Source organism: Collinsella sp. AM15-2, assembly GCF_003471985.1.
GTDB lineage: Bacteria > Actinomycetota > Coriobacteriia > Coriobacteriales > Coriobacteriaceae > Collinsella.
The window spans coordinates 222-57,892 of record NZ_QRKO01000004.1 but is presented as its reverse complement, the minus strand read 5'-3'; the positions used below and the strand labels follow the sequence as shown (position 1 = coordinate 57,892).

The window sequence follows — 57,671 nt, the reverse complement described above, 5'->3', positions numbered from 1 at the left end:
CGTGGGCGTCCATGCAGGATTCCACAATGCGATCGATATCGGTAAAGCTGCAGCCATCGTGCAGGAAGGCATCGACGGCGACCTCGTTGGCGGCATTGAGCACGCACGGCATGGTGCCACCCATCTTGCCGGCGCGCTCGGCCAGTGCCAGACAGCGGAAGGTATCCATGTCGGCAGCATCAAACGTGAGCTGCCCCAGCTCGCGGAAATCGATACGAGGCGCCGGAGTATCCCAACGCTCGGGATACGAGAACGCGAACTGGATGGGAATACGCATGTCGGATGCACCGAGATGCGCCATCACGGAGCCGTCGGCGAACTCGACCATAGAGTGAATCTTGGACTGACGCTGCACGACCACGTTAATGAAATCGAGGTCGCAGTTAAACAGATGCATGGCCTCAATGCGCTCCAGGCCCTTGTTCATGAGGGTAGCGGAGTCAATGGTGATCTTGGCACCCATGGCCCACGTGGGATGCGCGAGGGCATCGGCACGCGTCACGCGATCGAGCTCGTCGCGCGTGCGGCCAAAGAACGGACCGCCCGAGCAGGTGAGCCAAATGCAGTGGGCCTCGCGCGGGTTCTCCCCCAGATAGCACTGGTAGATGGCGGAATGCTCAGAGTCGACCGGAATAAGCTGGCCCGGTTGTGCCAACGGCATAAGCAAGTCGCCACCGACGACGAGGGACTCCTTGTTGGCAAGGGCAAGGCGCTTATTCGAGGTCAAGGCCGCATGGCTCGCCTCGAGACCGGCGGCGCCCACAATAGCGACGAGCACGCAGTCGACATCGTCGCGACGCGCGAGCTCGCAAACCGCCTGCGCGCCAACGCCGAGCTTCGTTCCCTCGGGCAACTCCTGCAGCACGGCGTCATCGCCATGAGCGGCATCGGCCACGGCAACCGCCGGAACCGAGAACTCGCGGGCAGCGGCAACGAGCTCGGAGGTACTGGAGTTAACGGACAGCGCCGTCACCTGCAGGCGATCGGCATGCTGGCGGCACACATCGAGCGCTTGGGTGCCGATAGAGCCCGTACAACCCAGGATGGCAACGCGAAGGCGTCCATCGGGGCCATACGTCGTCTGGAAGGACATTACAGCACGCCTCCGATCATCAGCAACAGCTGCGCGGTAATGCAGCCGAAGATAAGCGAATCGCTACGATCGAGCATTCCGCCGTGGCCCGGGATAAGGTTGCCGGAATCCTTGACGCCCACACCGCGCTTGATGCGCGACTCGATAAGGTCGCCGATAACGCCCAGAATGGACACGACCACGCCACACAGCAGCGCATAGGGCAGGCTGAGCTTGTAGAAGTGCGTCGCCCACAGGATGAGCCAAATCAAACCCGAGCCCAGGATGCCGCCGGCAAACCCCTCCCAGCTCTTTTTGGGAGAGATCTTGGGAACCATCTTGTGCTTGCCGATACGGCTACCCACGATGTAGGCAAACGAATCGGAGACCCAAAGGGACGCGCAAACGCCCACTGAAAGCAGGGCGCCGGCAAAACCGGGCACGGCATCGCGCAGCAGCACGATAGCTGACAGCATAAAGCCAGTGTAGATGGGACCCATGAGCGTCACGGCCACATCAGAGATGCGGGTACGCGGCGACCAGACATACCAAATGCCCACAGCGAGCATCAGGGCAAAAAGCAGGGCATTCAGCAACATCGAATCGCCCAACGCCGACAGCGGAAAGAGTACGGCGGCAGCGATACCCATGCGCTCGTTAGCCATCTTGCCATCGAGCCTCGTCATACGGAAAAACTCATAGCAGCACAGACCGCTCATGACAGAAACAAAGATGGCCGTGGGGACGATACCCAAAACCAGGCACAGGATAAAGACAACGGCGTAGACGATACCGGCGGCGGCGCGGGTGATAAAGCCAGCCAGCCACGAACCGGTGCCGTTCTTTGCTGCAGGCGCTCCCGCAGCGGCAGCTTTGCGCGCAGGCGCCGCGGAAACTGGCGTCTTGGGAGCAGATGCCTTGGGACGATCGGACACGATTAAGCCTCCTCGGTCTTGCTCAGTCCACCAAACCTACGGTCACGGCCCTGATAGGCCAAAATGGCGTCGACAAGGCCCCAGCGATCAAAGTCGGGCCAATAGGTATCGGTGACGTAGAACTCGGAATAAGCCACCTGCCACAGCAGATAGTTCGAAAGGCGCAGCTCACCAGAGGTGCGAATCACAAGCTCAGGATCGGGAAGACCGGCGGTATAGAGGTGGGATGCCACCATGTCGTCATCAATTGCGGCAGGATCGATCTTACCGGCGGCAGCGTCGACTGCGATCTGACGGACAGCGCGGGTAATCTCGGCACGCGCGCCGTAGTTGACGGCAAGCGCCAGCGTCATACCGGTGTGATCGGCGCACTCGGCAAGACCGCGTTCAAAAACGTCGCGGGTCTTCTTGGGCAGCGCGGAAATGTCACCCAAAAAGACAACGCGCACGTTTTCGCGCTTCAGAAGCGGCAGCTCGTCGATAAACGTCTTGGCAAACAGATGCATCAAGACGTTGACCTCATGCTGCGGGCGGTTCCAGTTTTCGGTAGAAAACGCATAGGCAGAAAGCACGTCGACGCCCAGACGCACGCAGGCAGTAATGATCTCGCGAAGGGAGACGATACCCGCCTTGTGGCCCTCAGTGCGTGCAAGACCGCGCGACGTGGCCCAACGACCGTTGCCGTCCATGATGCACGAGATATGGTGCGGAATGTTATTGAGGTCAAGGTCGGAAAAACCGACGCCCGCAGGGGCGTCGGCAAAGTACTCGACCAGTTTATGCTCGTCGTATTGCACCTTAGATCTCCATGACCTCGGCTTCTTTTTCCTTCAGAAGCTCCTCGACCTTGGCGACATACTCATCGGTGTGCTTCTGGACCTTGGCCTGCTCGCGACGGACATCGTCCTCGGTGAGCTCCTCATCGCGCTCGAGCTTATTGTTGAAGTCGCGACGGATGTTACGGATAGACACCTTGGCCTGCTCGGCGTACTCACGGCACTCCTTGACGAGCTCGCGACGGCGCTCCTCAGTGGGGGCCGGGAACGGCAGACGAACGACGGTGCCATCGGAGTTGGGGGTAATGCCCAGATCGGAAGCGCCGATGGCCTTGACGATAGCGTTGATGAGGGCCTTGTCCCACGGCTCGATGAGCAGCATGTGAGCCTCGGGGGTCTTGACGGCGGCAACCTGCGTGACCGGCGTGGGGACACCGTAATAATCGACGGTGATGTCGGACAGAATGTTGGCGTTGGCGCGACCGGTACGGACCTTGGAGAAGTTATGCTTGAGGGACTCGAGCGACTTGTCCATATGGGCGGTGATGTTCTCTGCCATGCTTAATCCTCCTGATAGACGAGCGTGCCGACGGGTTCACCCGCGAGCGCGCGTTTGACGGTGTCCTCGCCATCGATGTTGAGGACCAAAATAGGCATACGGTTATCCTGGCACAGGGCCGTAGCTGTGGAATCCATAACCTGCAGGCCGCGAACGAGAACCTCGTGATACGTAATCTTGTCAAAACGGACGGCATCGGCGCACTTGACGGGATCCTTGTCGTAGATGCCGTCAACCTTGGTGGCTTTAATCAGAATCTCGGCGCCGATCTCGCACGCACGAAGAGCCGCGGCGGTGTCGGTCGTAAAGTACGGATTACCCGAACCGGCGGCAAAAATAACGACGTTGCCCTTGGAAAGGTGGTTGATAGCGCGACGGCGAATATAGGGCTCGCAGATCTCGTTCATCTGGATAGCGCTCATCACGCGGCAGGGAACATCGTTATGCTCGAAGGCATCCTGCAGGGCGAGCGCGTTCATAACGGTTGCCAGCATGCCCATGTAGTCGGCCTGAGCACGCTCCATGCCACCGGCAGCGCCTGCCATGCCGCGGAAAATATTGCCGCCGCCGACAACGACGCCGACCTCATGGCCAACGGCGAGCAGCTCCTTGACCTGCTTAGCAAGATGGTCGGTAACCTTGGGGTCAATGCCATATTGGCCGTCGCCCATCAGTGCTTCGCCGGAAAGCTTAAGAAGCACGCGTTTATATCGGATGTCGGACAAAGCGATCCTCCTTTAATTAGACTCTCAATATGATATCAAAGGCTCTGATAAGAGCCATGAAAAAGCAGGCTGTGAGTAAAACCCACAGCCTGCTCATTACCAGCTACAAGAGCTTATTTACTCGCCACGGACCAGACGGTCAAAGGCAACGACGGTAATGGTGTCGCCGAGCTCCTTGGAGACCTGCTCAGCGTACTTCTTGATGGTGAGGGAGCTGTCCTTGATGAACTCCTGCTCGGTGAGCACGGACTGCTTGTAGAACTTCTCCAGACGACCAACAGCCATCTTCTCCTGGATAGCCTCGGGCTTGCCGGACTCGGCAGCCTGGGCCATGTAGATCTGCTTCTCGTGCTCGACGGTCTCGGCCGGAACCTGATCGCGGGTGGCGCAGATCGGTGCGACGGCGGCAACCTGAAGGGCAACGTCGTGAGCGAAGGTCTTGAAGGACTCAGCCTGAGCGGTCTCGGCCTTCTCGAAGGCGAACTCGACGAGGACGCCGATCTTACCACCCATGTGGATGTAAGAAGCGAGCGCGCCGCTTTCGGCCTTGCGGGCAGCGAAGCGGGAGATCTTCATGTTCTCGCCCATGATGTGAATCATCTCGGTGAGCTCGGAGGAAACGGTCTCCTCGCCCATCGGCTTCTCGAGCAGAGCGTCGACGTCAGCAGGCTCGGTGGTAGCGACAACCTCAGCGACCTTGGAAGCAAAGCCAGTGAACTTGGCGTTGGAGCCAACGAAGTCGGTCTCGCAGGAGAGCTCGAGCAGAGCGCCGGTCTTGCCATCCTCGGAGACGAATGCGGCGACAGCGCCCTCGTTGGTCTCACGGCCAGCCTTCTTGGCAGCCTTGGCAAGGCCGTTCTTACGCAGAACGTCGACAGCGGCGTCCATGTCGCCGTCAGCCTCGACGAGAGCCTTCTTGCACTCCATCATCGGGGAGTCGGTCATCTCGCGGAGCTGCTTGACCATAGCGGCGGTAATCTGGGCCATTGTGGTTCCTTTCAAAGAGATGAAAAAGAATTAACTAAGACTGATTTACTCGGCCTTGGGCTCAGCGGCCATCTCGGCCTCGGAGACCTGCTCCTTACCGGAGCCAGCGAGGCAGGCGTCAGCCATGAGCTCGCACATAAGGGTGACAGCGGAGATAGCGTCATCGTTGCAGGGGATGCCGTACTCGACCTCGTCGGGATCGGAGTTGGTGTCGATCAGAGCGACGACGGGGATGTTCAGGCGCTGAGCCTCCTTGATGGCGTTCTCCTCGCGCTTAGTGTCGATGACGAAGAGAGCCTGGGGCAGACCCTTCATGTCGCGGGCGCCACCGAGGTTGGTCTGGAGCTTGGTGAGCTCCTTGCCGAGCACAGCCTGCTCCTTCTTGGGGAGCACTGCCATGCGGCCGTCCTCGACCATGGCCTCGAGCTCCTCCATGCGGTTGATGCGGGAGCGGATGGTGACGAAGTTGGTCAGCATACCGCCGAGCCAACGCTGGTTGATGTAGGGCATATTAGCGCGCTCAGCAGCGTTCTTGACGGCCTCCTGAGCCTGCTTCTTGGTGCCGACGAACAGCACGTTGCCGCCCTTGGCGACGTTCTTGACGAAGGTGTAGGCCTGGTCGGCGTCGAGGATGGTCTGCTTAAGGTCGAGGATGTAGATGCCGTTGCGCTCACCGAAGATGAACGGCTTCATCTTGGGGTTCCAGCGACGGGTCTGGTGACCGAAGTGGCAGCCGGCCTCGAGCAGGGTGCGGATATTAATCTTGGTAGCCATGTTAAACCTCCTGTGGTTTGCCTCCGCGCGGGGTCATCCTCCAAAACCAACCCGGACATGTGCTACCAAAGCCCGGGCACCACGGTATGAAGTAGCCGCGCGTGCGTGATAAAAACCTGTTGCCGTGAAGCAACCCGATGAATGATAGCAGGAATGCATCTTCCTGCCAACCCGCAATCAAAACCACACACCTGAGCGCGGCGCGGGACGTCCCAGCCACTATTCGCCGCGGGGATGGGCTTGAGCCACAGCCCGCTTAAGCCGATCGGGTGTGAGATGCGTGTAGATCTGCGTCGTGGACAGGCTCGCATGGCCCAGCAGCTCTTGAACCGAGCGCAGGTCCGCACCGCCCTCGAGCAAGTCGGTCGCAAAGGTATGGCGCATCGCATGCGGGGCGATGTCGGCAGGCATGCCGGCGAGCGTCGCCAGCGTATGAAACCGCCGCCTGAGCATGGCGGCACTCATGCGATTACCGCGCGCCGATATAAGCAGCGGATGCGGCCCGATAACGGGGTCACGACGCTTTGCCTGAGCGAGCAACTCCGGCCTTCCCTCCTCAATATAGAGACGCGTCGCCTCGAGCGCACGACGATACAGAGGGACGATACGTTCTTTGCTCCCCTTGCCCCACAGGCGCAGCGTGCGTTCGGACCACGCAATGGACTCCACATTGAGTGCTGCGAGCTCAGAGATACGGGCGCCCGAGGCATAGAGCAGCTCGAGCATCGCCGCATCGCGCAGTCCCGCGGGTGTTGAGGTATCAGGCGTCTTGAGCAGCGCCTCCACCTGTTGGGTCGTCAGCACACCGGGTAGATCGCGCGGAAGCTTGGGCGAGGAAATTGCCGAGACCACATCGCCCTCCACGACCCCCTCGGCAGCCATCCATCGATAGAGCGATCGGATAGCCGACAGATGCGCCGCAAGCGTTCGGGGAGCCACCTGCTCACGCGAAAGCTCGGCAAGATAGCGACGAATGGTGCGCACGTCGGCAGCGAAAGCATCGATATCCTCGCGCTCGCACCAGGCAGCAAAGCGCTCCAGCCTCGAGCCATAGGCCGTCACCGTATTGGGAGAAAGCCCCTCGACACGTGCGATATAGGCGATAAACGAGTCGACGGTGTCGTACAGGTCAAAGGCTATGACCGGTCGCCTCCAAACAGATCGGGGCGAGTGGCCAGATAGGCATCAAGGGCCTCGAGCGCACGGTCCGCATAGGCCTGGTAGCGGTCGCGCTTGCTGCGGCGCTTACCATCCTCGAGTGGCGGCACCAGGCCAAAGTTGACATGCATAGGCTGATAGCCCACCGTGGCCGGATCGGTAGCATAGCCCACGAGCGCGCCCAAAGCACCCACGCGCGGCAGCTCGACGGGAGCGGCCCCGACAGCCTCGGCATAGGTGTTGAGTGCCGCGAGCAGACCTGTCGCCACGGCTTCCATGTACCCCTCGGTGCCGGTGATCTGACCGGCCAGGCGCACGCCGGTACCAGGCACGGCAAAGGTGCCATCGAGCACGTGCGGCGCATCGACAAAGGTATTGCGGTGCATGACACCGTAGCGGAAGAACTCAGCGTTCTCCAGGCCCGGCACCATATGGAAGACGCGCTTCTGTTCGCCAAAGGTCAGGTTGGTCTGGAAGCCCACCAGGTTATAGGCGGTCTTCTCCTTGTTCTCGGCACGCAGCTGAATCGCCGCCCAGGGACGACGACCGGTTCGCGGGTCGGTGAGGCCGACGGGCTTCATGGCGCCAAAGCGAATGGCGTCCTTGCCGGTGCGCGCAACTTCCTCGGCAGGCTGGCAGGCCTGGAACAGATCGCCGCCCTCAAAGTCCTTGAGCACCACGCGGTCGGCCGTGGTAAGCGCCTCGATAAAGGCCTCGTACTCTTCCTTGTTGAGCGGAGCGTTGAGATAGTCGCCGCTCCCCTGCTCCTCGTAGCGCGACTGCGAGAACAGCACGTCCATATCGAGCGTGGAGGCATCGACGATCGGCGCCGCGGCATCGAAGAACGCAAGGGCGTCGCCACCGACGAGCTTCATGACCTCTTCGCTCAACGCCGGCGAGCACAAGGGGCCGGCGGCAATGACCACGTGACCTTCGGGAATCTGCGTGACCTCGCCGTGAACGATCTCGATATTGGGACGGGCGGCAACCTCGGCCTCGACAAACTCGGAAAACTTGACGCGGTCGACCGCCAAGGCGCCACCGGCGGGAACAGCCGCGCGATGGGCGCAATCGAGCAGGACTGAACCCATGCGCTCAAGCTCGGCCTTCAGCAATCCAGCCGCGGAATCCGGACGGGTCGACTTAAACGAATTGGAACAGACGAGCTCTGCCAGGTGATCGGTATGGTGGGCCGGGGAGCTAACCTGGGGGCGCATCTCGCACAGCTTTACGGAAAACCCGCGATCTGCAAGCTGAATCGCGCACTCCGAACCCGCCAGACCGCCACCGATAACCGTCACCTGATCAAACAGCATCTGCAAACACCTTTCTAATTGACATGTTTTCCATTGTGACCGAAGGGTGTCTGAGCGTGAAGGGCAAACTTGGAGGGCGCATACCTTCCATCCATCATGCGCTCGATAAGACCCTCGAGCTCAAGCGAACCCAGGAGTTTGAGTACGCCGACGGCATCGAGCGAGACGAGCGCCGCGATGTCGTCGACCTTGAGCGGAGAGGCGATGAGCGCATGCATCACGGTCTGCTGTGTTTGATCCAGGTCGGCAATGCCGGGAGCATCGGGGCGCGAGTAGCGCAGGGTGCCGTAGATGCGTGAAATAGCCATCTCGATAGATTCCTCGTCGATGATGCAGCAGGCACCGTTCGCAATGAGGTAATTCGTGCCACGCGACTCGGGCGATAGAATCGACCCTGGCACGGCAAGAAGTTCTCGCCCCAAATCCATAGCAGCCTCGGCTGTAGAAAACGTCCCGGAAGGCATACCCGCCTCGGATACAAAGAGGGCTTGCGACAAGGCCGCGATTACGCGATTGCGGCGCGGAAAGGCAAACTTGCGCGGACCCATGCCCCACGGAGAGATCGACACGACCGCGCCACCCGTATCGAGCGTGCGCGTAATAAGCCCCGCGCTCGAACGCGGGTAGACCACGTCGGCGCCCGTCCCCAGCACCACGACGTGTTTGCCGCCGGCATTGACCGCAGCCCAACCCGAGGCCTGGTCACAACCGACCGCGCCGCCCGAAACTACCGTCACGCCCGCCTCGACCGCAACCTTTGCCGCAAGCTCTGCCACGGCAAGACCATACGGAGAGGCCTTGCGCGCGCCGATGATGGAGAGCGCGGGCGTCGAAAGCACCTCGGGGTTGCCGCGCACATAGAGTGTCTGGGGTACATCAGAAAGCTCCAAAACGGTCTCGGGATACAACGCGTCACCTGGATGCAGCTCGAAGGTCCCCTCGGCCATCATTGGTCCCTCCTTCCCTGGTACATCGCCGCCTCGAGCACGTGGTCCTGCGTCACTTGCTCGCTCTCGGCGACGTCGGCGATGGTACGCGCGATACGCACCAGGCGCACGATGCCGCGGCCCGTGAGATGCGTGCGCTTCGACAGGCCGAGCACACACTTCTCCGCCGCATCATCGAGCTCAAAGGTCGAAACGACGCCGTCAATGGACCGTGTCTCGTCATCCTCGGCCTCGGCATCAGCATCGTCCATACGGGATTCGCGCCAAGCGCGAAAAGCGCGACCGCGCACAACGTAGTCACGTAACTCAGCTGACGACATACCCTCCGCGCCCTCGATAATCACCTGAGGGTCGGGACGGGTCACATCGATCATCATGTCGATACGGTCGGCCAAAGGACCGCGCAGTTTAGACCGATAGCGCTCGACCATCGCCGCCGAGCAGCGACACGGTACCTCACGATCGCCCAAAAAGCCGCAGGGGCAGGGATTGCTCGCAGCCAGCAGCTGAAAGCGCGACGGGAAGGTAAAAGCCCCGTCGACGCGTACGATCCTGACGTAGCCGCGTTCGATGGGCTGACGCAGCGTCTGCAGCACACCCGTGGGAAACTCAGCAAGCTCGTCCAAAAATAGCACGCCGCCATGAGCAAGGCTGATCTCACCCGGGTGCACCGGGCGCCCACCGCCGATAAGACCTGCGGTCGAAATACTGTGATGGGGACTGCGGAAGGGCCGGTGCCCCGCCAACAAGCCATCAATGTTCTCACCCAAAACCGAATGGATGCACAGCGCCTCCTGTTGATCCTCAACGGAAAGCTCGGGCAGGATGCCGGTCATACGACGCGCGAGCATCGTCTTGCCCGATCCCGGGGACCCGATCATGAGCAAGCCGAGTTCTCCTGCCGCCGCAAGCGCCATGCCGCGCTTGGCGACCTCCTGCCCCAGTACGTCGGCATAGTCGAGCTCGGGCTCAAAGGTCGCCTCGAGCACTTCAGAATCCAAGTAGTGCCGCGCGGCATCGCCCATGCCATGGGCAAGCTGAGACAAATGATCGATGAATCCACAATCCACGCCCGCAAGCGGCACATGCTGATCGGACCTGCCGGCGATAAAGGACAGCCCCATATCACGCGCCAATAGCTGAAACGCCACCTCGCCCTTGACAGGAAGCACCGTACCGTCCAAGCCAAGCTCACCAGCGATAAGACAACGATCGAGGTTGTCGCGGGGAATCTGACCATCGGCCGCCAATACCGCGATGGCGATGGGCAGATCAAAGCCGCTACCGGTCTTGCGAATATCGCCAGGCGCCAGATTGACCGTAATGCCCGAGCGCGGGATCTCGAACCCGGCGGAGCGCATCGCGCAGCGAATACGACCGCGTGACTCCATCACCTCCATGCTCGGAATGCCGAGCATCTGGATGCCCGGAACGCCACCGGCAAGCGAGACCTCGACCGTGACGTGAATCGCCTCGACGCCGCGGATGCAGGCCGCGTGAACGGCAAACGTCTCGAACGCCATCACGACACCTGCCAATCGAACGCGTTGTACTGATGCTCGATCTCGGCGATATGCCCGCCACGAATGGTGACGCCCACGGCATCGAAGCGAATCGCCTTGAGCGGATAATGCTCCATGAGGTAGCAACTTGCGATGCGGCGGTAGCGGCGTTGCTTTTGGGCGTCCACGGCCTCCTCGGGAAAGACCCGCGTGCTGCAATCCAGTGCAACTCGTCTGGTTTTGACCTCGGCCATCACCACGACATCGTCGAGCTCATCGAGCAGCACCAGATCGGCCTCGCCCTCGGTGCAACGATAACCCTGCTCCAGCAAGGTGTAGCCGCGCTCGTTAAAGTAGTCGATGGTGATCAGCTCGCCCAGCATGCCCAGCTCGCGGGGACTGAGTCCCTTGATAAAGTCGGGCGTCATCGCCCCACAGTCGAGCTCGCCGTTTTCCCAACGCTCCTTGAGTTGCTGCGTCTTGCTCTTTTTGCTTGCGGCACTCATGGGGTCTCCTTTCCCGCACACTGCATTGCCCCGATGATGAGGGCACCTTTCATGCGGGTAAGTACCGGAAGCAAACCAAAAGCTGACCAAATGCCGTCAAAAAACGGGCCGTACGCAGCAATGGTGTTGCATACGGCCCGCTTCCAGCAGGTTTATAAAACCCCTGAGGTCCCTGTCTCCACAATTGACCTAGAAAAGGCGCTCAGTCTGCAGAAAGTTTCCGCAAAAGCTCACGCGGTGCAGTGGACAAAGCCCATGTTTGCGAATGGCCTCGATATGCTCGGGGCTTGCATAGCCCTTCGACTCGGCCAGATGGTACTCGGGATACTCGGCGTCGTACTCGACCATCATCTCGTCACGCGTGACCTTGGCCATGATGGACGCCGCGGCGATGCAGGCGATTTTGGCATCGCCCTTCACCACATCGCGCTCGTTAGGAACGGCGCCCAAGGGGTTGCCATCCATGAGGACGCAGTCGGGTTCAAGTCCCGTATCGGCCACGGCGCCCGCAACGGCAGTACGGATAGCACGGGCCATGCCCATTTCATCGATATCCTTCGGCGCGATATGGCAAAAGCCGATGGCAGTCGCCACCTCGGCTATCTTCACCGAGAGCAACTCGCGGCGCGCGGGCGTGAGCTTTTTGGAATCGTTGATACCCCAGACGCGCGGCTCCATAGGAAGACAGACGGCGCATACCGTCAAAGGACCGGCCACCGATCCGCGGCCCACCTCGTCGACACCAACGACCATACCATCACCGCCGAGCTCATGCATAAGCTCGTACATGTCATTGACGCGCTCGCGCTCGGCAAGCTCTTTGTCATGGCGTTTGAGGGCGCGTTCACAAGCCTTGATCACCTGCTGGCGCGGGTCCTCGCGATAATGCTCCACGAGGGCGGGAATCTCCTCAAACGTAGCGCTCGCCAACTCACCAGCAACCTGCGATGCCGAAACCGAGCTCGTCATGTTGGCCATACCAGACCCTCCTTGCATGCAAATCAGATAAAAAGAAGGGCCACCCGAAGGTGACCCTCGTGTCCAAACGAGTGGACAGACGCTGCGATCTTCTTAGCGCTTCTCGGGGATGCGAGCAGCCTTGCCCACCTTGTCGCGGAGGTAGTACAGCTTGGCGCGACGGACGCGACCGTGGCGAACGACCTCGAGCTTGGCGATCTTGGGGCTGTGAAGCGGGAAGGTACGCTCAACACCGACACCGAAGGACATCTTGCGGACGGTGAAGGTCTCGCGGGCACCGGCGCCGGCCATGCGGATGACGTCGCCCTGGAAAACCTGGATGCGCTCGCGGTCGCCTTCCTTAATGCGGTAGTGAACCTTGACGTTGTCGGCGACGCGAACCTGAGGAATGTCCTCGCGGATCTGCTGACGCTCGATTGCGCGGATGTAATCCATGTGCAATTCCTTACTCTTCTAGAGGTGCCGTACCACCTTGGCCGGCACGTAGTTGAACAAACGTATTCGAGTATACACGCGCGGGTTTCTGCTGCAAGAACAATTTTTTGCGCAGACAAAAAGACAAAACCCGCACATGATAACCGCCCGCTTCACGAATGAGACGGGCGGTATGAAGGGGGGGGGCTACGCTAGGCGTCTAAACGCTAAACGCTAGGCGGAACGCTTGGCCTCGAGCTTGGCCTGGGCGGCAGCTAGGCGCGCGAGGGGCACGCGGTAGGGCGAGCAGGACACATAGTCCACGTCGGCCACGTTAAACAGGCCCTTGATGGACTTGGGGTCGCCGCCGTGTTCGCCGCACACGCCAAAGTGCATGTCGGGATTGGTGGCGCGGCCCTTCTCGACGGCCAAGCGCACGAGCTCCAGCACCGCCGTGTCGATGGTCTCGAAGGGGTTGTCCTTCAGGATCTTCTTGTGCAGGTACAGCGGAATGAACTTGGCCTCGGCATCGTCGCGGGAGAAGCCGAAGGTCGTCTGGGTGAGGTCGTTGGTGCCAAAGCAGAAGAAATCTGCGTGATGGGCGATCTCGTCGGCGACCATGCAGGCGCGCGGCAGCTCGAGCATCGTGCCCACGGGAATGTTGAGCTCGACACCTTCCTCGGAGGAAACCTCGGCGATGGCACGCTCAATGACCTCGCGGGTCTGGACATGCTCTGCCGTGATGGAAACGAGCGGAACCATGATCTCGGGGCGCGGGTCGACACCCTCCTTGATAAGGCGGGCAGCGGCCGTGGCGACGGCGCGAACCTGCATGAGCGGCAGATCGCCAAAGACGACGGACAGGCGCACGCCGCGCAAGCCCAGCATGGGGTTGGACTCGACCATGCCGTCAATGCGACGCAGGCGGGCGCGCAGGGCAGTGAGCTCCTCCTCGGGAGCGCCGGCGGCCTCCTTCTTGGTGATGGCGACCTCGAGCTCGCGAGGATTATCCAGGAACTCGTGCAGCGGCGGATCAAGCAGGCGAACGACCACATCGCGACCGGACATGGTCTTGAACATGGCTAGGAAGTCCTCGGTCTGGACCTTGAGCAGGTCGGCCAGGGCCTGCTGCTTCACGGCCTCGTCGTCGGACAGGATGAAGCTCTGGATGATGTTCTTACGATCGCCCAGGAACATGTGCTCGGTGCGGCACAGGCCGATGGCCTCGGCGCCAAACTCGAGGGCGAGTGCGGCATCCTCAGGGTTGTCGGCGTTGACGCGCACATGGTTGGCGTGGCCACAGGTCTCGTCCAGGCGAATCTCGTCGGCCCAGGACAGGATGGTGTCCAGATCGCCGGTGAGTTCAGCGGAGACCAAATCGACAGCGCCATCGACGACGATGCCCTGGGTACCGTCGATGGAGATGACATCGCCCTCGTGCAGTACGCGGTCGCTGCCATCGATGTGCACGACCTTCTCGGCGGCGTCGATGTGGAAGCGCTCGACACCGCAGACGCAGGGTGTACCCATGCCGCGGGCGATAACGGCTGCGTGGCTCGTCTTGCCACCATGGCTGGTGAGGATGCCCTCGGCAGCGACCATGCCCTTCAGATCGTCGGGGTTGGTCTCCCAGCGAACCAGGATAACCTTGTGACCCTCGGCGGAACGCGCAACGGCGTCATCGCTCGAGAACACAACCTCGCCCACGGCGGCACCGGGGCTGGCGTTAAGGCCGGTAGCAAGTGCCTCATACTTCTTGGAGGCATCGAACTGCGGGTGCAGGAGCTGATCGAGCTGTGCGGGGTCGATGCGCCCCACGGCTTCCTCGCGCGTGATCAGGCCCTCCTCGACCATCTCGATGGCGATGCGCAGGGCGGCCGTGGCGGTGCGCTTGCCCACGCGGGTCTGGAGCATCCAGAGCTTGCCCTGCTCGATGGTAAACTCGATATCGCACATATCGCGGTAATGATCCTCGAGCGTCAGGAACACGCGCTCGAGCTCCTCGCCTGCGGACTCGAGGCCCGGGGTGGTCTTGAGGTCGGCGATGGGCTCGGTGTTTCGGATGCCGGCGACGACGTCCTCGCCCTGGGCATTCACCAAAAAGTCGCCATAGAACTCCTTGGTGCCGTCGGCCGGGTTGCGCGTAAAGGCGACGCCGGTCGCAGAGGTCTCGCCCTTGTTGCCAAAGGCCATGGCCTGGACGTTGACGGCGGTGCCGAGCTCGTCGGAAATGCCGTGCTGCTTGCGGTAGATGCAGGCGCGCTCGTTCATCCAGCTACCAAAGACAGCCTGGATGGCAAGGCGCAGCTGGAGCTCCGGATCGTGCGGGAAAACGGGCTTACCGTCGGCGACCTCGAGCTCGGGATACAGGGTCGCCTCGACGTTCTCGGAGAAGATGCCCTTAAAGGTCTCGACGAGCTCCTGCAGGTCCTCGGCCGAAAGCTCGGAATCGACACGAACGCCGGCGACCAGGCGGGCCTGGGTCAGAGCGTTCTCGAATAGGTCGGCGTCGACGCCCATGACGACGTTGGAGAACATCTGGATAAAGCGACGGTAGCTGTCCCAGGCAAAGCGCGGGTTCTGCGTCTGCGCGATAAGGCCCTGGACGGAATCGTCGTTGAGGCCCAGGTTGAGGACCGTGTCCATCATGCCGGGCATGGAGAACGGAGCGCCCGAGCGAACCGACACGAGCAGCGGATCGGAGGCATCGCCGAGTTTCTTGCCGCAACGGGCCTCGAGGTCCGCCTCGGCGGCAACGATCTCATCGAGTGCGCCCTCGGGCCAGACGTTGCCGGCACCGGAGTACTCGACACAGGTCTGGCAGGTAATGGTAAAGCCACCGGGAACCGGCAGACCGATGCGGCTCATCTCGGCAAGGTTTGCGCCTTTGCCGCCAAGCACGAAGTTCATGGATTTGTCGCCCTCAGTGACACAGGTGCCCTGGGCGTCGGTTCCAAAACGGTAAACCCTCTTGCAATCGCTCACGATACTTCCCCTTCCATGCGCTTACGCGCACGACCGTGGTAACGAATCGACCCGCCGGATGCGGGCCGTGAGGGAACTATACGGCGGGTTTTGGACAGGCTTGAGCAGAGGGTGCGCGGTTTGGTAAACGTGCTAAAACCGGCGGTAAACGGTAGGTAAAGGTGGCTACCTTATGAAGATACCACTACAAGGAAAGTGCAGGTCGGATGCGATGTTTTTGCTAAATCGCTTTATCAATTCAGGCTATTTAGCCACTCCGATGATTTTTCTGGGACGGGGATTTAAAAATCATTAGGTACTCAATGATTTTTTTATCCCCGTCCCAGAAAAATCATCGCAGAAAGGACTACTGCTGTTGGACGCGGCGGGCGGCTCGGCGGGCGGCTCGGCGGGCGCGGGCATCTTGGATTTCCTCCAAGTGGCTAATGATCTCGGCAGCGCTTTCCTCGATGGCTTTGCCGTCGGTACGCACAACAAAGCAGCCTAAGCGCTTCATGAGAGCACGAGCTTCCTCAAGCTCGCCGCGCACGCTCTCGGGCTCGGCATAGGAGCCGGCAACGGCACGGGCGTAGTCATCGCCCAAGCGGCTATCGCGAATTTCGGAAATCACATCGACGGTCGAAATCAGGCCGAACAGGTGCATCGGGTCAACCTCGTAAATCGACTTGGGCGGCTCCATGCCATGCGCCAGTGGGACATTGGCGACCTTGTAGCCCTGATAGGCTAAATACATCGACAGCGGCGTCTTGGATGTACGCGACACACCCAGCAGCACGATATCGGCACCCGACAGATCGTCGCAACCACGACCGTCATCGTGCTCAACGAAATACTCCATGGCCTCGATACGATGGAAATAGCGGTCATCGGTCTTGTGAATCACGCCCGCAACGCACTTGGGCGGCACACCGATGAGCGACGACAGCACGGCAAGCGTCGGGCCGATCAGGTCGACCGAACGGATATGCAGCATACCCAGGTAATCGAGCACGCGGGCGCGAAGCGCCGGATCGACAATGGTATGGAACACGGCGACATCGCGATGGTCGGCATCGACGCGCGGCCCCACAAATGACTTGACCTGCTCCACGGAGGTCACCTTGGGCAGGCGCAAAACGCGAAAAGCCCCTTCATCAAATTGCCCGGACGCCGCAAGCACCACCTCACAAGCGGTATCGCCGAGCGAGTCGGAGATAACGATAACGGTGGGACGAGCGGTGACCGGGCAATCCATGCGGGGCTCCTTTTGCGCTTATGCGCAGGCTGGCTTACTTTTTGCGGGCAAGCTCACCGATGTTGGCAATGCCGGAGAAAACGGCCTCGAAGCGGTTGAGCAGCTTAAGGCGATTATCGCGAAGCTGCTCGTCCTTGTCCATGACCATGACCTCATCGAAGAAACGGTCGATGGGCGCGCGCAGGGCGGCGAGGGCGGCAAATGCGGCCGGGTAGTCCTCGGCAGCAAGGGCGGCGTCGACGGCAGTCTGAGCGGCCTCGGAGGCGTCGGCGAGAGCAAGCTCGGCATCGCCCATCAGGCTACGGTCGTACTCCGCACCCAGCTCGGGCTTGGAGATATGCGCGGCGCGGGCATAGGCGGTGGCCAGGTTATCGAAGGTCTCGGCGTCGTTCTTGCGGGCCTCGTCGAGGGCGGCGCAGCGGGCGAAGAAGACGGACGGGGCAATGATGTGCACCGCGGAGACGGCGGCAACGGTATCGGCCGGGATCTTCTCGTCGCGGGCCATGCTCACCAGGCGGCCATGGAAGAAGTCGCGAACCTGCTGGGCGACCTCGGCGGCGTCGAACTCAATGCCCTGCTCACTGTAGAGCTCAAGGGCGAAGTCGATCAGCGACGTGGGATCGATCGGCAGACGGTCGCGCAGGATGTTGATGATGCCGATAGCGGCACGACGCAGCGCGTAGGGGTCGGAGGAGCCGGTCGGGGGCTCGCCGATGGCAAAGATACCGGCGATGGTATCGAGCTTGTCGGCGCAGGCCACGATGCAGCCAGCGGTGCCCTCGGGCAGCTCGTCACCGGCAAAGCGGGGACGATAGTGATCGCGAATGGCATGAGCGACCTCGTCGTTCTCCCCCATCGCGCAGGCGTAGTAACCGCCCATCACGCCCTGCTGGCTCGTGAACTCGATGACGGCGTTGGACACCAGGTCGGCCTTGCACAGGTGCGCGGCGCGAGCGGCATCGGCAGCCAGATGGGCGCCCAGATGGGCCTCGCGGGCAATAGCGAGCGCAAGCTGCTCAATACGCTCGGACTTGGCGAGCACGCTACCGAGCTTCTCCTGGAAGGCGACCTTGGCCAGGCGCTCACGGAACTCGTCGAGGGAGATCTTCAGGTCCTCCTCGTAGAAGAACTTAGCGTCGTCCAGACGGGCGCGCACGACGCGCTCGTTGCCGTCGATCACGCGCTCGGCGTTCTCGGGCTTGCTGTTGGAGACGACCACGAACTCACGCGTCAGCTTGCCCTCGCCGTCATAGATCGGGAAGTAGCGCTGGTTGGTGAGCATGGACTCGCAGATGATCTCGTGCGGGACCTTGAGGAACTCCTCGTCGAAGGTACCGACGAGCACCGTCGGCCACTCGCAGAGGTTGATGACCTCTTCGAAGACCTTCTTGGGCGTATCGACATGGCAGCCGGGACGGGCAGCCTCGACCTCGGCGATACCGGCGAGGATGGCCTCACGACGACGCTCGGCAGAAAGCACGCCGGCATCCTCGAGCACCTGCTCGTAGACGGCGGGGCTGGCAACCACATGGTCACCAGGGCCAAGTACGCGATGACCGCGCGTGGTGTTGCCGCTCGTCACGTCGGCAAACGACACGGGCACAACATCCTCGCCCAGAAGGCAGCAAATCCAGCGGACCGGACGCACGAACGTCGCGTGCTCGTGACCCCAGCGCTGGGAGCGGTAGTTGGGCCATTGCAGGCCGGTGATGGTCTTCTCGCACAGAGCGGTCAGAATCGGCGTAGCCGGTGCGGAGGGAATGTTCTTCTCAGCAAAGACGTACTCACGGCCGTCGGTGTCCTCGCGACGGACCAGATCCTCGGCAGCCACACCGCACTTGCGAGCGAAGCCCTGGGCGGCCTTGGTGGCGTTACCGTCAGCGTCGAAGGCAATGTTGGCCGCGGGGCCACGCTTGACCTCGTGAACCTCATCGGTCGCGGTGGCGACGTCGGCAACGAGCACAGCCAGGCGACGCGGGCTCGAGATCACACGGACCTCGCCGTGGGCCAGGCCGGCATCGTCCAAACCCTTGACGATCATGGTGCCGAGCTGCTTGACGGCATTGTTCAGCGGCGCGGAGGGCATCTCCTCCGTACCGATCTCAAACAGGAAATCCTTAGCGTCTGCCATGGCTTACGCCACCTCGCCTTCCTGATCGGCATTCTCGTTGACTCCGGCGACCTCGGCCATATAGGCCTCGCAGCACGCCTTGGCGACGGCGCGGACGCGCAGGATGTAGTTGGCACGCTCGACTGCGGACAGGGCGCCACGGGCATCGAGCAGGTTGAAGGCATGGCTGCACTTCATGACGCAGTCGTACGCCGGCAGCGGCAGTTTGCGCTCCAGGCAGGAGTGGCACTCGGCCTCGTAGTCGTCAAACTTCTGACGCATCATCTCGACGTTGGCGACCTCAAAGTTATAGGCACTGAACTCGCGCTCGTTCTCGAGGAACACGTCACCATAGGTCATGGGCGTGCCGTCGGGCAGATAGCTCCACACCAGGTCGTAGACGGAGTTGACACCCTGGGCGTACATGGCGATACGCTCCAGGCCATAGGTGATCTCGACGGGCACGGGATCGACCTCGATGCCGCCCACCTGCTGGAAGTACGTAAACTGCGTGACCTCCATGCCGTTGAGCCAGACCTCCCAGCCAAGGCCCCAGGCGCCCAGGGTCGGGCTCTCCCAGTCGTCCTCGACAAAACGGACGTCATGGTCGTTGGGGTCCAGACCGATAGCGGCAAGAGACCCCAGGTAGAGCTCCTGGGCGTTGACCGGCGAGGGCTTGATGAGCACCTGGAACTGATAGTAGTGCTGCATGCGGTTGGGGTTCTCGCCGTAGCGGCCGTCGGCGGGACGGCGGCAGGGCTGCGCATAGCAGGTGCGCCACTCGGCGGGACCGAGCGAGCGCAGCGTGGTCGCGGTATGGAAGGTACCGGCACCGACCTCGGAGTCATAGGGCTGCATAATGACGCAGCCCTGCTCGCCCCAGTACTGCTGGAGGCGCAGGATGATGTCTTGGAAGGAAAGCGATGAAGCGTTCATGCCTCTAATATCCCCTCGTCGAAACGATTACACGGTTAGGTACTGTACTATAGCGGTTTTTAGTCGATAGCGCCGATACGGTTGAGCGGCCAGTAGCGCACAAGCGCCACGGCGATCAAGTCGGAGCGGTCGACCGGGCCAAAATAGCGGGAGTCAGCAGAGTTCTCGCGGTTGTCGCCCATCACCCACACGCACCCGTCGGGAACGGTGTAGGGATAGCTCACCTGAGCGCCAGGGGCCTGGACCGAAAGCGGCCAGCTCATGCCGGTCGTATAGTCCTCATCGAGCGCCTGGCCGTCGACGACGACCTTGCCGTCCTGAAGGTCGACCGTCTGGCCGGCCGCGGCAATAACTCGCTTGACGAGAACATCGTGCTCGGAGGTGCCATCGGGGTTGTGGAATACCACAATATCGCCCTGTTTAACGGGCTGACCGAGCTCGAGGCTCACCTTTTGCGCCAGGATCTGATCGCCAATCTCGATCGTGGACTCCATGGAGCCGGTAGGCACCACAAAGGGTTCAACCACAAATGAGCGAACCAAAAAGGTGGCGACCAGTGCAATCGCGACGACCACGATCCACTCAAAGGCACCCTTTAGCACGGAATGCTGCGATGGAACCATTCTCACTCCTCGCTCTGTGAATACGACGCGTCCAGAATCTCTTGCGCGAATGCGCGCTCCTCGGGCGTAAGGCGCGCCGTCTCGATCAGGTCGGGACGCCAGCGGCAGGTTCGCTCGATGGCATTCTTGCGGCGCCAGGCATCAACCTTGGCATGATCGCCGCTCACGAGCACCGGAGGCACACCCTCGCCATTGAACTCGGCGGGACGGGTGTACTGCGCGTACTCGAGCAGGCCACCGTCCTCGGCGGTCGAGAATGACTCATCGACGTTGCTCATCTCGTCACCAAGGGCGCCGGGAATCAGACGCACGACGGCGTCGGCAACGACCATAGCGGGAAGCTCGCCGCCCGTGAGCACGTAATCGCCGATCGACAGGCGCTCATCGGCATACGCGTATGCGCGCTCGTCGACGCCCTCGTAGCGACTGCACACAAACAGCAGGCGCTCGCTTTTGAGCAGGCGCTCGGCCACATGCTGCGTAAAAGGCTCGCCACAGGGGGTAAAGAACACCACAGTGGGCTTGGGACCCTCTGCGCTAATGGCCTCGATGGCCTCGGCGATAGGCTCGACCTTCATGAGCATGCCCTGCCCGCCGCCATACGGCTCGTCATCGACGGTGCGATGGCGGTCGTGCGTCCAGTCGCGCAGGTTATACGCCTTAAAATCAAAAAGGCCGGCCTTGCGGGCGCGGCCCAAAATCGATGTGGACATGACGGGCTCAAACATCTCGGGAAAGACCGAAAGGGTCTCAATCAGCATGTTGTCCTCCCTACTTGTCCATATCGATCAGGCCGTCCATAACGTGGACGGAAATTGTTCCTGTGTCGGGAAGATCGAGCACAACCTGCTCGATCACGGGAATCAGTACCTCGCCGTACCGATCACCCTCGACAACCCAAACATCGTTAGCGGGCGTCGACACGATCTCGACGATCGTGCCGAGCGAACCGAAGCGCTCGTCGACCACCTCGCGACCCATCAGGTCGGTATAGGCGGCGTCGAGTGAATCGAGCTCAAAATCGTCACGATTTGCCAACACATAGCATCCCGTGATGCCCTCGGCGGCCGTCAAGTCGTCAATGCCCTCAAACAAGACCAGATCGCCATCGCCCGTATCGGTGACGGACACGACCGTGCAAAAGCGGTCGCGCTTGAGCGCCGGCGGCGTCAGGGCGACGCGCATACCCGGCTCTAATACAGAAGGAAGCCCCCGCACCGGCTGCGCGAGGACCTCCCCCTTCCTTCCGTGCGGCTTGACCACACGGGCGATGTTTTTGTACTGGGACCTCAAGGTCCTAGCCCAGAACCTCTACCTCGACAGCAGTGTCGAGGCGAGCGGCCAGTGCACGGGCGAGCGTGCGAATGGCCTTGATGGTACGGCCACGACGGCCGATGACCTTAGCAACGTCATCCTCGGCGACAGAAACCTCAATCGTAGAGGCGTCATCACCATCAATGACCTCAAGGCTCACGGAATCCGGGTCGTCGACGATCTGAACAACGAGATATTCGACGAGATCGGCGATGCGATCTGAGAGCATTGCCTCACCCTCGAGCTGTGCAGCGTCAACCTCAGGCACGATTTACTCCTCGGCACCCTCAGCGGCCTCAGCGGCAGCCTTAGCTGCCTCGGCCTCTTTGGCGAGCTGCTTCTTGGACTTCTTGACGACGGTCTCGGTCTTCTCGCCCTCGTTGGCGGCCTTGACCAGAGCGGCGACGGCGTCGGTGAGCTGAGCGCCCTTGGACTGCCAGTCGGCGATCTTCTCGAGGTCGAGGTTGATGGTCTTGGGGGCGGTCATCGGGTTGTAGCGGCCAACCTCCTCGATGATACGACCGTCACGCGGGGCGCGGGAATCGGCGACGACGACACGGTAGTACGGACGCTTCTTAGCGCCGTGACGAGCAAGGCGAATCTTGACTGCCAAAGGAAACTCCTCCAACCAAGCAGCTTTAGGCTGCAACTACAAACAAACAGTTGAATATAATACGCCATCGACGCGGGCAGGTGAAGTCCGTGAGACCAACTTCTTCGGTGTAGTCGAGGGCAAATCCATATCTTAGACAAGAATTCGGGATTTGCAAGCACATACACGCACCCCACATGAGCTGCGCGGTATACTCATGACATGGAAAGACGCGAACATACATACGGTTATAAGGATGCCATGGGCGTCACGCCACCTCCCTGGACGGGTCCGGCGGTGGGCCTCATGGACCTCGATGCGTTTTTTGCGAGCGTGGAGATGCTCGATCATCCCGAATGGCGCGGAAAGCCGCTCATCGTGGGCGGAGACGCCGATTCGCGTGGCGTCGTGTCCACGTGTTCGTATGAGGCACGTCGCTTTGGCGTGCGCTCTGCCATGGCCTCGGCCGAGGCGCGGCGCTTGTGCCCGCAAGCCATTTGGACGCACGGGCACTTTGATCGCTACCGCGAGGTGAGCGCGCAGGTCATGGCTATTCTTGCCGAGGAGACGCCGCGCGTTGAGCGCGTATCCATCGACGAAGCCTTTATCGATATCACACCGGGTCGCTTTGCGCCCGAGGACCCACTGCTGGTTGCACGGCGTATAAGCGACCGTGTGGCAGCGCTGGGAGTGACGTGCTCCATTGGCGTGGGCTGCAACAAGACGGTCGCAAAGATCGCAAGCGAGCGGGATAAGCCGTTTGGGCTGACCATCGTGCGCCCCGGAACCGAGCAGCGCTTTTTGGCCGCGCTGCCGGTATCTGCCATGAGCGGCATCGGGCGCTCGGCCGAGGAGCGACTGCGCCGTATGCGCATCTACACGCTCGGCGAGCTGTCACGCGCGCCGGAATCCACCTTGGCCTCTATTTTTGGCGTCAACGGCGAACGTATGCGTCAGCGTGCGCTGGGACTTGAAATCTCCGAAGTCACGAGTCTCGATGAAGAGCGCAAGATCAAGTCGGTCAGCAATGAACGCACCTTTGCGAAAGATTTGACTGAGCGCGGGGACATCGAAGCGGCGATTGCGCTGCTGGGTGAGTCGGTTGGACGCCGCCTGCGCCGTCAGGGACTGACGGGCGGCACGGTAACGCTCAAGCTTAAGTATTCGTATGGCAGCGGGCGTACGGCACAGCGCCGGCTGCCTCATCCGACCGACGATGAGAACATCTTCGTGGCGGTTGCGCTCGAACTGCTCGACAACATCTGGCAGGAAGGCATGCATGTGCGTCTGGCGGGTATCGGGATGAGCGACTTTGACCATCAGGGCGGCATCCAGACCGACCTGTTCTGCGAAGTCGACGACCGCGGAGCCCAATCCAGCGACCGACGCGACCTCTCGGTTGCTATCGACGCCGTCCGAGACAAGTTCGGCGACACCGCCCTATCTTTCGGCCGCCAATCCCGCTTCAGCGATTAACCGCCTTTGAGCAAAAAAAGCCGGGCAGGTACGGAAAACCGCAACTGCCCGGCAAAATGCGCGAGGCTAACTAAAAGCCCCGTATCAAATGAGCCACTAGTGGAGGTCGAGGGGGAGCTGGGGGGCGTCACCCCAGAGCTTTTCTAGACGGTAGAAGTCGCGGGCTTCGGGAGTGAAGACGTGAACGACGACCGAGCCGTAGTCCATGAGCATCCAGATCTTCTGCTCGCGGCCCTCGATGGAGAACGGATGCTCGCCGCAAGCCTCGGCGACCTTCTCCTCGATCTCGTCAACGATCGAATCAACCTGACGGTTGTTGGTGCCGGTAGCGATGACAAAGTAGTCGCACACATCGGAAAGCTCAGTCAGGTCGAGCACTTGAACGTCCTCGCCTTTCTTGTCGTAGGCGGCCTGCGCGGCGGCGCGGGCGACATCCTCGGCGGCGACACTGCTCGCGGACAGCGAGGCGGCAGTGCGGTCGGACGTGGCAACGAAACTCTTGTGCTCCACACCTTCAAGAATCTGCTCGTCGGTCATGGTCTCGTCGGCCATGGAATACCTCTTTCTAGATAGCCCGAGCTAGCGCAGCTGGGCGTAATGGTTGTAAATCGTAATAGCCGTGGGATAAAGATAGCGCCCGGACTGGATCACATAGACCAGACCCTGCGCAAAACAGGAGAAGAACAACTCGTCAAGCGTCGACTCCCCCACCATCTTGCGCAGCGCGTGGGCATAATCACCATGGCGGTTGGGTTCGATGGCATCGGCCACAAAGACCACCATATCGAGCGGCGTCATGTCGCAGGCACCCACGGTGTGACGGTCGACAGCCTGGAAAACAGCCGGCGACAGCTCGGGGAAAAGCTGCGGAAGCTCATAGGCGGCAACAGGGCCATGCAAAAGCGGCGTCGCGGCGGAAGGAGAGCCGGCAACCTTGATGCCATAGTGAAGCGCGCGGGCCACGAGCTCGTCATCGGAAAGAACCTTGTCCCAATCGTGAATTAAGCCGGCGGCAGCCGCATCAAAGCGGTCAACGCCGTAGACCTCGGCCAGATGAAGTGCGGTCTCGGCAACACCCAGCGAATGCACATAGCGCTTGCGCTTATCTTTCATGCGAACATCGAGCAGCTCTTGAATGCGCTTGAGCAGCGCGCGCTCATCGCCCTCAAACTGATCCTCTACCGACAACGTAGCCCCCATCACTCAAAATCTTCTTGTCCCAAATCGGCATATAGCCTGCGCTTGCGAATGTAGCCGAGCACAGACTCGCTCGTAAGATAGCGCACGCTCATGCCGCGGGCAACTCGCTTACGAATGTTCGTCGAGCTGATCGCCAGCGCCGGAATCTGAATATAGCGCACATCGAACGGCAGCCCCGACTCTTTGATTCGGGCACGCGCCGTATCGATATCATAACCCGGTCGCGTCGCCGCAATAAAGGTAGCAAGCTCAGCGATTCGCTCGGCATCATGCCAGGTCACAATATCGATAATCGCGTCGGCGCCCGTAATAAAGTAGAGCTTTACCTGCGGCGGGTAAAAGTCGCGAAGGGCATGAAGCGTATCGGCCGTATAGGTTATGCCCGGACGGTCAATCTCGAACCGGCTCGCCAAAAAGGCCGGGTTCGCGGCGGTGGCGAGGACCGTCATGGCATAACGGTCCTCGGCAGGCGTCACCGGCTTGTCAAGCTTAAAGGCGGGAGAGCCCGCCGGCATAAAGAGCACAGCGTCCAAGTCGAGCGACTCGCGCGCCTGCTCGGCAGTCACCAGGTGCCCGTAATGAATCGGGTCGAAGGTGCCGCCCATAATGCCAAGCCGAAACTCTTTGCCCTCTTTTATGGGCAGCTCGGGCAAACCGATTCCACCGCGCAGCGACATGGCTTACTCGCCCTCCGAGGTCTCGGCATCGTCCGCGGCATCCGCCGCATCGACAACCTCGACGCCCTCATCCGGAGCATCGGTCACGTCAAGGGCCTCAACGGCAACGTCCTCGCCAGCGTCCTCGAGCTCCTCGTACTCCGAGAAGTCCTCGGCGCCCTCAAAGTCAAAGGCGCGCTGGCAAATGCGGACCTCGTCGCCCGCACGGCAGCCGGCCTTCTCGAGCGCGTCGTCAACACCCATGCGCGCAAACTTGTGCTGCAGGTAGATGACGGCTTCCTCGTTTTCCCAGTCGGTCTGGATAACCATGCGCTCGATGGCGCGACCGACCACGCGGAAGGCACCGGGCTCTTCCTGGACAATGCGGAAACGCTTCTCGCGCTGCAGGCGACGGCGCTCCCACTCCTCGTCGCGAAGATCGACCGGCTCATCGGAGACCGCCAGCTCGGCGCGCAGCTTAGCCACCTGCTCGCCCACGGCAAGCATCAGCGTGTTGAGGCCGGCGCCCGTCACGGCGGACACGGCAAAGAACATATGTCCATCGTCGAGCGCGGCGCGCTTAAGGTCGGCAATCTTGTCGGCCGTGCCCGGCGCATCGCACTTGTTGGCGACGACGATCTGCGGACGCTCCGAAAGCTCGGCGCCATACTGCTCGAGCTCACGGTTGATGATGCGGTAATCCTCAACCGGGTCGCGATCCTCAAAACCGCCCGTCATGTCGACGACATGCATGATGAGCGCCGTACGCTCGATGTGGCGCAGGAACTGGTGGCCCAAGCCCTTGCCCTCGCTCGCGCCCTCGATGAGGCCGGGGACGTCGGCAACGACATAGGAGTACTCGCCGGCACGCACCATACCCAGGTTGGGCACGAGCGTTGTAAACGGATAGTCGGCGATCTTGGGTCGGGCGGCACTCATGCGCGCGATAAGCGAGGACTTGCCCACCGAGGGGAAGCCCACGAGCGCGGCATCAGCCATGAGCTTCATCTCGAGCTCAATCCAGTGCTCCTCGGCCGGCTCGCCCAGCTGGGCGAATGCGGGCGCGCGGCGCACCGACGTCACAAAGTGCGTATTGCCCAGACCGCCGGCACCGCCGGGCGCCACAACGACGCGCTCGCCATCATGCACCAAGTCGGCAATCTCGAACATCGGGGTCTGCGTCTCGGGGTCGAGCTCGCGCACCACGGTACCCATGGGAACCTTGAGAATAAGGTCCTCGCCGCTCTTACCGTTACGACGGGCACCCTGCCCGTGCGTGCCGCGCTCGGCGCGGAAGTGATGCTTAAAGCGGTAATCGATCAGCGAAGACAGCTGAGCATCGGCCTGGATGACGACATTGCCGCCACGACCGCCGTCGCCGCCATCGGGGCCGCCCTTGGGGACAAATGCCTCGCGCCTAAACGACATGCATCCGGCTCCGCCGTCGCCGCCGCACACGTTAATGCGGCTGATATCGGTGAACTGTGACAACAGAATCGCCTCCTACAAAAAGAGGGAGACCCTTGAATCCTAAAACTCAAGTGCCTCCCACATATGTGCTCTATGAAGGGTGAATTACGCGTTCGCGAGCGGGCGTACGCTGACCCTGTGCTTGATACCCTTGTGGAACTCAACGGTACCGTCGACCAGCGCGAACAGCGTGTCGTCCTTGCCACGGCCAACGTTCTCACCCGGGTGGATGTGAGTGCCGTGCTGACGGACGAGAATCGTGCCCGTGGTTACCGTCTGGCCGGCATAGCGCTTCGTGCCAAGGCGCTGACCGCGGGAGTCACGGCCATTACGGGAGGAACCGAGTCCTTTTTTGTGTGCCATTGTGTATACCTACTCTTTCGTTACGAGTGTAATCTACTCGGCGACGGGAGCCTCGGCAACAGCCTCGGCCTCTGCCTTGACAGCCTTCTTGGCGCGGGACGTAGCCTGGACCTTCACGATCTTCAGCTTGGTGAGCTGCTGACGGTGACCCTTCAGACGACGATAGCGCTTACGCTTGTGGAACTTGAAGACCAGCTGCTTCTCGCCCTTGAACTGCTCAACGATCTGAGCGGTAACCTTGGCCTTGGCCAGCTTGTCGGGATCGGTGACGATCTTCTTACCATCGTTGAGGAAGATGACCGGCAGGGTGACCTTGTCGCCCTCATTGCCCTCGATCTTCTCGACGGTGATGACATCGTCGGTGGCGACCTTGTACTGCTTGCCGCCCGTGTTAACGATTGCGTACATGTTTACTTGCCCTTCATGCATCAGTTAGTGCAACAGCCGAATATAGTAGCAGGCGATAATACCCCCGTCAACGAGTATGTGGAGCAAATCCACAAGTTCGCACAGGTATGGGGCTGACGAGTCGGCCCTCGTCGTCCTCGCATGCTTGATTCTGACGCTCGACATCGTAGGAGCAGATGGTCACGAGGTCTTGCATACCGGTGGAAACAATAGGTGCATCGACGCCCGGGGTCAAGCCCTGCAACAAAACATCAGCAGCGGAAAGCAAAATTTCCGGACGCATGGAGCCCTCGTTGTCGGCATGGGTGTCGAGCATGAGCACCAGATGGTCCGGGCGCTCCCCCGCCGTGAGCTCATAGCCCACGAGTGTGTGATCCAAATCCAAGCGCTTGCTCTTTTTGCCGCGCGCGTAGTCGATGCCATGGTCCGCGCGCAGCGTGTCGATCGCACGACGCACCTCGTCGGGGCTTACGGGCGCCTCGGGATCCAAGTGCAGGTCGATGCGATACGACAGGCGCGTGAGCTGCGCCGTCAACGCCGGCGTGCGCACGTCGATGTACGCCGCCTCGATGGGCGCCAGATCGGCCGGAGACGCCGCAGCCAGGCGCCCAAACGCCTCGTCGAGCGCCACGAACTCGGTCATAAACAGGTCATACCACTCGCAGGTCGACGACGTACCAACCGGTAGCGCCGAAGAGAAGCCCACGCGCATGTGCGGAGAGAAGCCCTGCGTGACGGCATAGGGAAGTCCCGCACGGCGCACGATGCGCTCAATGGTATGGATTACTTCGAGATGGCCCAGGTACTTAAGGCGGTCGCGCTTGCCATAGCGAACACGAAGCCTAAAGAGCGAGGGGTTGTCGGTCAGGCGCTCACTCATGCGCGATCACCCATCAATACATTCTTGGCGTGGAGCGTGGGGCAGATCCCGCAGCCGGTGCACGACGTGCGGGTGCAGTCGGGAGTCGTGACGCCCTCGAGCGAGCGACGGTACTCGCGCTCGAGGAAGCCGCGCGTGCAGCCGGGACTCACGTGCTCCCACGGCAGGCGCCAGTCCAACTCGTAGGGCAGGTGCACGAGCTCATTGAGGTCGATGCCGTTTTTGGCAGCAGCTTCCTTCCAGTTATCGAGCGAGAAATGCTCTACCCAGGCGTCAAAGCGAGAGCCCGAGCGCCAAGCATCGATGATGACGGGCGTCATGTCACGACCGGCGCGGGACAGCGCGGCCTCGATGAGCGAGGTCTCGGCATCGTGGTAATGCACGCGGACGGCACGGTTGCGAACGCTCGTGATAAGCAGCTTCTGGCGACGCTTGACGTCGTCGTAGTCGAGCTGCGGGCACCACTGGAACGGCGTGGCAGCCTTGGGGATAAAGACCGAAACCGAGATGGATACCGAAATCGAGCCGCGACGAGCCTTGGGCACCACGGAACGACCGAGCTCCAGCACGTGATCGGCCAGATTGGCAATGGCTACGATGTCCTCGTCGCGCTCGCCGGGAAGGCCCATCATAAAGTAGAGCTTCATGCGGTTCCAGCCGGCCTCGAAGGCCGCCTTGGCCGCACGGTCCAGGTCCTCCTCGGTCACGTTCTTGTTAATGATGTCACGCATGCGCTGACTGCCGGCCTCGGGCGCGAACGTCAGGCCGCCCTTCTTTTCGCCGGCGACCGACTCGGCCATATCCACGCCAAACGAATCCAGGCGCTGCGACGGAATAGACACGCGAATACCCGTATCCTCCAGGCGACGGTTGAGCCTGCCGAGCACGTCGCGAATGCAGGAGTGGTCGGTCGTGGAGAGCGAGGTCAGCGACACCTCGTCATAGCCGGTCTTTTCCAGACCCTGAATCACCGACGAGACGATCTGGTCGGCCGAGCGCTCGCGCACCGGGCGATACGTCATGCCGGCCTGGCAAAAACGACAGCCGCGAGCGCAGCCACGCAGGATCTCGATAGACAGGCGGTCGTGGACCAGCTGCGCATAGGGTACACACGACTGCGACAGCGGATTCGTGGCGCCGAAATCCTCGACGACGCGCTTGTAGACCACGACCGGAGCATCCTTGCCCTCACGCGGCACGGTGTAGCCATGCGGCGAGCAGGGCTCATCGTGACGAACCTCATAGAGCGACGGCACGTAGTTGCCGGCAATGGATGCAAGCTGCTCAACAATCTGCGCGCGCGGGACTCCTTCGTCACGCAGGCGGCGATGCAGCTGGCAGGTCTCGAGCAGCGATTCCTCGCCCTCGCCGATGAGGATGGCATCGAAGAAGGCCGCGTACGGCTCAGGGTTGTACACCGAGGGACCGCCGGCGATGATGATGGGGTCGTCTTCGCCTCGGTCGGCCGCTAACAGCGGAATGCCAGCGAGATCGAGTGCCTCGAGGAAGTTCGTCACCGCCATCTCGTGCGGCACATGCAGACCGACGATATCAAACGAAGCGACGGGGGCAGCACCTTCGAGCGACAGCAGCGGAATGCCCGCCTCGCGCATGGCGTCACCCATGTCGGGCCACGGCACATAGCCGCGCTCGCAGGAGATGCCCTCGGCCTGGTTAAGAATGTTGTAGAGGATGGCGATACCCTGGTTGGGCAGACCAACCTCGTACACATCCGGGTAGATCAAGCAGCAACGGTAGTCGGCATCGGCCTTGGAAAGCGTGCCCCACTCGTGATCGATATAGCGACTCGGCTTTTCGACCTTGGCGAGCAGCGGCTCAATTAAATGAAAACAGTCTTGGTATGCAACGCGCAACGGAAAACCCCTAAGCAGCGAGATCGGATGCGTCTTGGTAGGACGCCATAGGACGGGTAGCACCCGCGACCGTGGTCACCAGATCGCGAACGCGGGAGAACGTGGCGGTGACCACCTCGTTGGCACGGCTGTAGTCGACATCGCGCTCGTAGAGCGAAACGAGCGCACGGCCCATGCCATAGGTGCCCGCGGCAGCAGTGAGCGCCTTGACGGCAAACCCAATATGCGGCGTCTGCTTGACGAGTGCGCGGGTGACCGCGCGGATCACAAGACCGCCGGCAAGCACGCCCGCGACCTCATAGCCGCGCTCAGGCTTAATGCCGCGTCCAAAGACGGCAGCGAGCTCAAAGAGCATGCCCACCTGCGCCAGCGCCATAACGGGATAATCGGCGCCCGGCAAAAACACCAGCGCACCGGTCGCCATATTGGTGAGCGCGCACGAGGTGATGATACGATTGGCCGCCGCGATGCGCATAAAGGCAAAGTTCGCCGCAAAAGCCGTTTCCTTGTCGGTGCGATCGAGAATCCAGCGGGCAAGCGTCTCGAGCAGAAACGTCTTATCGGTTGCCGCCACCACGCCGAGCATGGGCGTGGACTCCTCGATAAACGGCACCTCCACAGCAGACTCGGCAAGCACGCACACGGGCGCGCCGGCGATCACGAGCTCCTGCACGGCACTCTCCAGGCGGTCGGAACCACACGAGAGCACCAGTACCACATCGGTATCGGTCTTTGGAGCAATTCGCTCCTCCCCCAGACGCTCGACGCGCACAATGCCCGAGGTCGTCTGCGGCACAAAGGCGTCACGCACCGTCTCGGCCAGAAAGCGCGAGGCGGACGAATCCAGATAGACCGAGACGCGCACCGGCGTATCGGAATCCTTCTTAACGGACGCGCCCATCTTAAAAGCGCGGGTCAGCTTATCTACGGGAATTTTCATAGCAAACCCCTCCAGCGGTTACGCGGCGCCCGAACGATGCCGCCATATGGATTGTACGATACCCACTGTCAGCAGCTGAATCATCATCGAAGACGAACCGAAGCTAATAAACGGTAGCGGAATACCGGTAATCGGCATCATGCCGATGCACATGCCGATGTTTTCGAAGGTCTGAAACGCCCACATGCCAACGATGCCCACACACGAAAGACGCAAGAACAGCGACTCACACTTAAAGGCGACGCGAATCGTCGAAAAGATCAGCAGCACGTAGAGGCACAGGAGCAAAAAGGAACCGCAAAAGCCAAAGGTCTCGGATAGGAAGGCGAAGACAAAGTCGGTGTGGAACTCAGGCAGAAAGCCGCCGGCCGACTGCGTCGCATGGCCCAAACCCTTACCAAAGAAGCCGCCCGAGCCAACGGCGATAAGCGACTGCTGCAGGTTGTAGGCATCGTCCGAATCGGCATTATCGGGGTCGATAAAGACCGTCAGACGGTTCATCTGATACTGCTTGATGAGCACATCGTGGCCGAGCAACGAATCAAAGACCGAATCGAGCGCCAGGACGAGGGCCACCAGGCCCACGAGCAGGGCCAGGGTCGACAGCACCCATTCGCGGCGCGCACCGCTCATGCAGATGACGATGGCGCCCGAGACCAGCACGACCAGGCCCGAGCCCAGGTCGCCCATGGCGACGACGGCCAAAAACGGGATGGACAGCATGCCGCAGAGCTTGACGTAGTCGCGAACGGTATCGATGCGGCCGTTATACTGCGAGCCAAGCGTGGCAATAAAGAAGATGGTGATGAGCTTGGCAAGCTCGACCGGCTGGAATGTCAAGCCGATACCGGGAATCTTGATCCAGCCCGTCATGCCCAGACCGCCCGTATAGGACAGACCCGGAATCTTGGGCGAGAAGATCACGATCAGGTCGATGACGAGCAACGCCGTCGAGAAATTGGAAATACCGCGCAGGTCGGTACGCCAGACCAGCACCGCCAGCAACGCCCCGATACCAATTCCCAGCAGATGGCGTGAGAACGAAGCATCGGCCTTAAACTGCGAAGCCGACCAGATAATGATGGCACCGTAGGCGACGAGCGCCACTGTGGCCACGAGCACACCGATATGCACCTTTTGGCGAAACATGCCGCGCGAGGCCGAAAGTTGCTTGTTGACGCGGTCCAGGCTGCTGCGAGAGCCGGTCTTGGTTGAACGGAACAGATCCGCCGGAGAAAAATCCATCGCAACCTCCTATCGAACCGAAGAATCGCCCGAGGCCGAAGAGGTATCGGGCTCGTCATAAATCACGCCGAGCACGTCGCGCACGACATGCATCGCGGTATCCGAACCACCGCCGCCCTGCTCCAGGACAGTAGCGATGACATACTTGGGATCATCGGCCGGTGCATAGGCGCAGAACCACGCGTATTCGTCCTCGCCGCTTTTCTCGCCCGTGCCCGACTTGCCGTACACCTGCGGCGTCAGGGTGCCAAAGTGAGCCGCCAGGGACGTCGATGCCGTGTAAATCACGTCGTGCATGCCGTTGCGAACAAGAGTCAAATCCGAATCGCTGTTGATCTTGGCCTCCAGGCGCTTCTTCTTGCCCTTGCCGTTGTACTTATAGGCATCGCCGTCGCCATCGCGCGACACGGCAGACAAAAACACGTGAGGCACGTACTGTTTGCCGCCGTTGGCAAGACCCATATAGGCGCACGCCATCTGCAGGGGCGTCACCAGGATGTCGCCCTGGCCGATGGCAATGTTGGTCATATCGCCGGCATTCCACTTGCGGTCCTCGGCAGAGGCGTCGGTAAAGTACGACTCTTTCCACTCGGCATCGGGAATACGGCCCGCGCCCTCACTCGGCAGATCGATACCGCAGGTCTTGCCTAGGCCCCAGCGACGAAAGACCTCCTGCAGGCCCTCGGAATGTTGCTCGTCATAAAAGAAGGCCTTGCCCATGTCGTAGAAGACGGGGTCGCACGAGTTGGCGATACCCGACTGCAGCGTCATGGTGCCGTGGCCAGACGTCAGCCAGCAGCGCTTGCCCCAAGCCTTGCCCAGGCCCGTCCAATAGCCCGTGCAGTTGGTTGTCTGCGTTGAAGTGTAGGTTCCAAACTCAAGACCGGCCAGTGCCGAGAGCGGCTTGATGGTCGAGGCCGACATGTACTGTCCGCTAATGGCGCGGTTGAGCAGCGGGTGCGAACCCTTGTCATCATTGAGCTCGGTCCACACGTCATTTGAGACGCCGCCGATAAAGACGGACGGATCGAACTTGGGCTCGCTCGCCATGCCCAGGATCTCGCCATTGTTGGGATCGAGACACACCACAGCGCCGTTGCCGGCATTGCTGTAGCCAGTGGTCTTGGCAAGCTCGATGGCGCTCGCCAGCGCCGTCTCACAGGCCTGTTGGATCTTAAGATCGAGCGTGAGCTTAATGTCGGAGCCGGCCTTGGCGGGCACGGCGCCGGCCTGACCGGTCACATTGCCCGAGGCATCGACCTTGACGGTCTGCTCGCCACGAATACCCTGCAGCAGGTTTTCGTAGTAGCTCTCAACACCCGCCTGGCCCACGATATCGCCCGACTGGTACGTAATCCGGCCAGCAGAAGCATCATCATCACCAGAGGTTTTCTTATTCTGGGCCTCGAGCTGCTCGGAGGTAATGGTGCCGGTATAGCCCAAGATATGGCATGCCGTCTCGCCATATGGATACTGACGCTCGGTACGCTCGGCAATCTTGACGCCCGGGAACTCGCCGGCGTGCTCCTGAATATAGGCAACCGTGGAGCGACGGACGTCCGTCGCGATGGTATGCAGGCTCTGGGCGCCCTCGGAATTGTCCTGAATATTGCGCAGCACCGCCACGTAGGGCATACCGAGCACGTTGGCAAGATGGCGAACCAAAACCTCATCCTCGGCAAGGTCGCGGTAGGCCACGACAGCAAGTGAGGGACGGTTCTGGACAAGTGCCACGCCATTGCGGTCGAGGATGCGGCCGCGCACAGCGGGTGTGGTAACGGTGCGCGTCTGATTGCTATTAGCCTGCTTTTCGTAATAGTCCGACGAGACCATCTGCATGCCCCACAGCTTGACGGCAAGCGCCGCGAACATCGCGCCCACACCCGTGGTGAGGATGGAGAAGCGGCCCTTAAAGGCGGTCGCCGCGGTATTGCCCTCGCCCTCGGTGGCGCGCGGGGCCGTTCCATGCTGCGTATCGTAGGTAAAACGGGAATCGCCGCGACGCATGATGACCAGCGCGACCACGATGGCCACAACCAGCACGATACCGGCGATAATAACCGTCATCTGGGAAGACATCTACAGGCCTCCCCTATTTGAGCTTGCGGATCTTGGGCTTAAAGCGCATGCCCGTCTGGCGTCCGCCACGTGCGGAGAATCCATAACCGGACTGCGGCACGACGCCGGACATCAAAAACGGAATGGCAACCAGACCCGTCAGGATCGAAGACGGCAGCGCATGGCCGAAGAGCGCCACGACAAAGCTCGTCTCCAAACCCATAAACAGCAAGATGATGCTGTAGATCACATTAATGACAAGCGCGAAGGCACCCACCGTGATGCCGCGCGCGCTCGGGGTACCGCCCGTCTGACCGGCGGCGCTATGCACCAGGGCAAAAGAACCCACGGTCAGCAGGAGCGACATAACGCCCACCGGCACGGCAGCGGAAAGGTCATAGAACAAGCCGCTGCAAAAACCGCACACGACGGCACGGGTCGGGTCGCCCGAGAACACGCTTAAGCACACCAGGATAATCATAAAGTTGACGCGACCGCCCGCAATGGAGATCTGCGGTGCCAGGCCCGCCTGCAACAGCACGCACACGATGGCGGCGATTACAAACGTGCGGGAGCTCATCCCCTGCTCGTGTAGATCCATGGACATGCCCCCTATTCGCTCGAGCCGGAATCGGTCGTCTCGGACGTGTCGGAACTGTCATCCGGGCTCTCGTCCTTCGTCTTGGTCGCAGCATCGCGCGACGTTCCCTGCGGCGTGCTGTTGGCCGTGTTCACGTCCTCATCCGAGGCCGACTGTTCGTCGGTCAGCGAGGTGATGACCAGCACTTCCTCGTTGTTCTCGGCCGTCGTCTGGGCGCGCACCACAATGGTGTAGTACACGTCGTTTGCCGATTTCTCAACCGACGAGACGGTGCCGAGCGGAAGACCCTTGGGGAACACACCGCCAATGCCCGAGGTCACGATGATGTCGCCAACCTTAACGTCGGAATCGACGCTCACATACTCAAGACGCAGCGTGCCGTCAGCCTGACCCTGCAGCATGCCCTGGGCGCGCGTGTCCTGCACCATAGCGGACACGCCCGAGTTCTCGTCGCCAATCAGGCGCACGGTGGACGTCTTGGCCGAGACTTCGATGATCTGTCCGATAACACCAGCCGAACTCGTCACAGGCATGTTGACGGTAAGCCCGTCTGTAGAACCCTTGTCGATGGTGACGGTCGAGGTCCAGGCATCGCCCGAGGCGCCGACGATACGAGCTGCAGTGGACTTGAGGTTGTAGGTCGACTGCAGACCGACCAGACCCTCCAGTCGCTCGGCGGTCTTTTGAGCCTCGGAGAGCTCGGCGACCTTAGAGGTCAGCTCCTCGTTTTGCTTCTTAAGCTCGTCAAGCGTGTCCTGCGACGCCGTAAGGTTAGAGAACACGTTACCGACCGCATTGAAGGGAGCCGCCACAGCCGAGCCCAGAAAACGCACCGGCGAGGTAATCGTCGTCACGCCCGAACGCACGGCATGAATCGGCCCCGTCTCGCCCTCGCGAATGTAAAACGTGAGCAGCAACACCGAAATCAGGCTGAAAACAATCAACGGGCGCATACCCGTTGATTGTCGCTTGGTATTCAGATTTGTGGAGAAACCCGAAGATCGTGCCAAATGGAATCCACCTTTTGGAAATTAAGCATTGGTCTGGACGAAGCCGCCATCAAACGCATTGGCCTCGAGCACGCGGGCACAGCCGTTAACGACGTTATCGAGCGCCGTGGGGCTGACGTTGACCGAAACGCCGGTCTCATCGCGCAGGCGCACGTCGAGACCGCGCAGCAGCGCGCCGCCACCGGTCAGCAAAATGCCGTAGTACATAAGGTCCGAGGCAAGATCGGGAGGCGTAGCGTCGAGTGCGTCCTTGACGGCCTTGGCCATCTCGTCGAGCGGCTTGTTGAGTGCGCGACGAATCTCCTCGCTCTCGATGCGCACGGTCTTGGGCAGACCGGTGATCACGTCGCGGCCGTTGACCTCGACGTCGAGCTCATCCTTGAGCGGCACGGCGGAGCCGACCTTGATCTTGATGTCCTCTGCCGTACGCTCGCCGATGGCCAGGTTGTAGGCATCACGAACGTGCGTGAGGATGGCCTGATCGAACTCGTCGCCGGCAATACGGATGGACTGCGAGACGACGATGCCGCCCATAGCGATAACGGCAACCTCGGTGGTACCGCCACCGATGTCGATGACCATGGAGCCGGTGGGTTCCTCGACGGGCAGGTCGGCGCCGATAGCGGCGGCCATAGGCTCTTCGATCAGATAGGCCTGGCGGGCACCGGCCTGGATCGTGGCCTCAAAGACAGCGCGCTTCTCGACCGACGTGACACCGGAGGGAACGCAGACGACAACACGCGGACGCGGAGTCCACGGATAGCGCTTCTCGGACGCCTTATCGATAAAGTAGCGAAGCATGGCCTCGGTAACATCGAAGTCGGCGATGACGCCGTCCTTCAGGGGACGAACGGCCACGATGTTGCCGGGCGTACGGCCGAGCATGCGCTTTGCCTCGATACCGACCGCCAGGATGCGCTCGTCGTTTTTGTCGATGGCGACAACGGAGGGCTCGCGAATGACGATGCCCTTGCCGCGCACGGAGACAAGCGTATTTGCGGTGCCGAGGTCGATGGCAAGATCGCCCGCATAGCTACCGAAGAACATATCCATCAAAGAAAACAACGCAACTCCTGATGTGTTGGATGATTGCTGGAAAACTACTAGCTCATCATACTAGCGCAAGCCCGACACCTCACTTGCGGTGAAGCGCCGGGCAAAGCTAAATCCCATAAGGTCACTACTGGTTGTCAGCAGCCGAGAAATCCATATCGAGCGAAGAAACGGCCCAGCCGATATGGTTGTCGGAGCGCACGAACTTGACGGTGTACTCCTGCTCGCCGCCCTTGGACAGCGATGCCTTCACCTTGGCGGTCGTCTCGGTCATGGACTGATCCATGCCCTCGACGGACACGGTGGCACCCTGCGGAATCGAGGAGATGATCATCGACTTAGCGTCCTCGGACAGGCTCGAGGCCAGGCAAGACTCGGCCTTTGCGGCGTCACCGTCGCCGGCAGCCTGGAACAGATCGGTAACGACAGACTCCTGAGACGGGAAGCCAAAGCCGCGCGTGTAGGCAAAGCCCAGACCGCCCGCGGCGATCAAAATAAGCAGAAGCAGCACGATGAAGACTTTAAGACCCGTATGGCGATGGCGACGACGGACCTTGGCCTGCTTACGATCCTGACGGTCCTGCTGGACCATCTCGGACTCGGACAGCGTAAAGAAGCCGGTGTCCGAGGGATCGGGCATAAACTGACCGGTCGCGCCCGTAGGATCGAGCGGATCGACGGCAGGAGCGTCCATCGCGGGCGCCGGAGCCGTGGCCATAGCCGTCTGGGCAGACAGCGCGGCAAGCGAATCGTGCACGCGGGCAAGCTCATCGGCCTGCTCGGAGGTGAGCTGGTAGATGCCATCGGCAGTAGCGGTGTTAAAGGCGTCGAGTGCGTCGGAGGGACGGCCGGCGGCAGAAAGCGCCTGACCCATGCCGGCGTTGAGCGCACGCGTGTCGTCGCGGGGGCCGGCAAAGTCGATAGCCGTGCGGTAGGTCTCCACGGCGTCCGCCGGACGGCCGAGCTTAATGAAGCAACGACCGAGCTCGCCGAGTGCGGCGGCAGGAGCCGGATTGGCACCGTCGATGGCAGCCTGACGGAAGGCGGTTCCCGCGTTGGCATAGTCGCCCGACTGGAACAGCGCATTGCCCAGGCCCAGATAGGCCTTGAACGGCGTGGCATAGGAAGCATCCTGCGTAGCGGCAGAGAACGCCTGAGCGGCCGTCGTGTAGTCGCCCACGGCGGCGAGCGCCTTGCCGCGGTTGGTGAGCAGCGCGCCGCGCTTGCCGTAGGTACCGTCGTTGAGGGCGGCGGCATAGGCCTCGGCGGCCTCGGCATACATGCCAAGGTGCATCAAGGCGTTGCCACGAAGGTGATCGGCCTCGCCCATAATCTCATCGGGAGTCTTTGCCGCCCCAAGCATCTGGGCTGCAGCGGAAAAATCACCCGCGCGGTAAGCGGCGCGGCCCTGTTGGATCAGCTGGCTATTCAAGAAAGTCCCCTTTACTCGTGAACGATCTCGACATGAACGATCTCGTCGCCGGCACGCAGCTGCGAAATCACATCGAGACCCTCGACCGTGGTACCAAAGACGGTGTAACCGGAATCGAGGTTATGCTGGGCACCCAGGCAGAAGTAGAACTGCGAACCCGCGGAATCGGGGTCCATGGAGCGCGCCATGGCAAGGGCGCCATCGACATGGCTGTTGCGCGGATTGGTGGCGAACTCGCCCTTGATGCAGTAGCCGGGGCCACCGGTACCGGGCATGCCGTCGGGGCCCTCAAGACCGGCGGCGACGTCGGCGCCGGACATGTCGCGGGTATTGGGGTCCCCGCCCTGGATAACAAAACCGGGCACATAGCGATGGAACTTAAGGCCATCATAGAAGCCCATCGTGGAAAGCTCGCAGAAGTTCGCGACATGAATGGGAGCGCCCTCGCCGTCAAACTTGACCTTGATGGTACCCTTCGACGTCTCGATTACGGCGCACTCGTCGCCGACAAGCTGATACCCGGGCGTGTAGAGCTCTTTCTTAAAACCAAACATGTGGTTCCTTCCTCGTGCGTTTAAAGCATATTTGTACGAATTGTAGCAATAAGCACGGGCTTACATCAATTGCGCACGTAGGTTATGCCGACTATGGCGAACTATTTTTAGGAACGCTGCTGCGGCTTCCAGGAACCCACATTGGCGTCGTACTGGTTCAGCGCGCTGTTGCCACCCTGCGCGATGGGCGCCAGGATCTCGCTTTGGTGGGAACTCATCGACTCACCATCAGGAATGGCCAGCGAGATGTCCCAGCTCTGGCAGATCACGTCGACGCGCTCGTACATCCACTCGGCAAGCTGCTTTAAGTGGGCGATGTCGTCCGCATAGACCGTATCGTCCTGTACTTTCAGGTTGTTAAGCTCATCTTGCGTCTTTTTTATCTGGTCACGCAGGGCGTAGGCACTCTGCGACAGCTCCTGACGGGTGGACAGCGGCGTTCGGAGATAGCCGTTGTTAAAGGAATCGATGACCTCGCCGATCTGGTCCTCGTCAGCGTAGGACACGATGGTCTGATACAGACCGTCGAGCCTGGTATAGAGCTGATCATCGGTGAGCACGGTTTCTTCCTGGACCACCTCCGCAGAATCGTCCTGCTTGGTATCGTCCTCAGTGGCCTCGCCCTTTTGGCGCGTGGGGAAGGTGGTCTGTGCAGCTTGGCCAAACTGGTCGTAGAAGCCGGGCATGACACCCATGGGATCGGTCGTCACGAACCAATAGGCACCGCCGCAAACGACGGCAAGGACCGCGATGACGATGAGCGGCTTGGGGATATGACGCTTATGCTTGTGATAGGCGTCCTCGTCGGGGTGCACCTTGCGCTTGGGTTTTTGAGCATCGTCATGCAGGGAAACGGGCGTGGGAATATCGACCTTGGGGATACCGAAATCCTTATCGAAAGCTGGCAGCACGCAGGTCTCATTGGGGTCGGCGGCGTCCGAAAGCACCGCAGCGGCAGAGGCCGGCGCATGCGGCACCTCGGTATCGATCTGCTCTTGCGTTAGGCGCGGAAAGCCCGCCGTGCGGCCCGCTGCCAGGTCGGATGCTGCCGCGTCCTCGGAGAGGATACCCGGAGCGGGGCGTCCGCATTTGGGGCACGTACGATCATGCGGAGAAAGACGGGCACCGCAGCCCTCACAGAACACGAACTCGGTGTGCTCCGGACCATCGCCCGGGCCCACATAGGCGTTGCAGTAGGGGCAGAACGAGGCGCCGTCCTCGATGGTCTTAAGGCAATGCGGACAGATCACGGCATCCTCTTTTCGAAGCAATTCAAACAATCGAGGTTAGAGCATAACATCGCCACGGCCCCACAGGAGCAAGGCACCAATTCAACATCGCCAGGGCGCGTAGTTACTTCTTCTTTTTGCTCGGCATCGAGACTTTGATGCCTTGGGCGGACTTGGTTACGCGAGAGCGCTTGGCTCCGCTACCCTTCTTTTTCTTGGGCTGGGCCTGGGCCACGCCCTCGAGTGCGCGGACCTCGGCCTCGCGAACGGTGCGAGCTTCGCGGCGCTGTGCCATGTCGGCGGCGACGCGCTTGGCAAAACGCTCCGCCGTCGAACCCGTCGAGCTCACCTTGCCGCCACCGCGACCCAAGCGGACGCGCACACCGCGGCCAAAACCAGTTGCGGCATGACGACGACGCGGCTTGAGCGAATCCATCATCGTGGCGAGCTTAAAGAACACCGAGCAGGTAAAGACCACGATGACAGCCAAGATAACCATCTGGCCCATCGACAGGTTGGCAATAGACAGCAGCTTCGGGAATCCGATAACGCCCGTCAGAATGCCGACGACTACAAACACAAAGAGCGCCACACGCAAGGGCGTGAGGGGCTGCGAGATACGCCAGATCAGGCTGACGCTCGCCGCGCACGAAGTAAGCAGGCACATCGTAGACAGCGTGAGCTGGTTAAAGCCAAACACGCGCGCCACAAAGATATCGAGCGCCGCGGCCAAAATGACCGCAATCGACGCCGGCAGTGCCCGCTTGAGCACGTTCGTCAGGAACGACCCCTTCACGCGAGCATTGTTGGGCTCCAGGCCCAACACAAAGCCCGGCGCGCCGATGCAGAAGAAGTTGATGAGCGTCATCTGAATCGGCTCGAAAGGGTACGGCGGCAGCGCGATGCACAGCGCCGCCAGGCCCATCGAGAACAGTGTCTTGGTCAAGAACAGCGAAGCCGAACGCTGCAGGTTGTTGATGGAGCGACGGCCCTCGGCCACCACGGCGGGCATCGAGGCAAAATCGTTGTCGACGAGCACGATTTCGGCCACGTTACGCGCGGCATCGGAGCCGGCCGCCATGGCGACGGAGCAGTCGGCCTCCTTGAGCGCCAGCACGTCGTTGACGCCGTCGCCCGTCATGGCCACGGTGTGCTCGCGGCGCTTGAGCGCCTGCACGAGCTCGCGCTTCTGCTGCGGGGTCACACGACCAAAGACATGGTAGCGGTCCACTGCGGCATCGAGCTTGGCCGGCGTATCGAGCGTCGTGGCGTCCACATAAGCGTCCGCCCCCGGCACGCCCACCACGCGCGCGATCGACGACACCGTACGCGGGTCGTCGCCACTGATCACGTTAAGGGTCACGCCCTGCTCGTTAAAGTAGCCGATGGTCTCGGCCGCCGAAGTACGAATCTCGTCGCAGATGGTCACAAAGCCCACGGGCTCGGCCTCGCCCACCATATCGCCATCGGGCGTAAAGCCGTCCACGCGCGCCACCACGAGCACGCGGCAGGTATCGGCAAGCTCGGCGACACGGTTCTCGACCTGCGAAAACACACACTCCGAAAGCACAAACTGCGCAGCGCCCATCACATAGGAGCCCTGCGCAAACGAAGCGCCACTCCACTTTTTGGACGACGAGAACGGAATGACCGACAGCGGCTCGGACACCTCGACCGGTCGATCGGCGTAATAGTTGAGCAGCGCCTGGCAGGTCTCGTTGGCATCGGCCGAAGTCGCACGCGCCACGTTAGCCAGGGCAAAATCGAGCACCGTGGTATCGACGGGAACGGCGGCTTCGCCCTCCCCCGCGCCCATGCCAAAGCCCTCGATCGGCAGCGGATACGTGCCCTCGACCTCCATACGACCCGAGGTAATGGTACCCGTCTTGTCCAGGCACAGCACGTCGACGCGAGCGAGCGTCTCGATGCAGTAGAGCTGCTGCGCCAGCACCTTGCGGCGGGCCAGGCGCACCGTGGCGATGGCGAGCACCGACGAGGTCAGCAGCACCAGGCCTTGCGGGATCATGCCCAGCAGGGCGCCCACCGTGGACAGCAGCGCCGACGAGGGCACGCGGCCGGCCAACAGCTCGGAGAAGCACCACGAAAGCGCGCTATCGCCCGGGGTTCCCGCGGCATCCCACAGCTCGCTCACACTCGAGGCAAACAACGCCAAACCGAGCGGGATCATGATGATGCTCGCAAAGCGCACGATGGCATTAAGCGCGTTCATGATCTCGGAATTGACCTTTTTGACGTACTTGGCCTCATTATTAATTTTGGCCACGTAGTTGTCGGCGCCGACATGGATCACGCGGGCGTGCAGCAGGCCCGAGTCGATAAAACTGCCGCTCATGAGCTCGGAACCGGGCTGTTTCTTAATAAGGTCGCTCTCGCCCGTCAGCAGGCTCTCGTTCACGAGCGCCTCGCCCGAAACCACCACGGCGTCAGCAGGAATCTGGTCGCCGCGCCCCAGGCGGATGATGTCGTCGAGCACGATCTGGTCCAGGTCGAGCTCCACCTCGGCGCCGTCGCGCACCGCGATGGCCTTCTTGGAGGTCAGCAGCGTGAGTTTATCGACCATCTTCTTGGAACGCATGGACTGAATGACGCCAATAGCGGTATTGAGGAACACCACGAACAGGAACGTCAGATTCTTAAACGAACCGGTCAAAATGACCAGGAACGCCAAGATCACGTTGATCAAATTGAACAGCGTGCAGAGGTTCTCGATGATGAGCTCTTTGACCGACTTGGTCTTGAGCTCCATGTTGCGGTTGATCTTACCGGCGGCGATGCGCTCCTCGACCTCGGCGGTCGAGAGTCCGCGCTCGATATCCGTTGCTGCCATACCACGTCCCATCACGTCGCGTCGGTATAAGAAAAACCGCCCGGACCATGCGAGGTTCGGACGGTCTCACGTTCGATGGTGCCCCATGTTGGATTCGAACCAACGGCCTTCTGCTCCGGAGGCAGACGCTCTAATCCCCTGAGCTAATAGGGCCAACGGTTGGCATTATACCCAAGTGCACTATGGGCTATCAAAATAAAAGAAAAAGCTTTGCAATTCCGAGGAAGACGCGGCGCAACGGCTCACTTTAGAAGGCAAAAGCGAATCAGATAGTATAAACTCTCATGCACCATATATACACGGCTCGCGATGCGGGCCGTTTTTGCAAGGGTTATCCATCGAGGTGAGAGGCACACCATGATTGCAATTTTAAAGCAGAGCGCCAGCGACGAGGCCGTCAGCCATATCGTCAGCTGGATTGAGAAAAAGGGCCTGAAGACCGATGTCTCGCGCGGCGAGAATGAGACGATCATCGGCCTGGTGGGCGATACGACCAAGATCGACCCGTTCCTGCTCGAGTCCATGGATGTCGTCGAGCGCGTGCAGCGCGTCTCCGAGCCGTTCAAGCGCGCCAACCGCAAGTTCCACCCCGAGGACTCCGTCATCGACTGCGGCCACGGCGTCAAGATCGGCGGCGATCAGTTCCAGGTCATCGCCGGCCCGTGCTCCGTCGAGGGCGAGAACCTCATCCGCATCGCCCGCCGCGTGAAGACCGCCGGTGCCACGATGCTGCGCGGCGGCGCCTACAAGCCCCGCACTTCCCCGTACGCCTACCAGGGCATGGGCCCCGCCGGTCTGGACCTGCTGTGCGAGGCGTCTGCCGAGCTCGACATGCCGATCGTCACCGAGATCATGGACCCGCGCGACGTGCAGGTCTTCCTGGACAAGAAGATCGACGTCATGCAGATTGGCGCCCGCAACGCCCAGAACTTCCCTCTGCTCAAAGAGGTCGGCAAGACCAAGACTCCGATCTTGCTTAAGCGCGGCATGTCCGGAACGATCGATGAGCTGCTCATGGCCGCCGAGTACATCATGAGCGAGGGCAACGACAACGTCATCCTGTGCGAGCGCGGCATCCGCACCTTCGAGACCCGCACCCGCAACACCTTCGACCTCAACGCCGTGCCGGTGCTGCACCACCTGTCGCACCTGCCCGTCGTCGCCGACCCCAGCCACGCCACCGGCTACACCCGCTACGTTGAGCCCATGGCGCTCGCCGCGACCGCCTGCGGCGCCAACGGCCTGGAGATCGAGGTCCACGACGAGCCGAGCCGCGCCTGGTCCGACGGCGCCCAGGCCCTCACCCCCGATCAGTTCGACGACACCATGCGCCGCATCCGAGCCATCCGCGAGGTCGTCTGCCAAGAGACCATGGAGTAGCCCATGGGTACAGTGAGAAACGCGCGCGTTAACCAGGGCGGCCCCAAGTGCGCCGGCATCGTCGGCCTTGGCCTCATCGGCGGCAGCTTTGCCCGCGGCTATGCGCAGGCGGGCGTCCGCGTGCTGGCCTGGGATCCCGATGACGATGTCATGACGGCTGCCAGCATGGGCACCGTTGCCGGCGAGCTCAACGACGAGACGCTCGGCGAATGCGACATCATCGTCCTGGCTTGCTACCCCGAAGCCTGCATCGAGTGGCTCGAGGCACACGCCCAGGCACTCGCCGACGCCACCGATACCGAGGCCATCATGGGCCCCGTGGTAATTGACACGGTGGGCGTCAAGGGTATCGTGTGCGAGCGCGCCTTTGAGCTTGCCCGCGAGCACGGCTTTTACTTTGTGGGCGCGCACCCCATGGCGGGCACGCAGTACTCGGGCTATGCACACTCCCGCGCCGACCTGTTCCAGGGCGCCCCGCTGGTGCTCGTACCGCCCGCGGTGGACGATGCGCTCAAGCTGGAGCTTTTGGGCCAGGTGCGCGAGATGGTGCGCCCCTTGGGCTTTGGCAAGTTCAGCGTGACCAGCGCCGCCGAGCACGACCGTGTCATCGCCTTCACGAGCCAGCTTGCGCACGTGGTATCCAACGCCTACGTCAAAAGCCCCACTGCCCAGGTCCACCACGGCTTTTCGGCCGGTAGCTACCGCGATCTCACCCGCGTGGCGCACCTCAACCCGCAAATGTGGTCCGAGCTCATGATCGACGACGCCGACGCGCTCGCCTTCGAGATCGACCATCTGATCGAATCGCTTGGCGCCTACAGCCGCGCGCTCAAGGACCGCGACCAGCGCTATCTGGAGAATCTCCTTGCCGAGGGCGACCGCATTAAGCGCGCACTCGACGACGAGGCCTCCCACTAGACAACCCATCACGCCAGGTCGAAAGGACCGAAGCTTATGGCGATTACCATCGATATCGACACTGCACGCCCCTACCAGGTGCATGTTGGCACGTTTTTGCTGGAGCAGGCGGGGCCGCTCGTGCGCGCCACCGCCGGCGGCACCCGCGCCGTCATCGTGACAGACACCAACGTGGGCCCGCTCTACCAGATACCCGTTAAGCAGAGCCTGGAGGCGTCAGGCTACGAGGTGAGCATCTGCACCTTCGAGGCCGGCGAGGCCCATAAGCGCGCCGAGACCTACGTTGCCATTTTGGAGTTTGTGGCCGAGCACGAGCTTTCGCGCTCCGACGTGATCGTGGCACTCGGCGGCGGCGTCGTGGGCGACGTGGCGGGCTTTGTGGCCGCCACCTACATGCGCGGCTGCAAGTTTGTGCAGATCCCCACGAGCCTGCTCGCCATGGTGGATTCGTCGGTGGGAGGCAAGACCGCCATAGACCTGGCTGCCGGCAAGAACTTGGCCGGCGCCTTTTGGCAGCCGAGCGTGGTTATCGCCGACGTGGGGTGCCTGGCCACCCTCACGCCCGAGCAGTTCGCCGACGGCTGCGGCGAGGTCGTCAAGCATGCCGTGATTGCCGACCCCGAGCTTTTCGCCGAGCTGGAGAAGACCCCGCTCACGCTTGAGCTGCTGAACCGCGACGTGGCCCGTGTGGCGCTCATCATCGCCCGCAATATCGACATTAAACGTGCCGTGGTCGTTGCCGATGAGCGCGAGACCAATCAGCGAAAGCTCCTCAACTTTGGACACAGCACCGGACACGCTGTCGAGGCCTGCGAGCACTTTGAGCTCGGCCACGGCAACTGCGTGTCGATTGGCATGGGCATCATCACGCGCGCCGCGGCCCTGCACGGCGTCTGCGATGCCGCACTGCCCGGTCGTATTGAGGAACTCTGCGCCCGTCATGGCCTCACGACCCGCTGTGACCTAGATGCCGATACCGTCTTTGCCGAGGCGCTCCACGACAAGAAGCGCGCGGGCGACACCATCGACCTGGTGATTCCGCACGGCATTGGCCGCTGCAGCATCGACCGCACACCGCTTTCCACTTTCCACGAACTCATTGCCGAGGGCCTCGGCCAGAAGGGAGACGCATCCGCATGCTAGCCCGCATCACCCCGTCCCCGCTCAAGGGCACCGTTCCCGCCATCGCGTCCAAGTCGATGGCGCATCGCCTGATCATCTGCGCTGCGCTTGCCAACGGCGAGACACACGTCACCTGCAACACCACCTGCGCCGACATCGAGGCTACGGTGCGCTGCCTTACGGCCCTGGGTGCCCGCATCGAGACCGTCGAGGACGGCTTCCAGGTCCACCCCACCATGAAGAGTGTTGAGTTTGGCCTGCTCAAGGCCCTTGCCGGCAGCACGCTTGACTGCGGTGAAAGTGGATCCACGCTCCGCTTTATGTTGCCCGTCGCCTGCGCGCTGGGTGCGGATGCTACCTTCGTGGGCCAGGGCCGCCTTGGCGCCCGCCCGCTCTCCCCACTCTCGGACGAGATCATCGCCGCCGGTTGCGACCTGCAGGGCCTGGGCGGTTTTCCGCTCAAGACGAGCGGCCGCATGCGCCCGGGCACCTTTGAGCTTCCGGGCAACGTGAGCTCGCAGTATATCTCCGGCCTGCTGCTGGCAGCCCCGCTGCTGGCCCAGCCCTCCTGCGTGCAGGTGACCGGCCTTATCGAGAGCCGCCCCTACATCAACCTGACGATCCAGGCCATGAAGGCCTTCGGCATCGAGGTCAACGTTGAGCGTATTCCGGCCAAGGACGGCCAGCCCGAGGTCACGAACTTCCGCGTGAACAGCGGCTCGTACCGCACGCCCGGCAGCGTAGCCGTCGAGGGCGACTGGTCCAACGCCGCCTTTTGGCTGTGCGCCGGCGCCATCGGCTCCGACCCCATCACCGTCGAGGGCGTATCGCTCAGCTCCGCACAGGGTGACCGCAACGTGCTTGCCGCGCTCTCGCGCTTTGGCGCCCGTATCGTGCGCTCCACCAACGCCGCTACCGTCCAGTCCGACAAGCTCGCCGGCTTTGAGATGAGCGCGCATGACATCCCCGACCTGGTGCCCGTTATCTCGGCTGTGGCATCGCTCGCACAAGGCCGCACCTTCATCCGCGACTGCGCCCGCTTGCGCATCAAGGAATCCGACCGCCTGGCAACCACCACCCGCGAGCTCACCGCGCTGGGCGCGCAAGTGCGCATTGCCGGTGACGACCTCATCATCAAGGGCGTCGACGCCTTTACCGGCGGCGAGGTCGATTCGCACAACGACCACCGCATCGCCATGATGGCCGCCATCGCCGCGAGCCGCGCCACCGGCGAGGTCGTGATCCACGGAGCCGAGGCCGTCAACAAGTCCTATCCCGATTTCTTCGAACACTACCGCCTGCTGGGCGGCAAGGTCACACTCGAGGAGGAATAGCATGTCTTCGACCTTTGGCAACGTCTTGCACTTAAGCATCTTCGGCCAATCGCACTCCCCCGCTATCGGCTGCTCGCTCGATGGCATCCCGGCGGGCATCGCCGTGGACCAGGAGAAGCTGCAGGCCTTCCTCGACCGTCGCGCCCCCGGTCGCGACGAGACCGCGACCAAGCGCCGCGAGGCCGACGCCGCCCAAATCATCGCCGGCGTGGTCGATGGGCACACCACCGGCGCGCCCATTGCCGCGATTATCGAGAACACCAACACGCGCTCCAAGGATTACTCCGAGCTGCGCCGCAAGCCCCGTCCGGGACATGCGGACTTCCCTGCGCGCATGAAGTATCACAACATGCACGATGTCGCCGGCGGCGGGCACTTTTCCGGCCGCCTAACAGCACCCTTATGCATCGCGGGCGGCATCGCGCTGCAGGCACTCGAGGCCCGCGGCATTAAAGTGATGGCGCATGTGGCGCAGATCGGCGGCATCTCCGATCTGCCGATGGACGACATAGTCTATCGCGAGGCCGACCGCAAGGCGATCCTTACGAACGATCTGCCGTGCATTGACGCCGCCGCAGCCGGCCGCATGCGCGAGGAAATCCTAGCCGCGCGTGACGAACTCGACAGCATCGGCGGCATCGTGGAGTGCGGCATTTACGGGCTTCCCGCAGGCATCGGCGACCCCATGTTCGACGGCATCGAGAACCGCATCGCGCAGATCGCGTTTGGCATTCCCGCCGTAAAGGGCGTGGAGTTTGGCATGGGCTTTGCCGTGGCCGCCATGCGCGGCAGCGAGAACAATGATCCGTATCGCATCGATGCCGAGACCGGCGAGATCGAGGTCGAGTCCAACAACGCCGGCGGCATCCTGGGCGGTATTTCGACCGGCGCGCCCGTCATGTGGCGCATGGCCGTAAAGCCGACGCCCTCCATTGGCCGCGAGCAGCAGACGGTGGACATGGACGCTATGGAAAATGCCGAGCTCTCGGTCCACGGCCGCCACGATCCTTGCATCGTCCCCCGAGCTGTCCCCGTAGCCGAGGCAGCCGCCGCCCTTGCCATCTGGGACGCCCTCCTCGAAGACGCCGCCCAGCGCTAACTACCCGCCCCTCAACATCCCCCGACACGTGAAAGGGGTCTCCATGGACCTTGCTGACATCCGCCAGGCCATCGATGGCATCGACACCACGCTCCTCAACAGCTTTGTCGAGCGCATGGACATTGCCACCGAGGTCGCCAAGTCAAAAATCGAGATGGGCAAGGCCGTCTTCGACCCCGCCCGTGAGCGCTCCAAGCTCAACAACCTCGCCAGCCGCGCGCCCGAGCGCTACGAGGCGCAGACCATCACCCTGTTCCGTCTCCTCATGAGCATGAGCAAGGCCGAGCAGCAGCGCTACATCAACGAACTCAAGGGCATTACCGTCTCGCAAAAGGCCCACGCCACGGCTGCAGCCTCCGACACGCCCTTCCCTCAAACGGCCACCGTTGCCTGCCAGGGCGTCGAAGGCGCCTACAGCCAGATCGCCGCATGCAAGCTCTTTGACGTGCCCGACATCGCGTTCTTCGAGACCTTCGAGGGCGTCATGCGCGCCGTGCGCGACGGCTTCTGCGAGTTTGGCGTGCTGCCCATCGAGAACTCCACCGCCGGCTCGGTTAACGCCGTCTACGACCTGCTCGCCCAGTTCGATTTCCATATCGTGCGCTCGCTGCGTCTCAAGATCGACCACAATCTGCTCGTCAAACCCGGCACCAAGCTCGCCGACGTGCACGAGGTCTATAGCCACGGCCAGGCTATCGCCCAGTGCGCCGGCTTTATCGAAGCCCACGACCTGCACGCCACCAAATACCCCAACACGGCCATGTCGGCCGAGATGGTCGCCAGCTCCGAGCGCACCGATGTTGCCGCCATCGCATCGCGCAGCTGCGCGGCACTCTATGGCCTGGAGGTGCTGGAGCCCAATATCCAAGACTCAGACAACAACTACACGCGCTTTGTCGTCATCAGCCGCGAGCCGCGCGTCTACCCCGGCGCTAATCGCACCTCGCTCATGATCACCACGGCCAATGAGCCGGGCGCGCTCTATCGCGTACTCGAACGTTTCTACGCGCTCAACATCAACCTCATCAAGCTCGAGAGCCGTCCCATCCCCGGTCGCGACTTTGAGTTTATGTTCTACTTTGACCTGGACTGCCCCTTTGGCAGCAAGGCCCTCGACGACCTGCTCAATTCGATCGACGACGTGTGTGAGAGCTTCACCTACTTTGGCAGCTACACGGAGGTGCTCTAGATGACCGATACCGCCGCAACCCGCCCCTACGGCGTACTGGGCCGCGTGTTGGGCCACAGCTACACCCCGACCATCTACAAGGAGCTCGCTGGGCTCGAGTACGTGCGATTTGAGCGCGAGCCCGAGGACCTCGCGGCCTTTATGACGGGCGACGAATGGGAGGGTACCAACGTGACCATCCCCTACAAGCGCGCCGTCATAGAATACCTGGACGAGCTGAGCCCGCTCGCCGAGCGCATGGGCAACGTCAACACCATCACGCGCCTGCCCGACGGCCGCCTGCACGGCGATAATACTGACTACTTCGGTTTCCAGTGCCTGGTCGAGGAGTTGGGCGTTGAGGCTGCCGGCAAGAAGGCCCTCGTGCTCGGTGCCACCGGCGGCGCCGGCACCACGGCAAGTATGGTGTTGGGAGACATGGGCGCCATCGTCGTACCCGTGGGTCGCACGAGCGAGGTCAACTACGACAATATCGCGCAGCAGTCCGACGCCTCCCTACTCGTCAACTGCACGCCCGCCGGCATGTTCCCCCATTGCCCCGACGCGCCTTGCACGCTCGAAGGCCTCGATGCGCTCGAGGGCGTCATCGACATTGTCTACAACCCCGCCCGCACGGGCCTGATGCTCGAGGCCGAGCGCCGCGGCATCCCCTGCATCGGCGGCCTGCTTATGCTTGTTGCCCAGGCGGCACAAGCTGTCGAGCGCTATACCGGCCAGGTCACCCCGCGCGAGAGGATCCTGGACGTAACGGAGCGCCTGTCACGCCGCGAACAGAACATCGCGCTGATCGGCATGCCGGGCTCGGGCAAGACCCGCGTGGGCGAGCAGATCGCCCAGCTCACGGGCCGCGAGCACATCGATCTCGATCGCGCCCTCGAGGAGCGCCTGGGCATGCCCTGCGCCGACTTTATCATCAAGTGCGGCGAGGCGGCCTTCCGCGAGCAGGAGACGGCAGCGCTGGCCGACATCTCCAAGCGCAGCGGCTTGGTGCTCTCCACCGGCGGCGGCGTGGTTACGCGCGACGAGAACCACCCTCTGCTGCACCAAAACAGCCAAAACGTGATGCTCAACCGCAAGCTCGACGAGCTCGCCCACAAGGGCCGCCCCATCACCGCGCGCGACGGCATCGACAAGCTGGCCGAGCAGCGTATGCCGCGCTACCGCGCCTGGGCCGACTACATCATCGACTCACGCGACTGCGCCGCCAACACCGCCCATGCCCTCCTCGACACCCTCCCACCCGCTCTCTAACCAAAACCACCACAAAGGGGGCAGGCACCTTTGTGGTGGTTTTTCAACTGCAAAGGAAGCAACCATGAAAGCACTCGTCATTAACGGCCCCAACCTCAACATGCTCGGCATTCGCGAGCCAGGCATCTACGGCAGCGACAACTACGATCGCTTAGTGCAGATCTGCCAGGAAGCGGGTGCCGCACAGGGCTTCGACGAGGTCGATGTCTTCCAGTCTAACCACGAGGGCAGCATCGTCGACAAGATCCAGGAGGCTTACGGAAAGGTCGACGGCATCGTCATCAACCCGGCTGCCTACACGCATACGAGCGTGGCGATCCTCGACGCCCTCAAGGCCGTTGCCATCCCTGCCGTCGAGGTGCACATCAGCGCCGTAGAGACGCGCGAAGACTTCCGCCAGGTGAGCTACGTCCGCCTAGCCTGCTTCGCCACCATCACCGGCGAGGGCCTGCAAGGCTACGCCCACGCGCTGGAGCTGCTGAGGGAACGTCTCGAAAAGTAGCCTCGCGAGCAAATCCATCAACGCGATTCACACGCTAATAATGCCAGTGCCGCCAGCAGCAACCTCGCTACTGGCGGCACTTTATTACTGGCATATAATCATTGCAGTCACACAACGTCTGGAGACGCGCATGTTAAGCATCCATCTGGGGGATTACCCCGGTTCCATCTACGATACCGAAACCTATTTTAGGAACTCATACTTGGACTCATGGTTCGAAGACCCTATGGCCGCACAGATTATTAAAAGCGTGGACGGATCAGAGCTCATCGGTCCCCACAACATCGTAAGCAAACAGCTGGGCTCGATCACCCCACTCGAACTGTCCGGCGGCGTTAAGACGCTGCTGCTGGTGCGCAATCTCCCAAATATGGTGTTCAACGCATCCACCTGCGGAGACAACTGTGCCCGCTGGCTACTCAAGATCGGCAAAGAGCAGGATGTGATGGTGACCTTATACCACATCATGAAATTCCCCTGGAAGAGCTTTGAAATCCGCATTGAAAACGATGGCCGCATCGTCAGAAACATGCAGGAGTTTGTCGGCGCCACGAATGACTTTTTGGATGTTGATGAGTAATGAAGGGAACGCATACCGTTGTCGTAGAGCGTGCAAAGGTCAAATACACACTCACGTTTAAGCGCAATATTTCCTTTATACGCGGCAACAGCGGCACGGGTAAAACGACGCTCATCTCGATGATTCGCGACTACAACGACCGAGGACCGGAAAGCGGCGTTGCACTCAGTTGCGACGTGCCTTGCGAAACGCTTTCCGGCAGACGCTGGGAGCGCGAGCTATCGATCATCGAAGATTCAATCGTCTTTCTAGATGAGGGTAACGAGTTTATCTACTCAAAGGACTTCGCCAAAGCCGTCAACGGCTCGTCCAACTATTTTGTTCTGATATCTCGTCGCGATGCCAACGAGCTCCCCTACAGCGTTGATGAGATCCTGAAGCTAGTCAACACGACAAGTAAAACAATCAATGGCCGCAAGAGCGACAGGCGCTTCTACTCGGTGACCAAGCCGCTATATGACCACACGGCAAGTATGCTGTATCAGGATCTAAATGTTGGATTCGAGGTACCCGACGCCGTAGTTGTCGAGGATAGCAAATCTGGCTATCAATTCTACGACGCTCTTTGCAACCGACTCGGGATCCCCTGCTATACCGCCACCGGCGTTGCGAATCTAAAACGTACGATTCACGAATGTCCCGAGCAAAACATCCTTGCTATTGGAGACGGAGCAGCATTTGGTCCCTACATCGAAAAGGTGCTCGGACAGCGCGTTTACAAGAACGTACGCTTGTTCCTCCCCGAATCATTCGAGTGGACACTCCTGCAATCTGGCCTCATTCCCAGTAACGATATCTTAAAAATCCTCGAGGATCCCTCAAGCTATATCGAAAGCCGCGACTACCTGAGCTGGGAGCGGTTCTTCACCGATGTGTTGATCAAATACTCGGCAGACACTCGCTACGCCTACAGAAAGGTAAAGCTCAATGAGCAGTACCTGAGGCCGCAGGCGATGAATGCAGTTGCAAACGTCTTGCCCGAGTGCCTGAAGGCAGACTAGATACAGCGGGGAGGGCCAAGTTGGTCCTCCCCGCTTTTGTTACGCCTTCTTGATCACGTACGCCAATCCAATATCGCAGGCACAGCGTACGATTGACGCGAAGAACCACGATGCTGGCAGCGTCATAAGCAGAGGCTTGCTCACGCTCGGCTCCAGCCCCCTTTGGCGCGCCGTATAACCAATCCACATCAGCAGCACAATAGCAGCTCACGCCACGGCTTCGGCCTAAACGTATACCCGGCAAGAACAAAGAACACCGGCATGTGAAAAAGCCCAGACCACCAAGCGGTCTGGGCTTAATAAACGATGGTGCTCCATGGCGGATTCGAACCGTCGACCTTGGGATTAGAAGTCCCCTGCTCTATCCAACTGAGCTAATGGAGCAAATAGCCGCACGCCCAAGCAAGCGCAAGCCTGTCAGGCACAAGTAATTATAACCTAGTTGAACTGCTCGCGATACGCCTTGCAGACCTCATTAACCGGGCCGTCCATGCGAAGGTCACCCTTCTCAATCCAAACGGCACGCTGGCAGATGCGCTCAACCTGCTCCATAGAGTGCGAAACGAACAGAACCGTCACGTCGCCGCTCTGGATAAAGTGCTGGATACGGTCCTCGCACTTCTGCTGGAAGAACACATCACCGACGGACAACGTCTCGTCAACGATCAGAATATCGGGCTCGGTAATCGTCGCGATTGCAAAGGCGATACGCGCCACCATGCCCGAGGAGAAGTTCTTAAGCGGCATATCGACAAAGTTCTGCAGCTCAGCGAATTCGATAATGCCGTCAAAGTTGGCATCGATGAACTCCTTGGTATAGCCAAGCAGGGCGCCGTTCAGATAGATGTTCTCGCGGGCGGTCAGCTCGGGGTCAAAACCAGCACCAAGCTCAATCAGCGGCGCGATGTTACCGTGCACCTTAACGCTGCCCTCGCTTGGCTCAAGCACGCCAGCGATAATCTTGAGCATCGTAGACTTGCCGGAGCCATTGGTGCCGACCAGACCCACGACCTCGCCACGATGAATATCAAACGAGATATGCTTAAGCGCCCTAAACTCCTCAAAGAACAACTCATGCTTGGCAAGCTTAATGAAGTACTCCTTGAGGTTGGTCAGCGACTCGGACGCCATGTTAAAGATCATGGTGACGTCGTCGACCTCGACAGCCAGAGGCTGCTCGCTGTAATCAACAACAGATTCAGTCATCACAGCACTCCTTAGATGTAGAGGATGAACTTGCGCTCGGACTTATGGAACACGGTATAGCCAATAATAAGCGCAAGAACCGCCCAGGCAACGCACATACCAAACGTCATAAGCGAGGGCGTAGTCTGGAACAGGAAGATATCGCGCATAAACTGCAGGTAGTTGAACATGGGGTTCGCATACATCAAGATACGTACGAGATGCGGCATTTGCGCAATATAGTCAGTCGTCCAGAAGATGGGCGTAATGTAAGTCCACGCCGTAATGACGACGCTCCACAGATGAATAACGTCGCGGAAGAAGACCGTAAGGGCAGAGAGCATCATGCCCAGGCCCATGCAGAAGCACATAAGCAGCAGCAGGCAAACCGGCAGCAGAATCAGGTGCCAAGAAGGCATAACGCGGAACCACAGCATGACGATGGCGACGGCGACCAGCGAGAAGGCAAAGTTGACCAGCGAGAAGAGCACCTTCTGCACCGGGAAGACCCAGCGGTGCACCTTAACCTTCTTGAGCAGAGGGGCAGCGCCCACGATCGACGTCAGGGCCTGGTTCGTAGACTCGGACATGACGGCAAAGGTAATGTTACCCACGATCAAGTACAGCGGGTACATCTCGGGCGTCATTGAGCCATTGCGACCCTGGCCAAAAATCGTCGAGAACACGATGGCCATGACGATCATCATCAGCAGCGGGTTGAGCACCGACCATGCGACGCCCAGAACGCTACGGCGATACTTGATCTTAAAATCCTTGGTAACCAGCTGACGAAGGATAAACGCGTCCTTCTCAAATTCGTTCTTAGCAAACGTCGCAGGCAGACTGCGAGTTTCTTGTTGCTTTGTCTGATCCGACACGGATGCAACTCCTTTACTCGTAATCGTTGACAAACGAACAGTATAGACCCGACGGCCATGCAAACGATTCGCGCAACAAAACTGGAGAACTAACCCACATCTTAGGATGCCAAGCCCAAACGGCTATACTTTCAAGGATTGAACGTATAAGGAGCATTGAGTGAATTCTGAATCCATCGCCGTCATCATCCCCTGCTACAACGAAGCGCCCACGATCGGCAAAGTCATCGACGACTTTCACCGCGAGCTTCCGCAAGCGACGGTCTATGTCTATGACAACAACTCGTCGGACGATACCTCACGCATCGCCACCGAGCACGGCGCCACGGTCCGCTTTGAGCCCCGTCAGGGAAAGGGCAACGTATGCCGCCAGATGTTTCGCGACATCGACGCCGATTGCTACCTGATGGTCGACGGCGACGACACCTACCCCGCCGAGGCGGCCAAGGCCCTCTGCGAGCCCATCCTTAACGGTACGGCCGACATGACCGTAGGCGATCGCCTTTCAAACGGCACCTACGCCGAGGAAAACAAGCGCGCCTTCCACGGCTTTGGCAACAATCTGGTCCGCGCCATGATCAAGTGGATCTATGGCTACAGCTTCGATGACGTCATGACCGGCTACCGCGCCATGAGCCGCCCGTTCGTTAAAACCTTCCCAGTGCTTTCCGAGGGCTTTCAGATCGAAACCGAGCTCTCGATCCACGCCGTCGACCACCGCTGGCGCATCAAAGATGTGCCCATCGAGTACCGCGACCGTCCCGAGGGTTCCGAGTCCAAACTCAACACAGTGAGCGACGGCATTAAAGTCGTTGCGATGATCGGCACGCTGTTCAAGGACTACCGCCCGCTGAAGTTCTTCAGCCTCGTAGCGCTTCTGTTCGCGGTATTCGGCCTCGCCCTGGGCATGCCCATCGTTGTCGAATATTTCCAGACCGGCCTCGTCCCGCGCTTCCCCACCGCTATGCTCGCCGCCTCGTTTATGTTCCTGTGCGGCCAGAGCCTTGCGACCGGCTTCATCCTAGATTCTGTAGCAAAGGTCGAAAAAAAGCAGTGGGAGGTCAACGTGTACAGCAAATACGCCTACGACGACCAGCCCGGCCACCCTACTTCCAAGCCAAGCGAGAGGTAGATCTTCCGCAAAATACTATTGGCACCACTGCGCAGATAGCCACCAACAAGAAAAGCCGCCGTTAAAGAACGGCGGCTTTTACTCTCGAAAAGTTAATAGCGCCTAGAGCGTCTTGATGTACTCCCCCAGCTCTTCCTCCCAGTCGGGCATGTGGAAGCCGGCAGCCTCGAGCCTGGACAGGTCGAGCGCGGAGTGGACCGGGCGCGGGGCGACGGGGCCCTCGGCGCTCGCGTAGTAGTCGGCGGTCGATACCGGCACGACCCTGTCCCCGTTGCCGTTGGCGGCCTCGAAGACGGCGCGGGCGATATCGGCCCAGGACTTGACGGTGCCGGAGCCGGTGCAGTCGTAGGTGCCGTAGGG

Annotated in this window: 56 protein-coding genes and 2 tRNA genes (1 of these 58 only partly in view); 12 read left to right on the top strand and 46 right to left on the bottom strand. The window is 61.1% G+C overall.

All coding sequences use genetic code 11. The annotated features are described in order from the left end of the window. The 23 genes from dxr to rpsP all read right to left on the bottom strand — a co-directional run. Window positions 1-1,093, bottom strand: partial view of a 1-deoxy-D-xylulose-5-phosphate reductoisomerase gene (gene dxr, locus DW171_RS03115; protein ID WP_118270388.1) — the 5' portion only. 95 nt of this gene lie to the left of the window's left edge; only the first 1,093 of its 1,188 coding nucleotides appear in the window; it begins with the start codon at window positions 1,091-1,093; its stop codon lies beyond the left edge, outside the window. Continuing rightward, on the bottom strand, window positions 1,093-2,007 hold the full coding sequence (locus DW171_RS03110) for a phosphatidate cytidylyltransferase (RefSeq protein ID WP_233539086.1): 915 nt from the start codon (window positions 2,005-2,007) through the stop codon (window positions 1,093-1,095). Before DW171_RS03110 ends, dxr begins: the two co-directional genes overlap by 1 nt. A 2-nt stretch (window positions 2,008-2,009) precedes the next feature. Continuing rightward, window positions 2,010-2,804, bottom strand: coding sequence for an isoprenyl transferase (locus DW171_RS03105; protein WP_117629174.1), 795 nt, complete (start codon window positions 2,802-2,804; stop codon window positions 2,010-2,012). A 1-nt stretch (window position 2,805) separates the two neighbouring features. Then, on the bottom strand, window positions 2,806-3,342 hold the full coding sequence (gene frr, locus DW171_RS03100) for a ribosome recycling factor (protein ID WP_006236112.1): 537 nt from the start codon (window positions 3,340-3,342) through the stop codon (window positions 2,806-2,808). A gap of 2 nt (window positions 3,343-3,344) precedes the next feature. Next, on the bottom strand, window positions 3,345-4,067 hold the full coding sequence (pyrH, locus tag DW171_RS03095) for a UMP kinase (RefSeq protein ID WP_040359955.1): 723 nt from the start codon (window positions 4,065-4,067) through the stop codon (window positions 3,345-3,347). 117 nt (window positions 4,068-4,184) lie between these two features. Beyond that, window positions 4,185-5,054, bottom strand: a complete 870-nt coding sequence (tsf, locus tag DW171_RS03090) for a translation elongation factor Ts (protein WP_117629173.1) — start codon at window positions 5,052-5,054, stop codon at window positions 4,185-4,187. Window positions 5,055-5,099: 45 nt separating this feature from the next. After that, complete coding sequence (rpsB, locus tag DW171_RS03085; protein WP_006236109.1) at window positions 5,100-5,828, bottom strand: 30S ribosomal protein S2; 729 nt, start codon at window positions 5,826-5,828, stop codon at window positions 5,100-5,102. 219 nt (window positions 5,829-6,047) lie between these two features. Then, window positions 6,048-6,956, bottom strand: coding sequence for a tyrosine recombinase XerC (locus DW171_RS03080; RefSeq protein WP_369832461.1), 909 nt, complete (start codon window positions 6,954-6,956; stop codon window positions 6,048-6,050). An 8-nt stretch (window positions 6,957-6,964) separates the two neighbouring features. Then, window positions 6,965-8,302 carry a methylenetetrahydrofolate--tRNA-(uracil(54)-C(5))-methyltransferase (FADH(2)-oxidizing) TrmFO gene (trmFO, locus tag DW171_RS03075; protein ID WP_118270386.1) on the bottom strand — a complete coding sequence of 446 codons (1,338 nt, stop codon included), beginning with the start codon at window positions 8,300-8,302 and terminating at the stop codon, window positions 6,965-6,967. A gap of 14 nt (window positions 8,303-8,316) precedes the next feature. Then, window positions 8,317-9,249, bottom strand: a complete 933-nt coding sequence (locus DW171_RS03070; RefSeq protein WP_117564298.1) for a DNA-processing protein DprA — start codon at window positions 9,247-9,249, stop codon at window positions 8,317-8,319. Further along, a complete protein-coding gene (locus tag DW171_RS03065) occupies window positions 9,249-10,772 on the bottom strand; it encodes a YifB family Mg chelatase-like AAA ATPase (RefSeq protein ID WP_117766659.1) in 1,524 nt (507 codons plus the stop codon). Before DW171_RS03065 ends, DW171_RS03070 begins: the two co-directional genes overlap by 1 nt. Continuing rightward, window positions 10,772-11,257: a YraN family protein gene (locus tag DW171_RS03060; protein WP_117766661.1), complete on the bottom strand. Its 486-nt coding sequence runs from the start codon at window positions 11,255-11,257 to the stop codon at window positions 10,772-10,774. The genes DW171_RS03065 and DW171_RS03060 overlap by 1 nt, the downstream gene beginning before the upstream one ends. A 189-nt stretch (window positions 11,258-11,446) precedes the next feature. Continuing rightward, window positions 11,447-12,235, bottom strand: coding sequence for a ribonuclease HII (locus DW171_RS03055; RefSeq protein ID WP_118270385.1), 789 nt, complete (start codon window positions 12,233-12,235; stop codon window positions 11,447-11,449). Window positions 12,236-12,328: 93 nt separating this feature from the next. Further along, a complete protein-coding gene (gene rplS, locus DW171_RS03050) occupies window positions 12,329-12,670 on the bottom strand; it encodes a 50S ribosomal protein L19 (protein WP_006236098.1) in 342 nt (113 codons plus the stop codon). 213 nt (window positions 12,671-12,883) lie between these two features. Beyond that, the gene (gene ppdK, locus DW171_RS03045) at window positions 12,884-15,634 is read right to left on the bottom strand and encodes a pyruvate, phosphate dikinase (RefSeq protein WP_118270384.1); all 2,751 of its coding nucleotides are present in this window, start codon (window positions 15,632-15,634) and stop codon (window positions 12,884-12,886) included. Between the two features lie 346 nt (window positions 15,635-15,980). After that, on the bottom strand, window positions 15,981-16,868 hold the full coding sequence (locus DW171_RS03040; protein ID WP_118270383.1) for a pyruvate, water dikinase regulatory protein: 888 nt from the start codon (window positions 16,866-16,868) through the stop codon (window positions 15,981-15,983). 34 nt (window positions 16,869-16,902) lie between these two features. After that, window positions 16,903-18,999, bottom strand: a complete 2,097-nt coding sequence (gene glyS, locus DW171_RS03035) for a glycine--tRNA ligase subunit beta (protein WP_117773537.1) — start codon at window positions 18,997-18,999, stop codon at window positions 16,903-16,905. Window positions 19,000-19,002: 3 nt separating this feature from the next. Then, the gene (locus DW171_RS03030; protein ID WP_006236091.1) at window positions 19,003-19,914 is read right to left on the bottom strand and encodes a glycine--tRNA ligase subunit alpha; all 912 of its coding nucleotides are present in this window, start codon (window positions 19,912-19,914) and stop codon (window positions 19,003-19,005) included. A gap of 59 nt (window positions 19,915-19,973) precedes the next feature. Beyond that, a complete protein-coding gene (gene lepB / locus DW171_RS03025) occupies window positions 19,974-20,537 on the bottom strand; it encodes a signal peptidase I (protein ID WP_118270382.1) in 564 nt (187 codons plus the stop codon). 2 nt (window positions 20,538-20,539) lie between these two features. Further along, complete coding sequence (trmD, locus tag DW171_RS03020; RefSeq protein WP_118270381.1) at window positions 20,540-21,298, bottom strand: tRNA (guanosine(37)-N1)-methyltransferase TrmD; 759 nt, start codon at window positions 21,296-21,298, stop codon at window positions 20,540-20,542. 10 nt (window positions 21,299-21,308) lie between these two features. Further along, window positions 21,309-21,830: a ribosome maturation factor RimM gene (gene rimM / locus DW171_RS03015; RefSeq protein ID WP_118270380.1), complete on the bottom strand. Its 522-nt coding sequence runs from the start codon at window positions 21,828-21,830 to the stop codon at window positions 21,309-21,311. 4 nt (window positions 21,831-21,834) lie between these two features. After that, complete coding sequence (locus DW171_RS03010; RefSeq protein WP_171021534.1) at window positions 21,835-22,080, bottom strand: KH domain-containing protein; 246 nt, start codon at window positions 22,078-22,080, stop codon at window positions 21,835-21,837. 42 nt (window positions 22,081-22,122) lie between these two features. Beyond that, a complete protein-coding gene (gene rpsP / locus DW171_RS03005) occupies window positions 22,123-22,464 on the bottom strand; it encodes a 30S ribosomal protein S16 (protein ID WP_022094749.1) in 342 nt (113 codons plus the stop codon). A 201-nt stretch (window positions 22,465-22,665) separates the two neighbouring features. Here rpsP and dinB point away from each other — a divergent pair, with 201 nt between their 5' ends. Then, window positions 22,666-23,919 carry a DNA polymerase IV gene (gene dinB, locus DW171_RS03000; RefSeq protein ID WP_199586817.1) on the top strand — a complete coding sequence of 418 codons (1,254 nt, stop codon included), beginning with the start codon at window positions 22,666-22,668 and terminating at the stop codon, window positions 23,917-23,919. Between the two features lie 96 nt (window positions 23,920-24,015). On the opposite strand, the gene rsfS is transcribed toward dinB, so the two are convergent. The 19 genes from rsfS to DW171_RS02905 form a co-directional block, all read right to left on the bottom strand. Next, window positions 24,016-24,471, bottom strand: a complete 456-nt coding sequence (rsfS, locus tag DW171_RS02995; RefSeq protein ID WP_118270378.1) for a ribosome silencing factor — start codon at window positions 24,469-24,471, stop codon at window positions 24,016-24,018. A gap of 27 nt (window positions 24,472-24,498) precedes the next feature. Further along, on the bottom strand, window positions 24,499-25,032 hold the full coding sequence (gene yqeK / locus DW171_RS02990; protein WP_192924102.1) for a bis(5'-nucleosyl)-tetraphosphatase (symmetrical) YqeK: 534 nt from the start codon (window positions 25,030-25,032) through the stop codon (window positions 24,499-24,501). A gap of 86 nt (window positions 25,033-25,118) precedes the next feature. After that, window positions 25,119-25,796 (bottom strand): nicotinate-nucleotide adenylyltransferase, encoded by a 678-nt coding sequence (nadD, locus tag DW171_RS02985; RefSeq protein ID WP_118270377.1) that lies wholly within the window; start codon window positions 25,794-25,796, stop codon window positions 25,119-25,121. A gap of 3 nt (window positions 25,797-25,799) precedes the next feature. After that, window positions 25,800-27,266: a GTPase ObgE gene (gene obgE, locus DW171_RS02980; RefSeq protein WP_187365006.1), complete on the bottom strand. Its 1,467-nt coding sequence runs from the start codon at window positions 27,264-27,266 to the stop codon at window positions 25,800-25,802. 84 nt (window positions 27,267-27,350) lie between these two features. Then, window positions 27,351-27,608, bottom strand: a complete 258-nt coding sequence (gene rpmA / locus DW171_RS02975) for a 50S ribosomal protein L27 (RefSeq protein ID WP_006236075.1) — start codon at window positions 27,606-27,608, stop codon at window positions 27,351-27,353. 33 nt (window positions 27,609-27,641) lie between these two features. Next, window positions 27,642-28,016, bottom strand: coding sequence for a 50S ribosomal protein L21 (gene rplU, locus DW171_RS02970; RefSeq protein ID WP_035138585.1), 375 nt, complete (start codon window positions 28,014-28,016; stop codon window positions 27,642-27,644). 67 nt (window positions 28,017-28,083) lie between these two features. Next, window positions 28,084-28,896 (bottom strand): TIGR03936 family radical SAM-associated protein, encoded by an 813-nt coding sequence (locus DW171_RS02965; RefSeq protein ID WP_117840312.1) that lies wholly within the window; start codon window positions 28,894-28,896, stop codon window positions 28,084-28,086. Next, complete coding sequence (locus DW171_RS02960; RefSeq protein ID WP_118270376.1) at window positions 28,893-30,770, bottom strand: TIGR03960 family B12-binding radical SAM protein; 1,878 nt, start codon at window positions 30,768-30,770, stop codon at window positions 28,893-28,895. Before DW171_RS02960 ends, DW171_RS02965 begins: the two co-directional genes overlap by 4 nt. 10 nt (window positions 30,771-30,780) lie before the next feature. Next, window positions 30,781-31,710 carry a YcjF family protein gene (locus DW171_RS02955; RefSeq protein ID WP_117776203.1) on the bottom strand — a complete coding sequence of 310 codons (930 nt, stop codon included), beginning with the start codon at window positions 31,708-31,710 and terminating at the stop codon, window positions 30,781-30,783. Between the two features lie 18 nt (window positions 31,711-31,728). Then, the gene (locus DW171_RS02950) at window positions 31,729-32,955 is read right to left on the bottom strand and encodes an FtsW/RodA/SpoVE family cell cycle protein (RefSeq protein WP_118270375.1); all 1,227 of its coding nucleotides are present in this window, start codon (window positions 32,953-32,955) and stop codon (window positions 31,729-31,731) included. Window positions 32,956-32,964: 9 nt separating this feature from the next. Then, complete coding sequence (mrdA, locus tag DW171_RS02945) at window positions 32,965-35,034, bottom strand: penicillin-binding protein 2 (RefSeq protein ID WP_055249986.1); 2,070 nt, start codon at window positions 35,032-35,034, stop codon at window positions 32,965-32,967. A gap of 13 nt (window positions 35,035-35,047) precedes the next feature. Next, window positions 35,048-35,614 (bottom strand): hypothetical protein, encoded by a 567-nt coding sequence (locus DW171_RS02940; RefSeq protein ID WP_118270374.1) that lies wholly within the window; start codon window positions 35,612-35,614, stop codon window positions 35,048-35,050. An 11-nt stretch (window positions 35,615-35,625) separates the two neighbouring features. After that, window positions 35,626-36,567 (bottom strand): rod shape-determining protein MreC, encoded by a 942-nt coding sequence (gene mreC, locus DW171_RS02935; RefSeq protein WP_118270373.1) that lies wholly within the window; start codon window positions 36,565-36,567, stop codon window positions 35,626-35,628. 78 nt (window positions 36,568-36,645) lie between these two features. After that, window positions 36,646-37,677 (bottom strand): rod shape-determining protein, encoded by a 1,032-nt coding sequence (locus DW171_RS02930; RefSeq protein WP_006236061.1) that lies wholly within the window; start codon window positions 37,675-37,677, stop codon window positions 36,646-36,648. 127 nt (window positions 37,678-37,804) lie between these two features. Then, entirely contained in the window at window positions 37,805-39,109 is a 1,305-nt protein-coding gene (locus DW171_RS02925; protein ID WP_233539084.1) for a tetratricopeptide repeat protein, read from the bottom strand. 11 nt (window positions 39,110-39,120) lie between these two features. After that, the gene (locus DW171_RS02920) at window positions 39,121-39,663 is read right to left on the bottom strand and encodes a peptidylprolyl isomerase (RefSeq protein ID WP_117736658.1); all 543 of its coding nucleotides are present in this window, start codon (window positions 39,661-39,663) and stop codon (window positions 39,121-39,123) included. 107 nt (window positions 39,664-39,770) lie between these two features. Next, window positions 39,771-40,913 carry a zinc ribbon domain-containing protein gene (locus tag DW171_RS02915; protein WP_158566318.1) on the bottom strand — a complete coding sequence of 381 codons (1,143 nt, stop codon included), beginning with the start codon at window positions 40,911-40,913 and terminating at the stop codon, window positions 39,771-39,773. A 103-nt stretch (window positions 40,914-41,016) separates the two neighbouring features. Next, window positions 41,017-43,740 carry an HAD-IC family P-type ATPase gene (locus DW171_RS02910; protein WP_118270371.1) on the bottom strand — a complete coding sequence of 908 codons (2,724 nt, stop codon included), beginning with the start codon at window positions 43,738-43,740 and terminating at the stop codon, window positions 41,017-41,019. 76 nt (window positions 43,741-43,816) lie between these two features. Beyond that, window positions 43,817-43,893: transfer RNA gene (locus DW171_RS02905), tRNA-Arg, on the bottom strand. A gap of 204 nt (window positions 43,894-44,097) precedes the next feature. Between DW171_RS02905 and aroF the strand changes: the two genes are divergently transcribed. The 10 genes from aroF (at window position 44,098) to DW171_RS02855 (ending at window position 54,116) form a co-directional block, all read left to right on the top strand. After that, window positions 44,098-45,120, top strand: a complete 1,023-nt coding sequence (aroF, locus tag DW171_RS02900; protein WP_117797744.1) for a 3-deoxy-7-phosphoheptulonate synthase — start codon at window positions 44,098-44,100, stop codon at window positions 45,118-45,120. Window positions 45,121-45,123: 3 nt separating this feature from the next. After that, window positions 45,124-46,038 carry a prephenate dehydrogenase/arogenate dehydrogenase family protein gene (locus tag DW171_RS02895; protein WP_117583253.1) on the top strand — a complete coding sequence of 305 codons (915 nt, stop codon included), beginning with the start codon at window positions 45,124-45,126 and terminating at the stop codon, window positions 46,036-46,038. 36 nt (window positions 46,039-46,074) lie between these two features. Beyond that, window positions 46,075-47,181 carry a 3-dehydroquinate synthase gene (gene aroB / locus DW171_RS02890; protein ID WP_118270370.1) on the top strand — a complete coding sequence of 369 codons (1,107 nt, stop codon included), beginning with the start codon at window positions 46,075-46,077 and terminating at the stop codon, window positions 47,179-47,181. After that, a complete protein-coding gene (aroA, locus tag DW171_RS02885) occupies window positions 47,175-48,494 on the top strand; it encodes a 3-phosphoshikimate 1-carboxyvinyltransferase (protein WP_118270369.1) in 1,320 nt (439 codons plus the stop codon). The genes aroB and aroA overlap by 7 nt, the downstream gene beginning before the upstream one ends. A 1-nt stretch (window position 48,495) precedes the next feature. Continuing rightward, window positions 48,496-49,593: a chorismate synthase gene (gene aroC / locus DW171_RS02880; protein ID WP_118270368.1), complete on the top strand. Its 1,098-nt coding sequence runs from the start codon at window positions 48,496-48,498 to the stop codon at window positions 49,591-49,593. A 43-nt stretch (window positions 49,594-49,636) separates the two neighbouring features. Further along, a complete protein-coding gene (gene pheA, locus DW171_RS02875; RefSeq protein WP_118270367.1) occupies window positions 49,637-50,782 on the top strand; it encodes a prephenate dehydratase in 1,146 nt (381 codons plus the stop codon). After that, window positions 50,783-52,033, top strand: a complete 1,251-nt coding sequence (locus DW171_RS02870) for a shikimate kinase (protein ID WP_118270366.1) — start codon at window positions 50,783-50,785, stop codon at window positions 52,031-52,033. Between the two features lie 64 nt (window positions 52,034-52,097). Beyond that, window positions 52,098-52,535 carry a type II 3-dehydroquinate dehydratase gene (gene aroQ, locus DW171_RS02865; RefSeq protein ID WP_118270365.1) on the top strand — a complete coding sequence of 146 codons (438 nt, stop codon included), beginning with the start codon at window positions 52,098-52,100 and terminating at the stop codon, window positions 52,533-52,535. A 130-nt stretch (window positions 52,536-52,665) separates the two neighbouring features. Further along, window positions 52,666-53,115 carry a DUF4869 domain-containing protein gene (locus DW171_RS02860; RefSeq protein WP_055249958.1) on the top strand — a complete coding sequence of 150 codons (450 nt, stop codon included), beginning with the start codon at window positions 52,666-52,668 and terminating at the stop codon, window positions 53,113-53,115. Then, the gene (locus tag DW171_RS02855) at window positions 53,115-54,116 is read left to right on the top strand and encodes a hypothetical protein (RefSeq protein WP_055249956.1); all 1,002 of its coding nucleotides are present in this window, start codon (window positions 53,115-53,117) and stop codon (window positions 54,114-54,116) included. Before DW171_RS02860 ends, DW171_RS02855 begins: the two co-directional genes overlap by 1 nt. Window positions 54,117-54,423: 307 nt before the next feature. Here DW171_RS02855 and DW171_RS02850 read toward each other — a convergent pair. From DW171_RS02850 to DW171_RS02840, 3 genes are all read right to left on the bottom strand, one after another. Next, window positions 54,424-54,500 (bottom strand) — tRNA-Arg (locus DW171_RS02850). A 54-nt stretch (window positions 54,501-54,554) separates the two neighbouring features. Further along, entirely contained in the window at window positions 54,555-55,322 is a 768-nt protein-coding gene (locus DW171_RS02845; RefSeq protein ID WP_118270364.1) for an ABC transporter ATP-binding protein, read from the bottom strand. 11 nt (window positions 55,323-55,333) lie between these two features. Continuing rightward, complete coding sequence (locus DW171_RS02840) at window positions 55,334-56,179, bottom strand: ABC transporter permease (protein WP_233539082.1); 846 nt, start codon at window positions 56,177-56,179, stop codon at window positions 55,334-55,336. Window positions 56,180-56,339: 160 nt separating this feature from the next. Between DW171_RS02840 and DW171_RS02835 the strand changes: the two genes are divergently transcribed. Next, on the top strand, window positions 56,340-57,311 hold the full coding sequence (locus tag DW171_RS02835) for a glycosyltransferase family 2 protein (protein WP_055249954.1): 972 nt from the start codon (window positions 56,340-56,342) through the stop codon (window positions 57,309-57,311). Between the two features lie 102 nt (window positions 57,312-57,413). Here DW171_RS02835 and DW171_RS10295 read toward each other — a convergent pair. Beyond that, window positions 57,414-57,671 (bottom strand): sugar nucleotide-binding protein (locus DW171_RS10295; RefSeq protein ID WP_233539081.1); only part of this gene is annotated, 258 nt, incomplete at its 5' end.

Excerpts from the sequence above, each read along its gene's own strand:
- frr (WP_006236112.1), bottom strand. The coding sequence starts at position 3,342 with ATGGCAGAGAACATCACCGCCCATATGGACAAGTCGCTCGAGTCCCTC.
- tsf (WP_117629173.1), bottom strand. The coding sequence starts at position 5,054 with ATGGCCCAGATTACCGCCGCTATGGTCAAGCAGCTCCGCGAGATGACC.
- rpsB (WP_006236109.1), bottom strand. The coding sequence starts at position 5,828 with ATGGCTACCAAGATTAATATCCGCACCCTGCTCGAGGCCGGCTGCCAC.
- trmFO (WP_118270386.1), bottom strand. The coding sequence starts at position 8,302 with ATGCTGTTTGATCAGGTGACGGTTATCGGTGGCGGTCTGGCGGGTTCG.
- DW171_RS03070 (WP_117564298.1), bottom strand. The coding sequence starts at position 9,249 with ATGGCCGAGGGGACCTTCGAGCTGCATCCAGGTGACGCGTTGTATCCC.
- DW171_RS03065 (WP_117766659.1), bottom strand. The coding sequence starts at position 10,772 with ATGGCGTTCGAGACGTTTGCCGTTCACGCGGCCTGCATCCGCGGCGTC.
- DW171_RS03060 (WP_117766661.1), bottom strand. The coding sequence starts at position 11,257 with ATGAGTGCCGCAAGCAAAAAGAGCAAGACGCAGCAACTCAAGGAGCGT.
- DW171_RS03055 (WP_118270385.1), bottom strand. The coding sequence starts at position 12,235 with ATGGCCAACATGACGAGCTCGGTTTCGGCATCGCAGGTTGCTGGTGAG.
- rplS (WP_006236098.1), bottom strand. The coding sequence starts at position 12,670 with ATGGATTACATCCGCGCAATCGAGCGTCAGCAGATCCGCGAGGACATT.
- DW171_RS03040 (WP_118270383.1), bottom strand. The coding sequence starts at position 16,868 with ATGGATTGCCCGGTCACCGCTCGTCCCACCGTTATCGTTATCTCCGAC.
- glyS (WP_117773537.1), bottom strand. The coding sequence starts at position 18,999 with ATGGCAGACGCTAAGGATTTCCTGTTTGAGATCGGTACGGAGGAGATG.
- DW171_RS03030 (WP_006236091.1), bottom strand. The coding sequence starts at position 19,914 with ATGAACGCTTCATCGCTTTCCTTCCAAGACATCATCCTGCGCCTCCAG.
- lepB (WP_118270382.1), bottom strand. The coding sequence starts at position 20,537 with ATGGTTCCATCGCAGCATTCCGTGCTAAAGGGTGCCTTTGAGTGGATC.
- trmD (WP_118270381.1), bottom strand. The coding sequence starts at position 21,298 with ATGCTGATTGAGACCCTTTCGGTCTTTCCCGAGATGTTTGAGCCCGTC.
- DW171_RS03010 (WP_171021534.1), bottom strand. The coding sequence starts at position 22,080 with ATGCTCTCAGATCGCATCGCCGATCTCGTCGAATATCTCGTTGTTCAG.
- dinB (WP_199586817.1), top strand. The coding sequence starts at position 22,666 with ATGGAAAGACGCGAACATACATACGGTTATAAGGATGCCATGGGCGTC.
- rsfS (WP_118270378.1), bottom strand. The coding sequence starts at position 24,471 with ATGGCCGACGAGACCATGACCGACGAGCAGATTCTTGAAGGTGTGGAG.
- yqeK (WP_192924102.1), bottom strand. The coding sequence starts at position 25,032 with ATGAAAGATAAGCGCAAGCGCTATGTGCATTCGCTGGGTGTTGCCGAG.
- nadD (WP_118270377.1), bottom strand. The coding sequence starts at position 25,796 with ATGTCGCTGCGCGGTGGAATCGGTTTGCCCGAGCTGCCCATAAAAGAG.
- rpmA (WP_006236075.1), bottom strand. The coding sequence starts at position 27,608 with ATGGCACACAAAAAAGGACTCGGTTCCTCCCGTAATGGCCGTGACTCC.
- rplU (WP_035138585.1), bottom strand. The coding sequence starts at position 28,016 with ATGTACGCAATCGTTAACACGGGCGGCAAGCAGTACAAGGTCGCCACC.
- DW171_RS02965 (WP_117840312.1), bottom strand. The coding sequence starts at position 28,896 with ATGAGTGAGCGCCTGACCGACAACCCCTCGCTCTTTAGGCTTCGTGTT.
- DW171_RS02955 (WP_117776203.1), bottom strand. The coding sequence starts at position 31,710 with ATGAAAATTCCCGTAGATAAGCTGACCCGCGCTTTTAAGATGGGCGCG.
- DW171_RS02950 (WP_118270375.1), bottom strand. The coding sequence starts at position 32,955 with ATGGATTTTTCTCCGGCGGATCTGTTCCGTTCAACCAAGACCGGCTCT.
- mrdA (WP_055249986.1), bottom strand. The coding sequence starts at position 35,034 with ATGTCTTCCCAGATGACGGTTATTATCGCCGGTATCGTGCTGGTTGTG.
- DW171_RS02940 (WP_118270374.1), bottom strand. The coding sequence starts at position 35,614 with ATGGATCTACACGAGCAGGGGATGAGCTCCCGCACGTTTGTAATCGCC.
- mreC (WP_118270373.1), bottom strand. The coding sequence starts at position 36,567 with ATGCGCCCGTTGATTGTTTTCAGCCTGATTTCGGTGTTGCTGCTCACG.
- DW171_RS02930 (WP_006236061.1), bottom strand. The coding sequence starts at position 37,677 with ATGGATATGTTCTTCGGTAGCTATGCGGGCGATCTTGCCATCGACCTC.
- DW171_RS02920 (WP_117736658.1), bottom strand. The coding sequence starts at position 39,663 with ATGTTTGGTTTTAAGAAAGAGCTCTACACGCCCGGGTATCAGCTTGTC.
- DW171_RS02910 (WP_118270371.1), bottom strand. The coding sequence starts at position 43,740 with ATGGCAGCAACGGATATCGAGCGCGGACTCTCGACCGCCGAGGTCGAG.
- aroF (WP_117797744.1), top strand. The coding sequence starts at position 44,098 with ATGATTGCAATTTTAAAGCAGAGCGCCAGCGACGAGGCCGTCAGCCAT.
- DW171_RS02895 (WP_117583253.1), top strand. The coding sequence starts at position 45,124 with ATGGGTACAGTGAGAAACGCGCGCGTTAACCAGGGCGGCCCCAAGTGC.
- aroB (WP_118270370.1), top strand. The coding sequence starts at position 46,075 with ATGGCGATTACCATCGATATCGACACTGCACGCCCCTACCAGGTGCAT.
- aroA (WP_118270369.1), top strand. The coding sequence starts at position 47,175 with ATGCTAGCCCGCATCACCCCGTCCCCGCTCAAGGGCACCGTTCCCGCC.
- aroC (WP_118270368.1), top strand. The coding sequence starts at position 48,496 with ATGTCTTCGACCTTTGGCAACGTCTTGCACTTAAGCATCTTCGGCCAA.
- pheA (WP_118270367.1), top strand. The coding sequence starts at position 49,637 with ATGGACCTTGCTGACATCCGCCAGGCCATCGATGGCATCGACACCACG.
- DW171_RS02870 (WP_118270366.1), top strand. The coding sequence starts at position 50,783 with ATGACCGATACCGCCGCAACCCGCCCCTACGGCGTACTGGGCCGCGTG.
- aroQ (WP_118270365.1), top strand. The coding sequence starts at position 52,098 with ATGAAAGCACTCGTCATTAACGGCCCCAACCTCAACATGCTCGGCATT.
- DW171_RS02860 (WP_055249958.1), top strand. The coding sequence starts at position 52,666 with ATGTTAAGCATCCATCTGGGGGATTACCCCGGTTCCATCTACGATACC.
- DW171_RS02855 (WP_055249956.1), top strand. The coding sequence starts at position 53,115 with ATGAAGGGAACGCATACCGTTGTCGTAGAGCGTGCAAAGGTCAAATAC.
- DW171_RS02845 (WP_118270364.1), bottom strand. The coding sequence starts at position 55,322 with ATGACTGAATCTGTTGTTGATTACAGCGAGCAGCCTCTGGCTGTCGAG.